The sequence below is a fragment of the Burkholderia sp. BCC1977 genome (assembly GCF_905339595.1).
GTDB lineage: Bacteria > Pseudomonadota > Gammaproteobacteria > Burkholderiales > Burkholderiaceae > Burkholderia.
Window position 1 is genome coordinate 1 of the sequence record NZ_CAJPGQ010000048.1, and the last position, 56,764, is coordinate 56,764.

The 56,764-nt window shown below is 67.0% G+C and carries 37 protein-coding genes and 3 pseudogenes; 10 read left to right on the forward strand and 30 right to left on the reverse strand.

Features of this window, described 5'->3' with window-relative positions; all coding sequences use genetic code 11:
- The 10 genes and pseudogenes from U5771_RS29195 to U5771_RS29240 form a co-directional block, all read right to left on the reverse strand.
- Positions 1-233, reverse strand: a pseudogene (locus U5771_RS29195) (c-type cytochrome biogenesis protein CcsB); the annotation flags it as partial.
- A gap of 183 nt (positions 234-416) precedes the next feature.
- Positions 417-1,088 (reverse strand): c-type cytochrome, encoded by a 672-nt coding sequence (locus U5771_RS29200; RefSeq protein WP_322027190.1) that lies wholly within the window; start codon positions 1,086-1,088, stop codon positions 417-419.
- A 156-nt stretch (positions 1,089-1,244) separates the two neighbouring features.
- A complete protein-coding gene (locus U5771_RS29205; protein WP_322027191.1) occupies positions 1,245-2,630 on the reverse strand; it encodes a cytochrome C in 1,386 nt (461 codons plus the stop codon).
- A 149-nt stretch (positions 2,631-2,779) separates the two neighbouring features.
- Positions 2,780-4,501, reverse strand: coding sequence for a c-type cytochrome (locus tag U5771_RS29210; RefSeq protein ID WP_322027192.1), 1,722 nt, complete (start codon positions 4,499-4,501; stop codon positions 2,780-2,782).
- Positions 4,498-5,316 carry a hypothetical protein gene (locus U5771_RS29215; protein WP_322027193.1) on the reverse strand — a complete coding sequence of 273 codons (819 nt, stop codon included), beginning with the start codon at positions 5,314-5,316 and terminating at the stop codon, positions 4,498-4,500. Before U5771_RS29215 ends, U5771_RS29210 begins: the two co-directional genes overlap by 4 nt.
- Positions 5,317-5,343: 27 nt before the next feature.
- Positions 5,344-6,168 carry an outer membrane lipoprotein-sorting protein gene (locus tag U5771_RS29220; RefSeq protein WP_322027194.1) on the reverse strand — a complete coding sequence of 275 codons (825 nt, stop codon included), beginning with the start codon at positions 6,166-6,168 and terminating at the stop codon, positions 5,344-5,346.
- A gap of 42 nt (positions 6,169-6,210) precedes the next feature.
- Positions 6,211-6,717 (reverse strand): hypothetical protein, encoded by a 507-nt coding sequence (locus U5771_RS29225; protein WP_322027195.1) that lies wholly within the window; start codon positions 6,715-6,717, stop codon positions 6,211-6,213.
- Between the two features lie 10 nt (positions 6,718-6,727).
- The gene (locus U5771_RS29230; RefSeq protein ID WP_322027196.1) at positions 6,728-14,980 is read right to left on the reverse strand and encodes an Ig-like domain-containing protein; all 8,253 of its coding nucleotides are present in this window, start codon (positions 14,978-14,980) and stop codon (positions 6,728-6,730) included.
- Between the two features lie 17 nt (positions 14,981-14,997).
- Positions 14,998-16,572, reverse strand: coding sequence for a multicopper oxidase domain-containing protein (locus U5771_RS29235; RefSeq protein WP_415859447.1), 1,575 nt, complete (start codon positions 16,570-16,572; stop codon positions 14,998-15,000).
- A 43-nt stretch (positions 16,573-16,615) separates the two neighbouring features.
- Entirely contained in the window at positions 16,616-18,184 is a 1,569-nt protein-coding gene (locus U5771_RS29240; RefSeq protein WP_322027197.1) for a multicopper oxidase family protein, read from the reverse strand.
- A 727-nt stretch (positions 18,185-18,911) separates the two neighbouring features.
- On the opposite strand from U5771_RS29240, the gene U5771_RS29245 reads away from it, so the two are divergent.
- From U5771_RS29245 to U5771_RS29260, 4 genes are all read left to right on the forward strand, one after another.
- Positions 18,912-19,736, forward strand: coding sequence for an IclR family transcriptional regulator (locus tag U5771_RS29245; protein ID WP_322027198.1), 825 nt, complete (start codon positions 18,912-18,914; stop codon positions 19,734-19,736).
- Between the two features lie 247 nt (positions 19,737-19,983).
- Positions 19,984-21,375 (forward strand): MdtA/MuxA family multidrug efflux RND transporter periplasmic adaptor subunit, encoded by a 1,392-nt coding sequence (locus tag U5771_RS29250; RefSeq protein ID WP_322027199.1) that lies wholly within the window; start codon positions 19,984-19,986, stop codon positions 21,373-21,375.
- 15 nt (positions 21,376-21,390) lie between these two features.
- On the forward strand, positions 21,391-24,510 hold the full coding sequence (locus U5771_RS29255; RefSeq protein ID WP_322027200.1) for an MdtB/MuxB family multidrug efflux RND transporter permease subunit: 3,120 nt from the start codon (positions 21,391-21,393) through the stop codon (positions 24,508-24,510).
- Between the two features lie 104 nt (positions 24,511-24,614).
- Positions 24,615-27,923: an efflux RND transporter permease subunit gene (locus U5771_RS29260; protein ID WP_322027201.1), complete on the forward strand. Its 3,309-nt coding sequence runs from the start codon at positions 24,615-24,617 to the stop codon at positions 27,921-27,923.
- Positions 27,924-28,098: 175 nt separating this feature from the next.
- On the opposite strand, the gene U5771_RS29265 is transcribed toward U5771_RS29260, so the two are convergent.
- From U5771_RS29265 to U5771_RS29285, 5 genes are all read right to left on the reverse strand, one after another.
- Positions 28,099-28,785 (reverse strand): helix-turn-helix domain-containing protein, encoded by a 687-nt coding sequence (locus U5771_RS29265; RefSeq protein ID WP_322027202.1) that lies wholly within the window; start codon positions 28,783-28,785, stop codon positions 28,099-28,101.
- On the reverse strand, positions 28,763-29,725 hold the full coding sequence (locus U5771_RS29270) for an AraC family transcriptional regulator (RefSeq protein ID WP_322027203.1): 963 nt from the start codon (positions 29,723-29,725) through the stop codon (positions 28,763-28,765). Before U5771_RS29270 ends, U5771_RS29265 begins: the two co-directional genes overlap by 23 nt.
- Positions 29,726-29,756: 31 nt before the next feature.
- Positions 29,757-30,845: a porin gene (locus U5771_RS29275; protein WP_322027204.1), complete on the reverse strand. Its 1,089-nt coding sequence runs from the start codon at positions 30,843-30,845 to the stop codon at positions 29,757-29,759.
- A 109-nt stretch (positions 30,846-30,954) separates the two neighbouring features.
- Entirely contained in the window at positions 30,955-33,159 is a 2,205-nt protein-coding gene (locus U5771_RS29280; RefSeq protein ID WP_322027205.1) for a xanthine dehydrogenase family protein molybdopterin-binding subunit, read from the reverse strand.
- Positions 33,143-33,583 carry a (2Fe-2S)-binding protein gene (locus U5771_RS29285; protein WP_322027206.1) on the reverse strand — a complete coding sequence of 147 codons (441 nt, stop codon included), beginning with the start codon at positions 33,581-33,583 and terminating at the stop codon, positions 33,143-33,145. The genes U5771_RS29280 and U5771_RS29285 overlap by 17 nt, the downstream gene beginning before the upstream one ends.
- A gap of 255 nt (positions 33,584-33,838) precedes the next feature.
- Here U5771_RS29285 and U5771_RS29290 point away from each other — a divergent pair, with 255 nt between their 5' ends.
- A complete protein-coding gene (locus U5771_RS29290; RefSeq protein WP_322027207.1) occupies positions 33,839-34,222 on the forward strand; it encodes a VOC family protein in 384 nt (127 codons plus the stop codon).
- Positions 34,223-34,322: 100 nt separating this feature from the next.
- On the opposite strand, the gene U5771_RS29295 is transcribed toward U5771_RS29290, so the two are convergent.
- A complete protein-coding gene (locus U5771_RS29295) occupies positions 34,323-35,852 on the reverse strand; it encodes an NYN domain-containing protein (RefSeq protein WP_322027208.1) in 1,530 nt (509 codons plus the stop codon).
- Between the two features lie 254 nt (positions 35,853-36,106).
- On the opposite strand from U5771_RS29295, the gene U5771_RS29300 reads away from it, so the two are divergent.
- Positions 36,107-36,736: an NAD(P)H-binding protein gene (locus U5771_RS29300; protein ID WP_322027209.1), complete on the forward strand. Its 630-nt coding sequence runs from the start codon at positions 36,107-36,109 to the stop codon at positions 36,734-36,736.
- A gap of 160 nt (positions 36,737-36,896) precedes the next feature.
- Here U5771_RS29300 and U5771_RS29305 read toward each other — a convergent pair whose 3' ends face one another.
- The gene (locus tag U5771_RS29305) at positions 36,897-37,448 is read right to left on the reverse strand and encodes a peroxiredoxin (RefSeq protein ID WP_322027210.1); all 552 of its coding nucleotides are present in this window, start codon (positions 37,446-37,448) and stop codon (positions 36,897-36,899) included.
- A 279-nt stretch (positions 37,449-37,727) separates the two neighbouring features.
- On the opposite strand from U5771_RS29305, the gene cdpA reads away from it, so the two are divergent.
- A complete protein-coding gene (gene cdpA / locus U5771_RS29310) occupies positions 37,728-39,467 on the forward strand; it encodes a cyclic di-GMP phosphodiesterase CdpA (protein WP_322027223.1) in 1,740 nt (579 codons plus the stop codon).
- A 27-nt stretch (positions 39,468-39,494) separates the two neighbouring features.
- Positions 39,495-41,006, forward strand: a complete 1,512-nt coding sequence (locus U5771_RS29315; protein ID WP_322027211.1) for an HDOD domain-containing protein — start codon at positions 39,495-39,497, stop codon at positions 41,004-41,006.
- A gap of 89 nt (positions 41,007-41,095) precedes the next feature.
- On the opposite strand, the gene U5771_RS29320 is transcribed toward U5771_RS29315, so the two are convergent.
- The 11 genes and pseudogenes from U5771_RS29320 to U5771_RS29370 form a co-directional block, all read right to left on the reverse strand.
- Positions 41,096-41,890 (reverse strand): ABC transporter substrate-binding protein, encoded by a 795-nt coding sequence (locus tag U5771_RS29320; RefSeq protein ID WP_322027212.1) that lies wholly within the window; start codon positions 41,888-41,890, stop codon positions 41,096-41,098.
- A gap of 352 nt (positions 41,891-42,242) precedes the next feature.
- On the reverse strand, positions 42,243-43,283 hold the full coding sequence (gene astE / locus U5771_RS29325) for a succinylglutamate desuccinylase (protein WP_322027224.1): 1,041 nt from the start codon (positions 43,281-43,283) through the stop codon (positions 42,243-42,245).
- A gap of 7 nt (positions 43,284-43,290) precedes the next feature.
- Positions 43,291-44,631, reverse strand: a complete 1,341-nt coding sequence (astB, locus tag U5771_RS29330) for an N-succinylarginine dihydrolase (RefSeq protein WP_121860453.1) — start codon at positions 44,629-44,631, stop codon at positions 43,291-43,293.
- Positions 44,632-44,645: 14 nt separating this feature from the next.
- The gene (gene astD / locus U5771_RS29335) at positions 44,646-46,109 is read right to left on the reverse strand and encodes a succinylglutamate-semialdehyde dehydrogenase (RefSeq protein WP_322027213.1); all 1,464 of its coding nucleotides are present in this window, start codon (positions 46,107-46,109) and stop codon (positions 44,646-44,648) included.
- A 7-nt stretch (positions 46,110-46,116) separates the two neighbouring features.
- Positions 46,117-47,148, reverse strand: coding sequence for an arginine N-succinyltransferase (gene astA, locus U5771_RS29340; protein ID WP_322027214.1), 1,032 nt, complete (start codon positions 47,146-47,148; stop codon positions 46,117-46,119).
- A complete protein-coding gene (aruF, locus tag U5771_RS29345; RefSeq protein ID WP_322027215.1) occupies positions 47,145-48,197 on the reverse strand; it encodes an arginine/ornithine succinyltransferase subunit alpha in 1,053 nt (350 codons plus the stop codon). Before aruF ends, astA begins: the two co-directional genes overlap by 4 nt.
- Before the next feature lie 30 nt (positions 48,198-48,227).
- Positions 48,228-49,460 carry an aspartate aminotransferase family protein gene (locus tag U5771_RS29350; RefSeq protein WP_322027216.1) on the reverse strand — a complete coding sequence of 411 codons (1,233 nt, stop codon included), beginning with the start codon at positions 49,458-49,460 and terminating at the stop codon, positions 48,228-48,230.
- A gap of 1,008 nt (positions 49,461-50,468) precedes the next feature.
- Positions 50,469-50,597: pseudogene (locus U5771_RS29355) on the reverse strand (IS3 family transposase); the annotation flags it as partial.
- Between the two features lie 239 nt (positions 50,598-50,836).
- Positions 50,837-51,985 carry a porin gene (locus U5771_RS29360; RefSeq protein ID WP_322027217.1) on the reverse strand — a complete coding sequence of 383 codons (1,149 nt, stop codon included), beginning with the start codon at positions 51,983-51,985 and terminating at the stop codon, positions 50,837-50,839.
- Positions 51,986-52,096: 111 nt separating this feature from the next.
- Positions 52,097-52,948: a transporter substrate-binding domain-containing protein gene (locus U5771_RS29365; protein ID WP_415859446.1), complete on the reverse strand. Its 852-nt coding sequence runs from the start codon at positions 52,946-52,948 to the stop codon at positions 52,097-52,099.
- A gap of 109 nt (positions 52,949-53,057) precedes the next feature.
- Positions 53,058-53,846, reverse strand: coding sequence for a hypothetical protein (locus U5771_RS29370; RefSeq protein WP_322027218.1), 789 nt, complete (start codon positions 53,844-53,846; stop codon positions 53,058-53,060).
- Positions 53,847-53,953: 107 nt separating this feature from the next.
- Between U5771_RS29370 and U5771_RS29375 the strand changes: the two genes are divergently transcribed.
- Together U5771_RS29375 and U5771_RS29380 are read left to right on the forward strand one after the other, a co-directional pair.
- Entirely contained in the window at positions 53,954-54,862 is a 909-nt protein-coding gene (locus U5771_RS29375; RefSeq protein WP_322027219.1) for a LysR substrate-binding domain-containing protein, read from the forward strand.
- Positions 54,863-55,028: 166 nt separating this feature from the next.
- A pseudogene (locus U5771_RS29380) lies at positions 55,029-55,181 on the forward strand (S-(hydroxymethyl)glutathione dehydrogenase); the annotation flags it as partial.
- A 187-nt stretch (positions 55,182-55,368) separates the two neighbouring features.
- On the opposite strand, the gene U5771_RS29385 reads toward U5771_RS29380, so the two are convergent.
- Both U5771_RS29385 and U5771_RS29390 read right to left on the reverse strand, forming a co-directional pair.
- On the reverse strand, positions 55,369-56,412 hold the full coding sequence (locus U5771_RS29385; RefSeq protein WP_322027220.1) for a GlxA family transcriptional regulator: 1,044 nt from the start codon (positions 56,410-56,412) through the stop codon (positions 55,369-55,371).
- Positions 56,413-56,433: 21 nt separating this feature from the next.
- The coding region (locus U5771_RS29390) for an ATP-binding cassette domain-containing protein (RefSeq protein ID WP_322027221.1) at positions 56,434-56,764 on the reverse strand (331 nt) is incomplete at its 5' end.

Sequence of the window (56,764 nt, forward strand, 5' to 3'; positions counted from 1 at the left end):
GCGACAAGCGCCGGCACGGAGCCGATCATCACCGCCTTGTCGTAGTCGTCCATGTGCGCGTGGTAGTGCACAAGCGCATGGCCTGCCCCCGCCACGAGTGCCAGGGCGAACAGCCAGTCGATGACCGACAGGCGCGCGAGGAACGAACGGTCGTCGCCCGGCTCGCACGCGCGAACCGCGGCCGGCGCGCGATGTCGCCGATGCAGCCGATACAGTGACGCGGCAGCGGACATCATGCCGCCGCGTGACGATTGAAATGCTTTCATGAGCGTCACCAGGATGGAACCATCGGGTTCGAATAAAAAGCGGTGCCCCGCCCCGGGGGTGACGAGACACCCAAACGATCGCCGCCGGCGCCGCTCACCTGCCCGCCCCGCGGCACCGGCCGCACGCGACGCCGATTCGGCGGCGTCTGCTCATTGCTCGACCGCAGGGCTCACCGGTGCGTCGGGTTCCGACGGAAACGCCTCGACATAGGCCGCGACGGCGCGCATGTCCTGCTCCGTCATGTTCGCGCACACCGATTTCATGATCGCGCCGCGCGGCCGCGTGTCGGTTTCCCGGAACACCCTCAGCTGCTTCATCACGTAGTCCGCGTGCTGGCCGGCGAGACGGGGAAACCCGCTCATGCCCTCGCCGTGCTGGCCATGACACCCGACACAGGCCGACACGCCCTTGTCGGGCAGTCCCGACACGAAGATCGCCTTGCCCGCGTCGAGCAGCGCGCGATCGTCGGACACGCCGAGCACCGCCGGCTGGCTCGAGAAATAGTCGGCGAGCGCGTCGATCTGCGCATCGGTCAGATGCGTGAAGCCCCACATGTAGCGCTTCGCATTCGGATCGGCGCGCGCGTGATGCTTGAAGTCGGTCAACTGATCGACGAGATATTCCTTGCGCTGTCCGGCGAGCTTCGGAAACATCGGCGACACCGACACGCCGGTCGCGCCGTGGCAGTTCGAGCACACCTGCAGCGCGATGGTCTTGCCCGACACGGCCGGGTTGTCGACCTGCCGCGACCGCTCCAGGTCATGGCAAGCCGCTCCGGCCACCGCCATCGCAAGCGAGACGATATAGGCCACCTTGTTCATGTCAGCAACCTCCTTGCCGCGATTTCCGCCGCCGCGTAAATCGATTTCGCTCGGCGACGTTGCGCATCTGCATCGACACGCGATGCGAGATGCGCGCCCCCCGCTCGCCTCGCGTGCTCCAGTCGGCCTGGCGAGCGGGGAACGCCGGCCGCGATGTCAGAACGATGCGACCCATAGGTACAGGAACAGCGTATCGTTGTCCCGCGCGTTGCGACCCGCGCCGTCGTAGTTGGTCGTCGCGCCGAGGAACCGGGTGAAATGCGTGTACTGCAGGCCGACCCGCACGTACTGGACCGGTATCCAGAAGATCTCCGGCGTCCAGCCCTGCGAGTTCGGATGGAAATTGGCACTGCCCGCATACAGCGTGCTGTCCGCCGTGCCGGTCGTATTGAAGAACGAAAGGCTCACGCCGTATTTGTTCTGGTAGATGTACGACGCCTTGAGCCGCAGCGAATCGAGACGCGCCGCCGTACCGTCGCCCAGCACGAAGTTGTTCGGGTCGTGAATGTTCTCGCGTACGTAGCGCGCCTGCGCGGTGACCGTGTGCGGCTCCAGCAGGTACTGGTACTGCGTGTCGAAACCATAGTCGCGATAGCGCGTCACGCCCGTGCCGAAGATCGGGAAGTTGTTCGGGTCGTTCGGATAGATGTCGACGCTCAGCCCGAACGCGCCGACCATCAGGCTGTGCGGGCCCCACTCGCGCGTCAGCGCGATGCGCGCATACGGGTTGTAGCCGCGCAGATAGACCTGCGGGTGGTCCGGATTGCCCGCACGGTTGCCCTTGCTCAGGAACGACCAGATGCCGTCGGCCGTGCTGTAGGCGGTCAGCTCCGCATAGACCGTCTTGTTCCAGTACAGGTACCCGCCCATGCCGACGACCTGCATCGCGAGCGCGCCCTCGAGCACCGGCGTGACCGGAACGCCGGCAACCGGGCTGATCGCCGAGCCGATGTACGGATAGCTCCAGGCCGGCGCGGTATTGAAGACGTCCTGCACGGTCGGGTTGTTGTGCAGCGTCAGGCCGAGGATCAGATCGTTGGCGGGAGAGATGATCCGGTCGACGAAGCGAAAGTCGGTGTTGTCCGATGCCCACCAGCTTTTCCATTTTCCATTGGCATCCTGATGATCGTAGTTCGCATAGGTGAATTGCGCGAAGCCGCCGATCTTGTCGGTGATCTTCCCGGCGAGGAAGACGCTCGCGAAGTCGAAGATCGGCAGGCCGTTCTTCGGTGTGACCGGATTGCCGCTGGCGTCGCTGTTCGCTCGCGTCTTGCTCAGGTCGCCGACGGCCATCGCCGCGATCGGAATCGTGCGCTCGCCCAACGTATAACCGTTCAGCTTGAACATGCGCCCGTACGGCGTCAGTTCCGGAAACTGTCCGCCGGCATGGCACGCGACGCAGCTCTGCCCGGTCTGGCGCGCGAAGATCGGCAGCGCCTGCGCGACGGACGCCTGCAGCACGGCGAGCGCCGCGATCACGGTCATCAAGCCGCGATGCGTCCAGCGATGACGCGTGTCATGACCGACAAGAAACGTTGTCATGGTTGTTTCCCTCCTCACGCCGTGTGGCCCGCGCCGCGCCGGAACGTCGCGCGATGTCTTCATTGTGCGAAGCGCCCGCGAAAACCGGCATGGGGAGAGGTCCTCCATACGCGGTCTGATTCCTACTCCTTCTCGACGCGCGCGGCCGCTCAGGGGACGATCCAGCCTCCGTCGGCGGCAAGCTTCGCGCGATCCGGCCCGGCGAACCGCACGATATAACCGCCCTTCGACGCGAAGCGCTGCCCGGGCGCGAGCGTCAGGCGCGGGTAGTAGCCGGTCAGGATGCGACGTTCGAGCATGTCCTGGATGCGCTCGACGAGATACTCACGCACGAACGCATCGACCAGGTGGCTCAGCGTCTCGGCGAGCAGGCCGCACGCGAGATACGTGTCCGCCTGCACCTGCGGCGCGACCATCGGAATCTTCCGGATCGTGAACCAGCCGAACGCGTAATCGACGCGCACGCGCCGCCCTTCGGGCAAGTCGAACGGATAGGCGACGCGTGTGACGTCGCGCCAGCGCGTCGGCAGCGGCGTGCTGTCGAGCCCGCCGAGCAGCCCCGACATGAACACCGTGTCCGACGCGGGCGGCACATGCTCCAGCGCCGCGAGGTCGGGCGGCCGCAGCCACAGCACGAGGACATCGTCGCGCGGCATCCTGTGCAACGCATGCGCGACGCCTTCGCGAGGCGCGAGCGCGTGATTCGACACCACGATGCCGTGCGCCTTCAGCGCGGCGGCCAACGCCTGTGCGCCCCGCTCGCCGTTATCGCCCGCGCGATAGACCTGCCAGACCGTCTTCACCGCCCGGGACGCCGGCCGCGCACCCGCTTCGTCCAGGATGCGCTTCACGATCAGGTCCGACTCGAGCAGGACGCCGCGCGAGAAGTACACGGAATAGAAGTCGTGATCGGTCTCGACCGGCACTTCGACGTTCGGAAAGAGACACGGCACGGCCGCCTGTTCGCAGAAGTCATGGACCGGCGCCCAGTTCCGGCCGCCGAGCCCCGACACCACGGCCAGCACCGGCTGCCGCTCGAGATACGCGTTCAGCTGCGCATGCCACGTGTCGGGCGGCCCGGTGAGCGACCAGACATGCAGCTCCCAGCGCCGATTGACCATGAACCTCATTTTTCGCGTCGAGCGCAGCGGCGGCGTCGCGCCGAACGGAAACGCGTTCTTGTCCGCGAAGTAGTGCTGCAGGACGTCGAGCATGCCCGCGCGCTTCACCGGGTCCGCATCGGGCGTGACGATCGTCGCGAAATGCAGCACCGTGTCGGTCACGCCCGACGGCAGGCGGCGATCGAGACGCTTCAGATAGCCCGTCAGCGCGGCCATGTCGGCATCGCCGAGCGCGTACTGCGGCATCAGCCTGCCGAGCGGCCTGCCTTCCGGATCGATCCCGTCTCGCACGGCCCGCGCGAGCCGTTCCTCCGTGTACGGTTCGCGATCGGTGCGCATGCCGGGAACGTACGGGATGTCGAGATCCTCGCCGGTTTGCGCGCGAGGATGCGCCAGATAGCGCCACGTGATCGGCGGGATCGTGTTGTTGCCTTCCTTCGAACCGAGGCCGCTGCGCCGGTGGCAATTGATGCAGGCGGCCGCGGCGCCGCGCAGGCGCACGCCGTCCGGATGCACGGCTTCGAGCGGCGCGCCCGAACCGAGGATGCCGCGCTGGAAGATCGCCTCGCCCGCGTCCGCCGGCGCGACAGGCACCGGCGCGACAGGCCCGGCGGGCGCGACCTCGTCGCAGCGCGCGTAACCGGCGGGCGCGCACAGCGCGGCCAGCAACAACCATCGCGCCAGCCGCCGGCTCACGGCAAGCGGACGCGCCGCCGCGAGGGCGCGCAGCCGCCGCCGGATGCCGTTCATGGCCGTGCCGTCGGCAGGCCGGCCCGCGGCGGCGCCGGCGACACGTTCGCATCGATCGCGACCGGACGGCGTCCGCCCGGCGATGCGGGCCGGGTGAAGATCGCATCGTCGAGCGGCAGGTTCAGCGACACCTTGTCGATGACCAGCGTGTCCTTGTTCGGCGAAGCCGCCGTATGGCTTTCGATCCTGAGCGGGATCTGCAGGCCGTCGATGCGCTTGTAATCGCCGTAGCTCACTTCGACGGTGACCGGACCGCGCGGCCCATGCAACTGACGGTCGAATTTCACGTCCAGGAACGTCCGGCCATCGATCCACACATGGCGAACCGCGCCGGAAGGCAGCGTCACCGCGAGGCGGTATGCGTCGTGCCCGCCGAGCTGGTCGACCCCTTCCAGCGTCACGCCGACGCCCTTCGCTTCATGATCGATCAGCGGCCCGTCGATCACCTGCTCGTCACGCGCCGACCTGATCTCGTCGATCGAATACGGCCGCGGACTCGCGCCCAGCTTCCAGCCTTCCCTGCCGTCGAAGACGCGCACACTCTTCTCGTTCAACACCGTCAGCTCGAAGCGCGTCTTGTTCGGACGCTTCATCGCGAGGACGAAGGGCATGTCCCGCACGGGGGCGTTCGCGCTGTCGACATGGCCGAACCAGACCATCGTCCGGACCTTCCGCCATGCGTCGAGCCCGCCCCGCGCGGCGATATTCTTCTCGACGATCTGGTCCGCGGTGAGACCCTGCCCCGGTACTTGCTTGCACGCGCACAAGGCTGCCGCCATGCAGCCGGCGAGCACCCACGATTCGATTCGCTTCATGGCCTCGGTCCTCGCCCGATCGTCCGGCTAGCGGCTCGTCACCCTGGCCGCACCGAGCTGCGGCTTGCCGAACGATGTATCGTCCACCGGCTGATTCACCGCCACGTGATCGATCGTCAACTTGTGCGTTCCCTTCACGCCGGCAACGGCGGTCTCGAGCGTGTGCGGCACGACGAGCCCCCCCTCCTTGCGGAAGTCGCGAAAGAACACGGAGACGCGGTGCGTCCTGCCGTCCAGCACGCGCGGGTCGCCGTCGATCTTCAGCTCGAGGTACGTGGCCGCATCGATCCACACGCGACGCTCCACCCGCTCTTTCGTCGTCACTTTCAGCACGTAGGCGCGATGCCCTTCCACCATTTCCGAGCCGGTCAGCTGAACCGTGCTGCCCTTGCTCGCGTAATCGATGAGCGGCCCGTCCAGTTCCGCGGACTGCGCCGCCGATTTCGCCTCGGCCGGCGTATAGGGCTCGACTTCGTCACGGCCGAGGAACGGCCGGACTTTCCAGCCCTGCGCACCGTCATAGACCTGGAACGCCGTCTGCCCGTTGAAGCGGACTTCGAAGCGACTCTTGTGCGGACGCTTCAACGTCATCACGAACGGCAGCGCGGTGTTCTTCTTGCCACCGGCCTCCATCAGCCCCGACAGCGTCAGCGTGCTGACCGTGCGCCAGGCTTGCAGCCCGCCGCGCGCCGCCACGTTGCGCTCGACGATCTGCGCGGCGCTCGCGCGCCCCGCCGATGCCGCCCCCGCCTGGGCGGTTCCTGCCGCCGAGGCCGCGATCGAATCGGGCACCGACGCGAACAAACCAGCCAGCGAGGCCGCCCCAATCACTACCGAAAGAAACCGGATCATGAGTCTTCTCCTGTCCCTGTGCCGCGAATCGCGGCCGCATCGTTATTCGACCAGCAGCCCGTCGATATGCAACGATCCGATGATCACGTTCACGCGCTCGCCGACCTTGACGACGTTGCCCTTGTTCGAGAACACCATCCAGTATTCCCGGCCGGCCTCGATACGGCCGCTTTGCCGCAACTGGCCGACCTTGTCCATCACCGGCACCTCCAGCAGCGCGTGACTCGTCTGCCCGTACAGATACGGCGTCGCGCTCCTGTCGGCGAGCCGCTTCGCGGCGACGGGATCGGTCACCCGGTAGCTGAAGCGGATCAGGTTGTCCGATGTGATGCGGTGCACCTTCAGGTTGTCGATCCCCCTCGTCATCATGTAGTAGGTTCTCGCGCGCCGCGGCAGGTCCGGCCGGTATGGCGAATGCCTCGCACCGGCGCCGGGCGCGGCCGGCGCGCCCTGCTGCGCCGCGGCCGGCTCTGCGACGGCCGCGGCGGCAAGACAGGCGGCGACGGCGTAAAGCGCCGCTCGCCTGCACATCAAACGTGAACGGTTCATGGCCCCCCCCTCAAGGTCGATTCAGCACCGCGCCGAGCCCCAGCGGATTGAGCGGCAGGCCGCCCACGACGCCGGCCGGCAAGTTCGGCACCGCGCCGAGCGCCGGCGGATTGATCGGCAGGCCGCCCGCGACGCCGGTCGGCACGTTCAGCAACGTGCCGAGCGCGAGCGGATCGATCGGCAGACCAGCCACGATGCCCGACGGCCGGAATTCGACCGCCCCCCTGTCAAAGCGTCCCTGTTGCGGACGCGGCGTACCGAAGAAGTCGTGATCCGGCGCACCGGCCTGCGTCCCGGTGTTGATCGCGGGCGAACCTGCGCTCGGCGAGTAGTTGCCGAGCAGCACGCCGTAGCCGGCGTTGCCGGACGCGATCGACATGTTGAACAGCGACAACGGACCGTACGACATGTTGATCCACTGATTGCCCTCATCGGGAACGGCCGACGGCAGCAGGGTGAACAACGGGTTCGGGAGAACCGTGTCCGAGATGCCGGGTGGCACCGCGAACCCGTTTCCGCCCCCTTCCGGCGGCACGCGCGCGCCATTGCAGTACTGGCTCACGACTGCCGGGTTGGTCCCGTTGTTGTTCGCGCCCGGATAGTCGCCCGCATCCGTCAGGATCGAATACTGCGGGCTCAACGTCAGACCCGACTGATGATTGCCCGGGCCCGTGTCGCCATACGCGCCGATATCCCAATACACCGCGTGCGGATCGCAATAGCCTGTCGCATGCCCAGCCTGGTTCAGCGTCGGGTTCAACGTCACCGTGTTCTGCACCCCGGGGATGTTCGGATTCGTTCCGGACACCGTGATGAAGAACGTGCGGTTCTGCCAGAACACGTTGTTGGTCAGCACCGGGTTCGAGAACGTCGTGCAGTTCGGCTGGCCCGCCGGACACGCCACCCCGGCATTGGTGAACGCAACCACGAAGTTCGCCGTATGCCGCGCGGTCTCGAGCCCGGCCGGCTGGTACGCCGACGTCGTGACCGGGTTGCACGTCGTTTGCGCGCCGACCGTGGTGCAGTTCGGCGGCCCGACGTTCGCCTGGGTGGCCCCGTCCGTGTTGAACAGCACGCCGGCGGATGCCGTCGCGTCATTCGACATCACGGTGTTGTTGACGAAGCTCACGCGCACCGCGTCCTGCAACGACACGCCGCCGCCGCCCCAGCCCGCGACGTTGTTCGCGATGATGTTGTTGATCACGCGAACCGTGTACCAGTTCGCCGCGTTGCCGGGGCTGCGCTGCACGTCCGTGCCGTTCACCTGCTGCAGCCGCAGCCCGCCGCCCTTGCCGCTCTCCGCCGTGTTGCCCATGATCAGGTTGCCGTCGATCACCAGTCGCGGCCCGATGCCGTCGGACAATTGCGGCGCGCAGTCCACGTCGACCGTCGCGTTCTCGCAGAAGGTGCCGTCCGGCGGCACGCCCTGCGCGATGATGCCGCCGCCGTAGGTCGGCAGTGTCGGGTTGTTGCTCTGGTTGAACAGCACCCAGTTGTGCGAGATGTCGCCGGCATAGCTGAAGCCGAAGTGCGCGACGCCTCCGCCGTCGCCGCTGCTCATGTTGCCGCACACCCAGTTGTAGTTGAAGTGATAGTTGTCGGCGCCCGAGCAGAACACGACGCCGCCGGCTGACGACGGTGTGCTCGAGTTGATTTCATCGCCGTACGACGCGTTCGACGTCACCGAATTGTGGTGCACGTTCACGGCCTTGTTGAAGCCGAACGGAAGCTCGGTGATGCCGTCGGCCGCGATCGTGCCGTCCGGCACTTCGACCTGGCCGACCGAGATGCCGCCGGCCAGCGTGCCCGCGTTCGAAAACACGCGGTTGTTCGACACCTCCATCAGATGGTTCCAGCCGTGCAGGAAAATCCCGCCGCCGCCTTGCGAACTGTTCGTGACCGTGATGCCGTCGATGCGCGACGGATTGCACAGGAAGTTGCTCGGGTTATTCCTGCAATCCGGCGGGTTCGGCTGCAACAGAGTCGGGCCCGTGAGCGGCACGCAAATGCCGTTCGCGACGCAGTTCGGGTCCGGCTGCGGCACGCCGCCCACCAGCACGTCCCGCACGCCCTTGCCGAGCACCGTGATGCCGGCGCCTTCGTACGCGCCCATCAACGTCGGCTCGAGCAGCATTTCGCCGAGATTGCCGTTCAGGTTCGCGTCCCACCCCACGGTCGGCTCGAACGGGATCGGGTCGACCTTGCGCTGCATCGCCGTCGAGCACGTGTAAGTGCCGCTCGGGTCGTACGGGTTCGTGGACGAGATCATCGCGCCGTTGATCGCGACGCCGAACAGGCAGTCGACCTTCCTGCGCCACGCGTCCATCTTGCCCGACGGATGCGTGTTCGCATTGATCACCACGGAAGGCGCACCGACGCCTTGCAGCCGCACCGGCTTCCACATCACGGCCATTTCGTTGTAGGTGCCCGGACCGACGATGATCAGGTCGCCCGGGGTCGCGTTGTCGATCGCGGTCTGGATCGCGTCGTTGGTCGCGTTCTCGCCGTTCACGTAAGTCGGCGCCTTGCCGCCCACCGTCACGGTGACCGTGTCGATCGTGTTCTTGCCGCTGGCGGTCGTGACGACCAGTTCGCCGCAGGACGTCGGGGTCAGCACGCCGCGCTGCTGAACGGTGCAGCTCGAGCCGATCAGCGGCGTCACGACGACATGGATCTCCGAGTCGGTCCACGACTGCACTGAAGCCACGTGGCCGCCGATCGTGACCTTCCCTTGCGTCGCGCCGAAGCCATAGTGACGCTTGACGAATTTCTGGTTGAACGGCGAGGCGGTCGCTGCCGGCCCGTTGTACGCGTTGTTCGGTACGACCTGATCGCCGAGCGCCTTGATCGTCAGCTGGTGACCGACCGCGCTGACCCACGGGCCCGCGCCTCCGCCGCTCGCGTCGCCGGTCACGCTGGCGATCGCGGGCGTGCCGTCCGGGTACGCACAGTCAGGCGGGTTGTAGCCGGAAGCAAACGCCTGGACCGGCACCACCGGCGTGTCCATGTATTGGGTCTGTCCGGGCATGAACGGGATCTCGTAGCAGAACTGGCTGTATGCCGGGTTGAACAACGGATCGCGGATCGTCTTCCCTGGATGCGCCGGGTCGGGCATGTCCGGATCGTTCATGCACGCGACCATCATCGTCGGCGCGTAACCGGTCGGATTCGGCGGATTGACCTGCCACGTCGAATAGTTCAGCCCGTTGAAGATGCCCCACGAATCCGAATACGTGCGCGCGACTTCATTGCCGCCGAAATCCTTGATCGAGATCGGCACGTTCGGCACCGCGAACTTCTCGCCGAACTGCGGCGAGTACGGGTCGAACTCGGACGAGAAGTCGTCGAGCATGAAGCCGGTGTAGTGCGCGGCGACATGGGTCGAGCTGAACAGCCAGAACTTCGCGAGCACCGACATTTCGTTCGTGAGCGTGACCTCCTTGCGGTCGCACAGGTGCCGCGACGCGCCCGCGAACGGCGCGACCTCCTTCGAACCCGGGAACAGGCTGATGTAGTCCGGCACGATGCGCAATGCGCCGACGCACGGCCAGAACGTCTCGACACTGCCCGTGTCGCCTTCGTGCCGCGGCGCCGAACCGAGATCGGATGTCGGGTTCTGCGCATTGTTCGGGTTGAAGGTCGAATTCATCGCCGCCTGATCGGGCAGGATGAAGATAGTGCCGAGGCCGCCGAACTGCTGCGTCACCGGGGCGATGTAGTTGTCGCCGATCAGGATGTTCTTGTCCTCCTCCTTCACGAGCTCGTAGCCCGGCGGCACCACCACCTCGACGACGTATTTCCCGGTCGGCAGCATCCGCGTGCCGTCGCCCGACGGATTCGCCACGCAGATCGTGCAGTTCGTGCCCGTCGGCAGGCCCGTCGACGGATCGCGCGTCGTCACGCTCGGGAACTGGTACATCCCGTCGTAAGGCGCGGGCTGCACCTGGTTGAACGCGTGCATGCCGTCATAGCACTTGAATTGCGAATGCGCGGGCAAAGCGCGATGCGTCGGATCGAGCCACTGGGGGCTGTCCTTCAGCGTGTAGAAGAACGGGTCGCTCGCCTCCTGCCCCGGGCAGTTCATGTTCGGAATGCCGTCGGAGCGGAAGCCCTGCGCCCAGTCGTCCCAGCTGCTGGTCTTCGTCGTATCGACGAGCGCGAGCGTCGTCGTGCCGTCCGCCGCCGTGTCCTGCCGGTACAGGTTGACCGTCACGTTCGGAATGTCCGGCGTCCAGCTCGTGTGAATGAGCAGCGCCGGGTCGTCAAACGGCCGCGTCGATGCATAGATCACCTCGCCCTTGATGCCGCCGTTCTCGGTCGGGCCGTACGGCTTCTTGCCGAACTCGATGAACGAATTCTGGCCGGAGAAGCCCTGCCAGCCTTCGGTCGTCACCCATGGCGGGTCGATCCGCGCGGTCGACGGGTTCGTGCCGGACTGGTCGTTGCAGTCCGCGTCGTTGCAGTACCGGGCGCCCGGCACGCGCAGGTTCGCCGGCAGATGCGCCGTCGACGATTCGACCGTGTTGGCGAAATTCGCCGCGATGTTCGAGCTGCCTCCGCCAGGCGTGCCGTCAACCGGACCGCCCGCATCGTAGACCACGTGCACGCCCGTCTGTTTGTAGCGCGTCGTGTCGGCTTCGGCCACATACCAGTTGAACAGCGGGAACACTTCGTTGAATCCGGCGAAGCCGTTCAGGTCCGTGTTGTTGAAGTTCGAGTAGCTCCCGTCGCGGAAACGGATGTTGGTCGGCACGAGCGTGAGCCCGGGCTCGTTGTCCTGCGAGACGCCGTCGCCGTTCTGGTCGAAGAAGGTCCGCGTATACAGATTCGTATGCCACTGCAGTACGGGGATGTCGCCGAGGTCCTTGGACTGCCCGCCCTTCAACTGCGTCGCCGTCGCCAGCCCGTCGACGATCTGGTCGTTCCATTGATCGAAGACCGTGATGCGGAACGTGCCGTCGGGCAGGCCGCTGATCTTGAACGTGCCGTCGGGATTGCACTTGGTAAAGGCGATGTCCTCCCCGTCGGTGTCGCCGACGCTCACGTAGCACTGCGTGAAGCCCAGCGAATCGCGCGAGCCCGAGCCGTACAGGTTCTCGTTCGGCGGACGGCTGTAGTGCAGATTCGTGATCCGGCCGGCGAGCGAGTTGTTGCAGGTCGCGTGGGCGCATACCACCGGCAGCCGGTCGTTGATGATCTTCGGATTCGCGAAGCCGATCGACACGTGGAAGCCCGCGGGCCCGAACTCCTGGAAGTACGACGGGCCGCCGACCTTGATGAACGCGTCGTGGGCCTTCTGTCCGTCCAGCGTGTTGGTCTGCAGCCACTCCTCGCCGCGGCCGCTCCGATCGGCGCCCGGCGTCGCGACGACGCCGTAGCGTCCCGGCATCAGGTTCGCGATGACCGCCTGGCCGACCAGCGGCGACAGCGTCTTGCCGTCGGACTCGTACTTCGGGCAAGTCGGGATCATGCCGACGAGGCCGTCGGTCGACGACGTCGAAATCGGGCAGGCGTTCAGGCCCGTGGCGGGATCGACGGTGCCCTGCAGCGAATTCGACAGCGGCATGTTGAACATGTCGTAGGTCATCTGCCCGGTGGCGTCGCCGGTGCCGCCGGCGTCGTCGAACAGCTTGATCTCGAACCCGCCGAGACCCGGCTCATGCGCGCTGCCGAAGGCGTCGTTGCCGCCGCTCACGTCCACTTCGCCGTTGACGGGCGCATCGTCCTCGAACACGAATACCGAAATCTTCGCGGTCTGCAGCGGTGTCTGCTGCACGAGCACGTTGACGTTCTTCTGTCCCGGCGCGATCGGCGCGCCGCCCATCGTGTGACCGCAGGTGCCCGTGCCCGGCGCGAAATCCGCGCCGCCGGGACCCGACGGGCAATCCTTCGAAATGTCGAACTGCCGCATCGCGCTGTTGGGGTCGTTCGGGTCGACGGGTTGCGGAGCGCCCGCGCCGTTCGAGAAACTGTTGCCCGCGTCGCCCGGCAGAATCGAGATGTAATAGTGCTTGGTCGGATCGAGCGACACCTGGCTCGGGTCGACCGCCACCTGCTGTGCGGCATTCGTGCGGCACGTGCCATCGCCGATGTCACATACCGCGGGCACATGCGTGTTGGTGGCAGGATCGAACACCGTCTGCCCCGACTCGCACGCCACCGTGCCGACACAACCCGCCGCGACCACCGGCATGTAGCTCGAATGGAAGCTGGTGCCGAGGCTCGGCACCGGCAGCGCCGGACAGTTCGCGGGGCGCGGCGTCGTGTTCACCTGGCAGGCCGGATCGATCTGGAACGTGCGGTCTTCCTCGATGATCCAGCGGTAGTCGGTGAGCTGCACGGGCGTCTTGCCCGGGGCCGCGCTCGGCGCGTCCAGCACCTTCACGGCGAGTCCGCTGCCGCCATTGAACTTGACGGTAACGGTCGCGGGCGCGCTCGCCGTGTTCTGCGAGTTGACCGCCGTGTACTTGAAGGTCACGCCCGCGGTCGCGCTGCCGACCGGCGGCACGGCCGGCGTCACGCTGAACGAACCGTCCGCGTTCAGCGTGACCGTGCCGCCGCTGGCGCTGTTGGGCACCACGACCGCCGCGAGCGGCAGGCCGCTCGGGTCCGTGTCGTTGACGAGCACGCCGGGCGCGCCGATCTGCAGCCGCGACGCGATGGTGCTGGCGTAGCTGTCATCGTGAGCGACGGGCGGACCGGACAGGCAGCCGGCGGCTTGCGTGCATGGCGCCAGCGTCACCGTCGCGGTGACACCGGGATTGCCGTTCGCCTGATACACGAAGCTGTCCGAAGTCGCGCCGGTATTGGGCACGTAGCTGAATGTGCCGTCCGGGTTCAGCGTCACCGTGCCGTTGGCCGGCTTGGTCACGAGCTGCACGCCATAGACGCCGACGTCGTTGGCGATCACCCCTTTCGCCGGGTCCGCCACGGTCAGCCTGTTGCCTGCCACGAGGAAGTACTTGTCGGGATTGGCGACGACGCCCTGGCCGCCGCCGCCAGCCGACGGAAGCGCGCCGTTGTTGATGCTGAGATACGCCTGCATGCCGCCGTCGCGCTGGTTGTTGGTGGACAGGCTCAGTTGCCGGTCGAACACCGGCAGCGCGGGCGCATTCAGGCCCGGCGCGGTCATCATCACGTCGTAAGTCTTGCCGGCCGCCAGGAACACGGTCGACTGCACGCGCGGATTGCCGGGCAACGGATTGCCGTCCTCGGCGACGAGCGTGAAGCCGGAGGTCGACGGATTGCCGGTTTGCGCGCCGACCACCGACGGCACGTGCATCCGCAGGCCGGCGTTGACGAAGCGCAGGAGCACCTGGCCGGTCGACACGGCGGCAGTCGCGGGGAACGACGAGCGGTTCGGATTCGTACGATCGAAGGCGACGCCGTTGATCAGGTAATAACGCGGATCGTAGTTCACCGCCGGCGGATAGCAGGTGCCAAATGATGAGGAGTGCGAATCCCCGCAGCCACCAGAAAGGCCGGACCATACCTTGGTTTCGCTGAAGCCGGCAGTCGCCACGGCCGCGGCGACCGCCGCGTTCTGCACCGGATCGATTTCGCTCAGCACGAGCGGAATGTCGGCATCGTATGCGACGCCCGGATAGGCGATCGGCCGCGATGTCGCGGAAGCCGGCGGCGTCCGCACCACGAGCACGCCATAGAGGCCCATCGGCCCCTGGATCGACGGATGCGAGCCCGATTCGATCAGGTAGGTGCCGGGCCGCAGGTTGTTCCACGTCAGCGCCGTTGTCGCGCCATGCGCCACCTCGGTCGAGAACGACTGCACCCGTGGCCCTTGCGCGGGCGGCGTGAACGTCGCACCGCTGCCGGTGCCGGCGATCGGCCAGGTCGTCGAGGTCTGGGTCGGATGCACGGGGCTCGGGGTCGACGTCGCCGTCTTGCCGAGACCGCCGCCCAGCTGGCCGACGATCACGAGCGACGTCGGCACGGAGGCCGGCAGACTGTTCGTGAGGTTGATCCTCAGCGTCGCGCCGGACGGCACGGTGATCACCACCGGCGACCAGCCCGATCCGGCGGCGGGATTGGCCGCCGCACAGGTGGCCGGCGCCACGGCGGCCGCCGAGCACGTGTAGCCCCACATCGGCACGATCTCGCCGTCGGGCATCGTGGCCGACACGGCCTTCGCCGTCAGGTTCACGGTCTGGGCGAGCGATGCCTCGCTCGCTGCCAGCAGGATGGACGCGGCGAGGCTCGCCTTGGCCAGGCGGAGAAACGTCGCCTTGAACTGGAGGAATCGCATTTCCGTTCTCCCCGCCTCTAGTTGCCTTCGTTGATCACGAAGACTTGTGGATCGACGAGCATCATCATCATCATTCCGCCAGGGAAGATGTTGTTCGTGGTGATCTCGCGTTCATTGTGCGAATGCCACATGAATGCAAAGCCCGCTTCGCTTCCCGGCGGATTCGCGATCGTGCCGCTCGGCGGCGTGGTGCCGGTCGGCGAGGTCGCGCGAATCGTCGCATCGGGCCCGAGATAGGGACTGCCGCCATACCACGCACCGTTCGTCAGGATGTGCGAGTCGGGCAGCGTGACCGGTCCGCCGCTGCCGACGTTGCCGAACGGATGCGCTTCGAGCGCCTTGTTGTGGTCCGCGCACCATTCGTAGTAGTTCGGCGCCGTCGGGTCCGCCGTGTAGTAGCCGTTCGCATCGGGAATGCAGACGCTGCCGTCGCCGGGCTTGTGCCCGTAGACGTCCCAGTTGAGCCCCTTGCCGGTCCAGTAGAAGATGCCGTCCATGGTTTCGCCCGGCGTCGTGGTCGTGGTGAACAGCAGCGGGCCCGCGACCTTGGTCGCGTCCGACTTGGCAAGCAGCAGGTTCCCGTCGCGCGCGAGCACGCGGACGTGATTGCCGTGCTCGTGGAACGGATGCTGCCAGCGGCCCGTGCCGATAATTCGCAACAGCACCAGCTCGCCGGGGTGCATGTGCGGATTGCCGTTGTAGGGCTGATGCGGATACTGCATCGCGTAGTTCGGATCCATGTCGTCCGGCATCGAGCGGCCGTTGATCATGAAGTACGCGGGGTGATAAGGCTCGGTCTCGACGGTCATGCAGCCCGTCGGCAGCGTGCACGTCTTCGCTGCCTCCTGCTCGGCCTGTGTATGGATGCGCGGATCCATTTCGGAGAACTGAAAAAGATACTCACGGTCGTAGCACGCCGAGCCATGGTTGTATGCCGCCGCGGCGTTGCGGTAGTCCGGCTGGCCGTCGGGCAGCGTCGCGGCGACTGCGCGGCACCCCGACGGCACGGCGAGCACGCCCGGCGCCGACGTCGGCAACACGATGATCGCGCCATAGAGGCCCATCTCGATCTGCAGGTCGCCCCGTGTGCCGCTGTAGTAGGCATGCGTGCCGGGCGTCGCCGCGACGAAACTGTAGGTGACCGTATTGCCGTGAGCCGCCTCGCGCGTGAGCAGCCCTGGCACGCCGGTGAGCGCGGCCGGACACGAGCCGTCGGGATTGAGCGCCGCCGCGCACACCTGGAATCCCTGAAACAGGATCGACGTGTTGCCCGCGGCCGCGGGCAGGTTGTTCGTGAGCGTCACCGTGATCACGTCGCCCTGCCGCACGATCAGTGTCGGCCCGGGAATCTGCATGCTCGGGCAGCTCGCACCCGTGATGCCCGCCGGCGAGAATCCCGCCGGCGCCGTGCGGCAGCCGTAGCCCCACGAATAGACGCTCGAGCCGTCCGGCTGGCTGATGCGGCTTGCTTCCGCGCTCAGGTCGAAATGCGTGCCGGTGATGCCCGGCGCGGCGGCCTGAACCGGCCCGCAGAGCAATGCGGCAAGCATTGCCACGGCGAGACGTACGAGCCGTCCGGCACCCGTGCACATTGCGGTCCGGATGTCATGAGTGAAGTGGCCCACGATATTTCTCCTAGATGCAGGACTTCGTAGCCGGGTCGAGCGCGGCGGGACAGATGCGAACCTCCGTCATCAACCCCCCGAAGTTCTCGGCGTCGTTCGACAGGTGATCGAGATTCGGCGTGTAGAGGTAGTAGACCGACCCCGGCGCGTACTTCGTCGTGTCGCTCGCATCGAGAATCACGTCGATGGATTCGCCGCCGCCGAGCGTGATCGAGTTCGTGTAGTAAGTCATGTCGTTGCCGGCCATGTCGCGCAACAACCGGGCGTTGACGCCGATCACGTGCATCCTCACGCCGAGCGACGCGAGGGTCTGGAATTCGGTGACGTCGAGATCGGAAATCCTGAGCAGCGCCCTGCCGCCGGCCGGGATATTGATGATGGTCGGCAGCGGCTGGGAAACGTGGGACGTGCCGTCGGCCACCGGGGTCTGCATCGGCCCCTGGGTCACCGTGTCCGGATAGCTGCGCCCGTTCAGCATGAAGTACTTGTCCTTCATGTCGGTGAACGGTTCCGGATTGAACGTCATCCCCACGAAATGGAAGTTCGGATCGAAGCCGTGTATCTGCACCGGATACTCGACGTCGTATGCAGTCGAACCGTCGCCGTCGTTGTACGCGTAGAGCGTCGGCTTGCCGCTCTTGTCGTTGACGTGCAGCACGCCATTCGAAGGCGGCAGGGGCGTCGAGCACAGGATGTCGTTGCCGCACCGGGTGCGAAGATCGCCTTGCTGCGCGACCAGCGAGGTGTATAGCGACTTGCCGGACGGCACCCGATTCTGGCGCGGCCGCACGAAGATCTGGCCGACCATCCCCATCTGGAGGTGCTCGGGCGGCGTGATGTGGCAGTGCCAGAAGTAGGTGCCGGCATCGGGCGCGAGATAGTAATAGGTGAAGCTGGCGCCGATGTTGATCGCCACCGACGCATCCGGCACGCCGTCATAGAACGACGACGCATTCGGATAACCGTGGAAGTGCACCGTGTGCTGCTCGAACAGGTCCGGGCGCATGATCATGCCGACGTTCGTGAGCGTCAGGAAGAACTCGTCGTCCTCGTCGATCGCCATCTCGGGCGCCGGCATGTTGCCGTTCATCACGCCGATATCCATGATCGGACGCGGATCCACATGGCCGGTCAACTGGCCTGGCGGCGACGATTCCGGGTCGGGCACGAGGCCGACCGCGCCGTTGTAGGTCGCGTCGGTTTTCGGGTCGCCGACCGTGTTGAACACCGACGCGAATTCCGTACCGGCGCGGCCGGCCTGGATGTCGGCAAGGCCGGACAAGGGGCCGAAGGCAAACAGATACGTCTGCGTGCCGTCGGCCATCGTGGCATACCCGTCGCCGCCCGAGATCTGCTGACACTTGATGGCACCGTTGACGACACCGGTCGACGTGGAGTTCGGCCCCGTGAAGGACGGTCCGGTGTAGGCGGGTTCCGCGCCGCCGGCCGGCAGCGCCGTCGGATGGGACGGCGTGGTGAACGGACATTGAACGCGAAACGTTTGGGCAAACGAGGGAACGGCGCACATCAGGAGCAACAGTGCCGCCACACTGCCGCAACACGCGCGGGTACTGAACATATGACCTCCATCCAAGGGGTCCGCCAGCGACACGCGCTGGACGTCATGCTCTGCTGCAGACGCAGGCCGCGAAGCTTTCACGGCCCGTACCGGCATTCTGCAGACGCGCGCGAAAGGCCGGGATGGGTCACCCTCCTACTTTTGCATAGGGGGTCCCCGGCGTACGGGGGGATCATTTGCCGCACGATCGGCGCACACGGCGAGAGCATGCCGGCGGCGCGACCAGCGGATCGAAATGACGGAAACGCCAGCCCGGCGCCGAACGACGCGGCAATCTGGGGGAGGATGGCTGGTGACGCGGTAGACTTCGCTGTGGCGGAACGGCGGCATTCAGGCCCTGGTGGCGGACTCGCCGGCCTGCAACGGGAAAACAACGGGCAAAAAAAAGCGCCACGGAGACCGTGGCGCTAAAAAAGTTCTAGCCATTCCGAGGGCCGTGCTAGAACCTGAGAGACTGCGCGAAACACCGTTGCCGGTTAAACTCCTGAAACGATGTTTCGAAAACGTGAGACATTCTTTCCGTTTCCGCCCGACAAGTCAAGCGGTATTTGCACCGGTTTCAGCACTTTCCGGCAAGGATCATTTGAGCGCTTTCCTAATAAACCAAGGGTGAACCCGTAAAATCCCATCCGATGAACGATTCGCCCGTGGAACATGCATCCTTTGACAATCATCCTACAATACCAACAAAATTGAAATCGAGTTTCGGAAATAGAGAGAATCCCTCGTGTCGACACCTGTAACGCCTCCCGCGCCCCGAGACCGCGAATCGTCGCCGGACGAGATCACCGCGCTCGCGCGCGGCCTCGCCGTGCTGCGCCGCATCGCGGCCGCCGACGCCCCGGTCAGCAACCGCGAGCTGACCGAATTGACGGGCATCCCGAAGCCGACCGTGTCGCGCATCACGGCGACGCTCGTCAGCGCCGGCTTCCTGTTCCAGCTACCCGACAGCGAGCGCTTCGTGCTGACCGCGTCGGTGCTGGAGCTGAGCCACGGCTTCCTGCGCAACTTCGATATCCGCGCGCGCTCGCGGCCGTTCATGATCGAACTCGCCGAGCGCACGTCGCTGTCGGTGCACCTGGCGGTGCGCGACCGGCTCGACATGGTCGCGATCGACGTGATCCGGCCGCGCTCGGCCGTGCTCGTCACGCGCCTCGAGATCGGCTCGCGGATGGACATCGCGCGCACCGCGGTCGGCCGCGCGTATCTCGCGGCGCTGGAGGACGACGAGCGCCGCGCGCTGCTCGATGCGCTGCGCGCGACCGCCGGCGACGACTGGCCGCACGTATCGGCGCGCCTGAACCCCGGCCTCGAGGATGCGATGCGCGCGGGCCATGCGATCGCGATCGGCGAATGGCGCGAAGGGCTGAACGCGGTCGCGGCCGGTTTCGTCGGCCCGTCGGGCCAGCGCTATTCGGTGAACTGCGGCGGCGCCTCCAGCCAGTGCCCGCCGGAATGGCTGCACGAACACGTGGTGCCCGCGCTGCACGAATGCATCGCGAAAATCACCCGCGAGATCGGCGGCGCGCCGGCCCGGCGCAGCGCCGTGTAATCGATCCGTCATCGTCCCGTCGCGTTCTGTAACGACCGTAACCCGTTGAAAGATTGACCACTGGACTGTAACGGGGACGGGACGTAGGATCATGCCCATCGTCGCGCCGCACTCGCGGTGCGCACCGCTCTTTTCCCGCGCGAATCGGCAGGGACCGGACCGAGCCGGCCCTCCCGACATCGCATGCCCACGCGCCGCTCCACGCCCGTTTCCCGGCCCGCCGCGCCGTCTTCCTGACAGAACACCGATGGACAACCAACAACAGCCCACGCCCCCTTCGAAGAAGGATCCCGCCTCCCCCGCCGCGCGCCGCCCGCGCCGCAGGCTGGTGATCGGGACGCTCGCGGTCGTCGTCATCGGCGGCCTGCTGTGGTGGCACCCGTGGAACCGTACGCAGGCCGACGCGTCGGCAGCGGGCAGCGCGGCCTCCGGCGCGAGCGCCGGCAGCGCCGGCCATCGCGGCCGAGGCGGCCCCGCCGCCATGGCGAACGTTCCGCAACCCGTGTCGGTCGCGACCGCGACGCAGGGCGAGATGCCGATCGTGCTGTCCGCGCTCGGCACCGTGACGCCGCTCGCGAGCGTGACGGTCAAGACGCAGCTGTCGGGCTACCTGCAGTCGGTCGCGTTCCAGGAAGGCCAGATCGTCAAGAAGGGCGACCTGCTCGCGCAGATCGATCCGCGCCCGTACCAGGTCTCGCTCGAGAACGCCGAAGGCACGCACGCGCGTGACTCGGCGCTGCTCGCGACGGCCCGCATCGACCTGAAGCGCTACCAGACGCTGCTGTCGCAGGACTCGATCGCCTCGCAGACGGTCGACACGCAGGCGTCGCTCGTCAAGCAATACGAAGGGACGGTGAAGACCGACCAGGCGGCGATCGATTCCGCGAAGCTGAACCTCACGTACGCGCGCATCACGGCGCCGGTGTCGGGCCGCGTCGGCCTGCGCCAGGTCGACCCCGGCAACTACGTGACGGCCGGCGACACGAACGGAATCGTCGTGATCACGCAGCTGCAGCCGATGAGCGTGATCTTCACGACGTCGGAAGACAACCTGCCGCAGATCGTCAAGCAGGTGAACGCGGGCCGGAAGCTGTCGGTCACCGCGTACAACCGTAACAACACGGTGCCGCTCGAGACGGGTTCGCTCGAAACGCTCGACAACCAGATCGACACGAGCACCGGCACGATCAAGCTGCGCGCGACCTTCGATAACAAGGAAGGCCTGCTGTTCCCGAATCAGTTCGTGAACACGCGGCTGCTCGTCGACGTGATGCGCAATGCGACGATCGTGCCGACGGCCGCCGTGCTGACAGGCTCGATCGGCCAGTTCGTCTACATCGTGAAGCCCGACAACTCGGTGACGGTGCGCAAGGTCACGATCGGCCCGGTCGACGGCGAGCGCACCAGCATCGTCAGCGGCGTCGCGTTCGGCGAGCGCGTGGTCACCGACGGCTCCGACCGGCTGCGCGAAGGCGCGAAGATCACGATCCCGGCCGACAAGCCGAAAGGCGCGTCGGGCGCGCACGGCGCCGGCGCGGCGTCCGGCGCATCGGGCGCATCGGGCGCGGCCGCCCACGGCGACGGACACAAGCACGGCGCGTCGCAGGCAGCGGCCCCCGCGGCGCCCCCGGCCCAGTAACGCGCGGGCCGCTCGATGAATCCATCCCGTCTTTTCATTCTCCGGCCGGTCGGCACCGCCCTCCTGATGGCGGCGATCATGCTGGCCGGTCTCGTCGCGCTGCGCTTCCTGCCGCTCGCCGCGCTGCCCGAAGTCGACTACCCGACGATCCAGGTCCAGACCTTCTATCCGGGCGCGAGCCCGGAGGTGATGACGTCGTCGGTCACCGCGCCGCTGGAGCGGCAGTTCGGCCAGATGCCGTCGCTGAACCAGATGTCGTCGCAAAGCTCGGCCGGCGCATCGGTGATCACGCTGCAGTTCTCGCTCGACCTGCCGCTCGACATCGCCGAACAGGAAGTGCAGGCCGCGATCAACGCGGCCGGCAACCTGCTGCCGTCCGACCTCCCGGCCCCGCCGATCTACGCGAAGGTCAACCCGGCCGACGCGCCGGTGCTGACGCTCGCGATCACGTCGAAGACCCTGCCGCTCACGCAGGTGCAGGACCTGACCGACACGCGCCTCGCGATGAAGATCTCGCAGATCGCGGGCGTCGGCCTCGTCAGCCTGTCGGGCGGCAACCGGCCGGCCGTGCGGATCCAGGCGAACCCGACCGCGCTCGCGCAGTACGGGATGAACCTCGACGACCTGCGCACGACGATCTCGAACCTGAACGTGAACACGCCGAAGGGCAACTTCGACGGCCCGACGCGCGCGTACACGATCAACGCGAACGACCAGTTGACGAGCGCCGACCAATACAACGACGCGGTCGTCGCGTACAAGAGCGGCCGCCCGGTGATGCTGACCGACGTCGCGAAGGTCGTCGCCGGCTCCGAGAACACCAAGCTCGGCGCGTGGGTGAACGCCGAGCCCGCGATCATCCTGAACGTGCAGCGCCAGCCGGGCGCGAACGTGATCGCGACCGTCGACGCGATCAAGGCGCAGCTGCCGAAGCTGCAGGAGACGCTGCCCGCCGCGCTCGACGTGCAGATCGTCACCGACCGCACGACGATGATCCGCGCCGCCGTGCGCGACGTGCAGTTCGAGCTGCTGCTCGCGGTCGCGCTGGTCGTGCTGGTGATGTACCTGTTCCTCGCGAACATCTACGCGACCCTCATCCCGAGCCTGTCGGTGCCGCTGTCGCTGATCGGCACGCTCGCGGTGATGTACCTGGCCGGCTTCTCGCTGAACAACCTGTCGCTGATGGCGCTCACCATCGCGACCGGCTTCGTCGTCGACGACGCGATCGTGATGATCGAAAACATCGCCCGCTACGTCGAGGAAGGCGAATCGGGGCTCGAGGCCGCGCTGAAGGGCTCGAAACAGATCGGCTTCACGATCATCTCGCTGACGGTGTCGCTGATCGCGGTGCTGATCCCGCTGCTGTTCATGGGCGACGTGGTCGGGCGCCTCTTCCACGAGTTCGCGATCACGCTCGCGGTGACGATCGTGATCTCGGCGATCGTGTCGCTCACGCTCGTGCCGATGATGTGCGCGAAGCTGCTGCGCCATTCGCCGCCGCCCGAAAGCCACCGCTTCGAGGCGCGCGTGCACCGCGCGATCGACTGGGTGATCGCGCGCTACGGGGTCGCGCTCGAATGGGTGCTGAACCGCCAGCGCTCGACGCTCGTGGTCGCGCTGCTGACGCTCGGGCTCACCGCCCTGCTCTACGTGTACGTGCCGAAGGGCTTCTTCCCCGCGCAGGATACCGGCGTGATCCAGGCGATCACGCAGGCGCCGCAGTCGATCTCGTACGGCGCGATGGCCGAACGCCAGCAGGCGCTCGCGGCCGAGATCCTGAAGGACCCGAACGTCGCAAGCCTCACGTCGTTCATCGGCGTCGACGGCAGCAACATCACGCTGAACAGCGGCCGGATGCTGATCAACCTGAAGGCGCGCGACGAGCGCACCGAGACCGCCGCGCAGATCATCCGCGACCTGCAGCAGCGCGTCGCGAACGTGACCGGCATCACGCTGTTCATGCAGTCGGTGCAGGATCTGACGATCGACTCGACCGTGAGCCCGACGCAGTACCAGTTCATGCTGACGAGCCCGAACCCGGACGAGTTCGCGACCTGGGTGCCGAAGCTCGTCACGCGGCTGCAGAAGGAGCCGTCGCTCGCCGACGTCGCGACCGACCTGCAGAGCAATGGCCAGTCGGTCTACATCGAGATCGACCGCGCGAGCGCCGCGCGCTTCGGCATCACGCCGGCGACGGTCGACAACGCGCTGTACGACGCGTTCGGCCAGCGCATCGTGTCGACCATCTTCACGCAGTCGAACCAGTACCGCGTGATTCTCGAGTCGGAGCCGAAGGAGCAGCATTACGTCGAATCGCTGAACGACATCTACCTGCCGTCCGCGGGCGGCGGCCAGGTGCCGCTGTCGTCGATCGCGTCGTTCCACGAGCGGCCGTCGCCGCTGCTCGTCGCGCACCTGTCGCAGTTCCCGTCGACGACGATCTCGTTCAACCTCGCACCGGGCGCGTCGCTCGGCGAGGCCGTGAAGGCGATCGGCGCCGCCGAGCAGGACATCGGCCTGCCCGGCTCGTTCCAGACGCGCTTCCAGGGCGCGGCGCTCGCGTTCCAGGCGTCGCTGTCGAACCAGCTGTTCCTGATCCTCGCGGCCATCGTCACGATGTACATCGTGCTCGGCGTGCTGTACGAGAGCTACATCCACCCGATCACGATCCTGTCGACGCTGCCGTCGGCCGGCGTCGGCGCGCTGCTCGCGCTGATGATCACCGGGCACGACCTCGACATCATCGGGATCATCGGGATCGTGCTGCTGATCGGCATCGTGAAGAAGAACGCGATCATGATGATCGACTTCGCGCTCGAGGCCGAGCGGGTCGAAGGCAAGCCGCCGCGCGAGGCGATCTACCAGGCGTGCCTGCTGCGCTTCCGGCCGATCCTGATGACGACGCTCGCCGCGCTGCTCGGCGCGGTGCCGCTGATGGTCGGCGCCGGCGCGGGCTCCGAGCTGCGCCAGCCGCTCGGGATCGCGATCGCGGGCGGCCTGATCGTGTCGCAGGTGCTGACGCTGTTCACGACGCCGGTGATCTACCTCGGCTTCGACAGCCTCGCGCGCCGCGTGCGCGGCTGGTTCGAGCGGCACGGCCCCGGCGCCGATGCCGGCAAGCACACGGGTGCGTAAATGAAACGACCCCCACGCTCACTTCGTTCGCGTGGGGGGGCGCAGCCCCCCCATCTCCCGAAAACGCATCCGTCGGAACACGCGGCGGCCCAGCGAGTGCCGGCATGAACCTGTCGCGCCCCTTCATCACCCGCCCCGTCGCGACGACGCTGCTCGCGCTCGGCGTCGCGCTCGCGGGCCTGTTCGCGTTCATCAAGCTGCCGGTGTCGCCGCTGCCGCAGGTCGACTTCCCGACCATCTCGGTGCAGGCGTCGCTGCCCGGCGCGAGCCCCGAGACCGTCGCGACCAGCGTGACGAGCCCGCTCGAGCGGCACCTCGGCTCGATCGCCGACGTCAGCGAAATGACGTCGACCAGCACGGTCGGCAACGCGCGGATCATCCTGCAGTTCGGGCTGAACCGCGACATCGACGGCGCCGCGCGCGACGTGCAGGCCGCGATCAACGCGGCGCGCGCCGACCTGCCCGCGTCGCTGAAGAGCAACCCGACGTACCGCAAGGTCAACCCGGCCGATTCGCCGATCATGATCGTGTCGCTCACGTCGGAAACGTCGTCGCCCGCGAAACTGTACGACGCCGCGTCGACGGTGCTGCAGCAGTCGCTGTCGCAGATCGACGGGATCGGCCAGGTGTCGGTGAGCGGCTCCGCGAATCCGGCCGTGCGCGTCGAGCTCGAACCGCATGCGCTGTTCCACTACGGGATCGGCCTCGAGGACGTGCGGGCCGCGCTCGCGTCCGCGAACGCGAACAGCCCGAAGGGCGCGATCGAATTCGGCCCGAAGCACTACCAGCTCTACACGAACGACCAGGCCTCGCAGGCGTCGCAGTACAGCGACCTGGTCGTCGCCTACCGCAACGGCGCGGCCGTGCGGCTGTCCGACCTGTCCGAGGTCGTGGATGGCGTCGAGGACCTGCGCAACCTCGGTTTGTCGAACGGCAAGCGCGCGGTGCTCGTGATCCTCTATCGCTCGCCCGGCGCGAACATCATCGAGACCATCGACCGCGTGCGCGCGGCGCTGCCGCAGCTCACCGCGTCGCTGCCGGCCGACATCGCGGTCACGCCGGTGCTCGACCGTTCGACCACGATCCGCGCGTCGCTGAAGGACACCGAGCACACGCTCCTGATCGCGGTCAGCCTGGTCGTGATGGTCGTGTTCCTGTTCCTGCGCAACTGGCGCGCGACGCTGATTCCGAGCATCGCGGTGCCGATCTCGATCATCGGCACGTTCGGCGCGATGTACCTGCTCGGCTTCTCGATCGACAACCTGTCGCTGATGGCGCTGATCGTCGCGACCGGCTTCGTCGTCGACGATGCGATCGTCGTGCTCGAGAACATCACGCGCCACATCGAGAACGGCAAGCCAAGGTTGCAGGCCGCGTTCGACGGCGCGCGCGAGGTCGGCTTCACCGTGCTGTCGATGAGCCTCTCGCTCGTCGCGGTGTTCCTGCCGATCCTGCTGATGGGCGGCATCGTCGGGCGCCTGTTCCGCGAATTCGCGCTGACGCTGTCGCTCGCGATCGGCGTGTCGCTCGCGGTGTCGCTGACCGTCACGCCGATGATGTGCGCGCGGCTGCTGCGCGAATCGCACGACGTGCGGGAGGAAGGCCGCCTCGGCCGGTTCCTCGAGCGCCTCTTCACGCGGATGCAGCGCGGCTACGAGCGCTCGCTGTCGTGGGCGCTGCGCCGCCCGCTCCTGGTCCTGCTGATCCTGTTCGCGACGGTCGGCCTGAACGTCTACCTGTACATCGTCGTGCCGAAGGGCTTCTTCCCGCAGCAGGACACGGGGCTGATGATCGGCGGCATCCAGGCCGACCAGTCGACGTCGTTCCAGGCGATGAAGCTGAAGTTCTCCGAGATGATGCGGATCGTGCAGGCCAACCCGAACGTGAAGAGCGTCGCGGGCTTCACCGGCGGTACGCAGACCAACTCGGGCTTCATGTTCGTCACGCTGAAGGACCGCACCGAGCGCAAGCTGTCGGCCGACCAGGTGATCCAGCAACTGCGCAAGCCGCTGGCCGACGTCGCAGGCGCGCGCACGTTCCTGCAGGCCGCGCAGGACATTCGCGTCGGCGGCCGGCAGAGCAACGCGCAGTACCAGTTCACGCTGCTCGGCGATTCGAGCGCCGAGCTGTACAAGTGGGGGCCGCTGCTGACCGAGGCGCTGCAAAAGCGCGCCGAACTGACCGACGTGAACTCCGACCAGCAGCAAGGCGGCCTCGAGGCGATGGTGACGATCGACCGCGCGACCGCGGCGCGGCTCGGCATCAAGCCCGCGCAGATCGACAACACGCTGTACGACGCGTTCGGCCAGCGCCAGGTCTCGACGATCTACAACCCGCTGAACCAGTACCACGTCGTGATGGAAGTCGCGCCGAAATACTGGCAGAGCCCGGAGATGCTGAACCAGGTGTGGATCAGCACGTCGGGTGGCAGCGCGAACGGCTCGCAGACCACCAACGCGGCGGCCGGCACCTTCGTCGCGACTTCGGCCGGCACGTCGAGCGCCGGCACGGCCACCACCAGCGCCGCGGCGATCGCGTCCGATTCCGCGCGCAACCAGGCGTTGAACTCGATCGCGTCGAGCGGCAAGTCGAGCGCGTCGTCGGGCGCGGCGGTGTCGACCTCGAAGTCGACGATGATCCCGCTGTCCGCGATCGCGACCTTCGGCCCGAGCACGACGCCGCTGTCGGTCAACCACCAGGGGCTGTTCGTCGCGACGACGATCTCGTTCAACCTGCCGCCGAACGTGTCGCTGTCGCAGGCGACCCAGGTGATCTACCAGACGATGGCGCAGATCGGCGTGCCGCCGACGATCGTCGGCAGCTTCCAGGGCACCGCGCAGGCGTTCCAGCAGTCGCTGAACGACCAGCCGCTCCTGATCCTCGCGGCGCTGCTGGCCGTCTACATCGTGCTCGGGATCCTGTACGAGAGCTACATCCATCCGATCACGATCCTGTCGACGCTGCCGTCGGCCGGCGTCGGCGCACTGCTCGCGCTGCTGCTGTTCAAGACCGAGTTCAGCATCATCGCGCTGATCGGCGTGATCCTGCTGATCGGTATCGTGAAGAAGAACGCGATCATGATGGTCGACTTCGCGATCGACCAGACGCGCAACGGCCAGAAGTCGTCGTTCGATGCGATCCACGAGGCGTGCCTGCTGCGCTTCCGGCCGATCATGATGACCACGATGGCGGCGCTCTTCGGCGCGCTGCCGCTCGCGTTCGGCCGCGGCGACGGCGCCGAGCTGCGCGCGCCGCTCGGGATCGCGATCGCCGGCGGCCTGGTCATGTCGCAGGTGCTGACGCTCTATACGACGCCGGTCGTCTATCTGTACATGGACCGGTTCCGCGTGTGGGGCGAGAAGCGCCGCAACCGCCGCGGCGATTCGGGCGGGCCGGCGGTGGCCGGGGAGTAACGGCACACGGCGGGCAGGCGGTGGGTACGCCGCCTTACACGGATCGACGGGGCCAGCCGCACCGCCCCGCTCCGCCCTGGTCCGCTCCGCCTCGTTCCGCGTACCGGCCGGCGTCGCCCCTCGCACGCCGCACGCCGTGCGGGGCCCCGGCCCGGCGTGGTCCGCGGCATTCGGTTCAGCGACGATCGACCGTATCGGCCAGCACGTCCGACAAGCGTCGGGCCGCGTCGCCGAGCATCGCGCTCACATGGCGCCGCCGCGCATCGTCCGGCGCATCGAGCGCCACCCCGATCGCAAGCGCGCCGTGCGCATCCACCGGCATCGCGACGATGCCGGGCGCCCCGCGCGCGTCGCCGTGCCGGCCAAACCGCCGGCCGTCGCGCGCAACGGCATCCGCGGCATCCGCCGAATCCGTCGCATCCTCCACCCGCCCGACGAAACGCGCGCCGACGCGCGTCAGGACGCACGCGGCCCCGTCGGGCGCCGCCTGCGCGAGCACGACGACTTCCGCGCGATCGCGCCCGAGCAATTGCGCGGCCAGCCCGCTGCGCGCGCACAACGCGAGCAGCACCGGCCGCGCATGCGCGACTTCCGGCCGGGCGCCGAGGTACGCGGCCGCGACACGCGCCGTCGCCACCCCGGGCCAATAGCGGCCGAGCGGATCGACACTCAGAAACTGCTGCCGGACCAGCGTCCTCAGCAGCCGCGCGATCGAATTGCGCGGCACGCCGAGCCGGGTCGCGAGCTCGGCGGCCGTCGACGGCGCTTGCCCGCTCGCGACCGCTTCGAGGATCGCGAGCCCGCGCGCGAGCGCGGGCACCCGATAGTGCGACGTGCCGTCATCCATGCCGGGCGAGGTCATACAGATCCTGTGCGTTGTGCGCATAGCGGCGCGGCGCCATCCCCGACCAGCGATGGAACGCGCGCGCGAACGCCTTCTCCGACGTGTAGCCGACCCGCTCCGCGATCTCGATCAGCCGCAGCTTGCCGTGCGCGAGTTCGCCGCTCGCCAGATACATCCGGTAGGCGGTCAGGTGACCGATCGGCGTCTCGCCGACCAGTTCCGCGAAACGCGCGCAAAAGCGCGAACGCGACATGCCGGCCTCGGCCGCGAGACTCGCGAGCTGCCAGTGGCGGCGCGGGTCGCGGTGCATCAGCGCCATCGCTCGGCCGATCTGCGGGTCGGTCAGGCCGCGCAGCCAGCCCGTATGATTCGCCGACGACTGCAGGTGCGCGCGCAACAGCTGCACGAACAGCACGTCGGCCAGACGTGTCGCGGCGACGGCCCAGCCGGGCTGGCACGCCATCGATTCCTCGATGAAGCTCTGCAGCGTGCTGGCGAGCCACGGCGCGACGGCCGCGTCGTTCGCGCGGACGTGGATCAGCGGCGGCAGCACGGAAAACAGCGGGCTGCGCACGAGGTCGCGGTAAATGACGATCCCGGTATAGAGGTCGCTGGTCGCGCCGCCGCCGCCCGCGACGAATTCGAGCGGCGTGTCGAAGCGCGGCCGGATGCCCTTGTCCGCCATCAGCGTATCGAACGGCACCGGCGGCTCGTCGAGCGACGACGCCATCACGTGCTCGTCGCCGTGCGGCAGCAGCACGAAGTCGCCCGGCTGGACGTGCACGGGCGCGGCACCGGCGACCGACAGGAAGAACGGGCTGCCCGCACAGGTGCGAAACGGCGCGCCCGCGACGGCCGGCTTGCGGATCGCCCACGGCGCGCTCAGCGTGAAGCGCCCGGTGACGACCGCATCGGCCCGCAGGTCGGCCAGCACGTCGCTGAGAAGATCGGTCGTCATCGTCGGAGTCTCCGTGGTGCGCGCCGCCGGCTCAGAAGCGCTGCTGGATGCCCGCCATCACGCCGGCCTGGTTCCGGCCGGCGCCGACGGTGCCGCCGGCCGCCACCGCCGACGTGCCGAGTGCGCTGTTCGTCATGTAGCCGACCGACGTATAGACCATCGTACGCTTCGACAGGCTGTAGTTCGCCCGCGCGACGAACAGGTTCGAGTCGTAGCGCCCGCGCAGCAGGTAGCGCACCGCCTGTGCGTCGAATGATAGCGCCGGCGTCGCGTAGACCGTGCCGCCCGCGAAGAGGATGTCCGACTGGGCGTGCACCGCGGCCGCCGTGTTGCGGCGGATCCAGCCCGCGCCGAGTTTCGCGATGCCGAATTTCACGTACGCGTCGACGATCGTGCGCGTGTCCGTATAACCGGGGTTCGACAGCGGCGCGGACGCGCCCGTGCCGCCGTGCATCACGTCGTACGAAGCGGCCGCGCCGAACTGCGGCGCGTCGTACGCGATCATCATCGTGTACTGGCGGCAGGCGACCGGGTCGCCCGCCACGTTGCCCGCGCAGTTCGTGGCCGACGGGCCGGCCGGCCCCGCGCCGTCGCGCCCGGTGCTGTAGGTGCCGCCGAGCGTGAGGCCGCCGAAGTGGCCGAGATAGCCGACCGCGTTGTCGCTGCGCGCGTTCGGCAGATAGCTGTCGAAGCTCGCCATCGAATGAATCGACGGACCGATCACGTCGGCATTGAGCAGCACCAGCATCGACATGTTCATCTGCCGCCCGAGCGTGAGCGCCCCGTACGGCGACTCGATGCCGACGTTCGCCTGCCGGCCGAAGATCCGGCCGCCGTAGTTCAACGCCCCCGAGTTCAGCGCGAAGCCGTTCTCGAGCACGAAGAACGTGCGATAGCCGCCGCCGAGATCCTCGACGCCGCGCACCCCGAAGCGCGACGGCACCTCACCGGTCAGCGACGGCATGCCGGCGACCGAGCCGCCGCCTGCCGCATTGTTGTAGTACTGGACGCCGGTATCGACGATGCCGTACAGCGTCACGCTGCTCTGCGCATGCGCGCCCGGCAACGCGGCGGCGGCCGCGAACGAAACGGCCGTCGCGGCCGTGCGGAAGGTTTTCATTGAAGGCTCCAGACCAGTCGCGTAGTTATTCGCGTAGTTATGCTTGATATTGGCCGGCGTCGCATCGCACGCAGCCGGCCGTGGGGGAACACCGGAAAGTTCAGGTAGTTCAGGTCGCGAGCGGCGTGGCGAACGGCATCGAACGCGGCCGCTCGCCGGTCGCGCGCCAGATCGCCTCGGCGACGGCCGGTGCGACCGGCGGCAACGCGACTTCGCCGCAGCCTTGCGGGTCGCGATCGCTGTCGACGATCACGACATCGATCTTCGGCATCGCGGCGAGACCGAGCAGCGGGTAGTCCGTGAAATTGCGCTGCACGACCGCGCCGTGCTCGAACGTGATCTCGCTTCGGAACGTATTGGTCAGCGCGAAGCCGACGCCGCCTTCGACCATCTCGCGAATCAGCAGCGGATTGATCGCGCGGCCGCAGTCGATCCCGCACACGATCCGCTCGAGCTTCACGTTGCCGCCCGTCACGCGCACCTCGGCGATCGTCGCGACGTACGTGCCGAACGCGCCGCCGCGCCCCGTGTACAGCGCATACGCGACGCCGCGCGACACGCCGGCCGGCGCACGGCCGAACCAGTTCGCGCGCGCGGCCGTCGCGTCGAGCACGCGCAGCGCGAGCGGGTCGTGCTTGAGCAGCGCGCGCCGGTATCGCACCGGGTCGGCCCGCGCCGTGTGCGCGAGCTCGTTCACGAAGCTCTCGAGGAAAAACACCGTCGACGTGCTGCCGACGCTGCGCATGAAGCTAACCGGAATCGGCTGCATCACCGTGACCGAGTCGACCAGCAGGTTCGGCACGTCGTAGCCAAGGTCGTACAGGCCGTCGAGCATCGTCTCGTCCCAGCCGCCCGCCTTCTCGTAGCGGTCGCGCTTGATCGCCGCATACAGCGAGTGGCCGGCGACGCGCGCATGCAGCGCGACCGGCAACCCGTCGCTGCCGAGCGCCGCACGGAACCGCGCGGACGCGCACGGTCGATAGAAGCCGTGACGGATGTCGTCCTCGCGCGAGCGGATCACCTTCACCGGCCGCCCGACCGCCTTCGACGCGACGGCTGCGTGCACGACGAAATCGGGCACGTACTTGCGGCCGAAGCTGCCGCCGAGGAAGGTGGTGTTGACGATGACCTTGTCGGCCGGCATGCCGAACAGCGCCGACAGCGTCCAGCGCACCTTGTCCTGCCCCTGGATCGGCCCCCACACCTCGATCTCGTCCGCCCGCACGTGCGCGGTCGTGTTGACGGGCTCCATCGTCGCGTGAACGATGTACGGCGTGTGATAGTCGGCTTCGACGATCGTGCCGGCCTCGGCGAGCCGGCGCGCGGGCTCGCCGATCGTGGTCGCGACCACCGCGTGCTCCGCCTGCAGCGCGCCCTTGCGCTGCGCGAGGATCGTCGCGCTGTCGAACGGCGGCGTCGTGCCCGCGTCCCACACGATGTCCGCCGCGTCGCACGCCTTCTTCGCCTGCCAGTAGGTGTGCGCGACGACGATCACCGCGTCCTTCGCGAGCACGACGTCCGCCACGCCCGGCATCGCGCGCAGCGCATCGCGGTTCTTCACGGCCGTCGGCCGGCCGTTCAGCGTCGGCGCCATCGTCAGCGCGCCGACCAGCATGCCGGGCACCTGCACGTCGATGCCGAAGATCGCGCTGCCGTCGACCTTCGCGGGCACGTCGAGCTTGTGCAGCGGACGGCCGATCAGCGTGTGCGCGGATTCCGGCTTCAGGCGCGGCTGCGGGTCGTGCGGCAGCTTCGCGGCGGCATCGACGAGCGCGCCGTACGACAGCGACCGGCCGCTCGGCGCATGGATGACACGGCCGTCGCGCGTCACGCACTGCGTGTCGCGCACGCCGAGCCGCGCGGCACCGGCCCGCAGGAACGCCGAGCGCGCCTGCGCGCCCGCGATGCGCAGCCGGGTGTAGAACATCGTCGCCGACATCGACGCGCCGACGAACTGCTGCGGCGCCTCGTTCGCGGCATCGATCCGGTACGCATCGCGCCCCGTGACGAATTCGATCGTCACGCTGCGCCAGTCGGCATCCATCTCGTCGGCGAGCACCTGCGGCAGCCCCGTGTAGACGCCCTGCCCGACTTCCGCCTGCGACAGGCCGATGATCGTCCTGCCGTCGGCATCGACGCGCACCCAGTCGTTGATCTCGCGAAAGCGTGCGCCGTCACCGGCCGCCTGGACGACGTCGCCGATCGCGAGCGGCAGCAGCAGGCTGCCCGCCAGCGCGACGCCGCCCTTCAGGAACACGCGCCGCGACGCATTCGGCGTGTGCCGTGCCCGCACCGCGTCAGCCGGCCGCGACATGGATCGCCTCGCGAATGCGTTGATAGGTCGCGCAGCGGCACAGGTTCGTGACGGCCTGGTCGATCTGCGCGTCGGTCGGCTTGCGATGCCGCTCGAGCAGCGCGGCGGTCGCCATCACCATCCCCGACTGGCAGTAGCCGCACTGCGGCACGTCCTTCTCGATCCATGCGCGCTGCACCGGGTGCGAGCGATCGTGCGACAGTCCCTCGATCGTCGTGACCGCGCGGCCCGCGACGCTCGCGGCCGGCAGCACGCACGCGCGCGCGGCCTCGCCGTCGAGATGCACGGTGCAGGCGCCGCAGGCGCCGATGCCGCAGCCGTATTTGGTACCGGTGAGCCGGGCCGAGTCGCGAATGACCCACAGCAGCGGCGTATCGGGATCGCCGTCGAAATCGAACGGCTGGCCGTTCAGCGTGAAGCGCATCGTCTGTCTCCCTGTTGCGCATCGCCGGTTCGTCATCCGGCGGATGGCGGCGATGGTTGACAGAGATTCTTGGCGGCGCAAAAAGCCGCGCCAATGACCTTTGCTCCCGAAAAAGTAGCCGATCGTCCAGATCGTTTCAGCCGACGATTCACGCGCGGCCACCGCGGCAGCAGCCGCGGCTCCGGCTTGCACGCCGGCGGAGATCGGCTATCGTGTGTCCATGCCCACCCTCGCGTCCTTTCCCGGGGATCCGCCATGAACGTCCAGTTGAACCATACGATCGTCTGGTGCCGCGACAAGCATGCGTCGAGCCGCTTCCTCACCGAGCTTCTGGAACTGCCGGCGCCGACGCCGTTCGGCGCGATGCTGGTCGTCCCGCTCGACAACGGCGTGTCGCTCGATTTTTACGAAAAAGAGGGAGAGATCACGGCCCAGCACTACGCGTTCCTGACCGACGAGGCCGGCTTCGATCGCGTGTTCGCGCGTATTCGCGCGCGCGGCCTGCCGCACTGGGCCGATCCGGCGAAGCGGCAGCCCGGCGACATCTACCGCCACAACGGCGGGCGCGGTGTGTATTTCGACGATCCGGACGGTCACTTCCTCGAAGTGATGACACGGCCGTACGTGCTGAACGGATAGCGGAATGCGTCGGCCGGCGTTGCGCCGGCCGACGTGGCGTCACGGGCCGCGCCCTCGGTCGGACGCCGCCCCGCCGTGACGCCGTGACCGCGTTACCCCGTTACTCGGCGGCGGCGGCCGTCTTGCGCGGACGACGCGCGCGGGTCGCCGTCTTGCGGGCCGGCTTCTTCGGCTTGGTGCCGGTTGCCGCTTCACCAGCCGCTTCGGCGGTCGATTCGGCGGCCGGTGCTGCCTCGTGCGACGGCTGCGCGGCAGGCGCCGAGGCACCGTACTCGCCGGCCGTCGGCGCCGCGTGCTGCGCCGCAACGTGCCGATCCTCACCGTGCTCCGCGTCGCGATGCGTCGCTTCTGCATGCTTGCCTTCGGCGTGCTTCCCGTCCGCGTGCTTGTCGCCACCGTGCTTCGCACCGCCGTGCGCGGCCTCGTCCGGCTTCGCCGCCGCGTGACGGCCGGTGCCCTTCGCATCGCCGCCCTTCGCCTCACCCCCCTTCTTCGCGCCGGCCTTCTTCGCCGCGGTCTTGCGCGCGCGCTTGCGGCCGTCCTTTGCGTCACCGTGCGTGCCGGCCACATCGGCCACATCGGCCGCTTCGACCGTGGCTGCCGGCTCGATCGCTGCGTCGCTCATGACATCGACGACGGCCGCCTCTTCAACATCGACCTGCACGCTTTCCTGCACGGCCGCTTGCGCCCGCTGCCCGCGACGCCGCGGCTCGCGCTCGGCCGTTGCGGCTTCCGCGTGGCGCCCGCCGTGACCGTGCTGCGCGCCCCCCGCATCACGTGCCGCCGCCACCGGCTCGGCCGCCGCGGCGGGCTGCCGCGGCCGCGACACGAACGCGCCCGACTTGTCGTCGCGCCCCACCTCGAGCAGGCCGCGTGCCTGCGCTTCGTCGAGCAGGTTGCCGAACGCGCGGAAGCCGTAATACGACTCGTTGAAATCCGGCTTGCGGCGCTTGATCGCGCTCTTGAGCACCGACGCCCAGATCTTGCCGACGTCGTCGCGCTCCGATGCCAGCGCATCGAACGTCTCGACCGCGAGCGCGATCGCCTCGCTCCGGCGCACTTCCAGCTCCGGCTTGCGCGACGGCTCGTCGGCGCGCTTCGCGCCGCCGTTGCCCGTGCGCTGCTGTTCGCGCTTCGCCAGCGTGCGCTGCTGCTCGCGCACCAGGTCGTCGTAGAAAATGAATTCGTCGCAGTTCGCGACCAGCAGGTCCGACGTCGACTTCTTCACGCCGACCCCGATCACCTTCTTCGCGTTCTCGCGCAGCTTCGACACGAGCGGCGAGAAATCCGAGTCGCCGCTGATGATCACGAACGTATCGACGTGCGACTTCGTGTAGCAGAGGTCGAGCGCGTCCACGACGAGCCGGATGTCGGCCGAATTCTTGCCCGACTGGCGCACGTGCGGAATCTCGATCAGTTCGAAGCTCGCCTCGTGCATCGACGCCTTGAAGCCCTTGTAGCGCTCCCAGTCGCAATACGCCTTCTTCACGACGATGCTGCCCTTCAGCAGCAGCCGCTCCAGCACGGGCTTGATGTCGAATTTCTCGTACTTCGCGTCGCGCACGCCGAGCGCGACGTTCTCGAAGTCGCAGAACACGGCCATGCTGACGTTGTCCAGGGGTAATGCCATGTGTACTCCAACCGGTTGGTCGCCGCGTTGTATAGCGTGGCGGCGAAAAATGCATCGCGCACATGATAGCCGGTCGGCGGGTCGATTCCGTGATCCATGCGCGCGAGCGCGCGGATCGCGGGGTGCCGCGCCGGCCATTTCGACGCGGTACAGCCCCAATTACCCGCGCGCCGCCGCCCCAATTCGACATACACTTGAGTATCGGTCGTCCGTCCCTATCTGGAAGGATGACGCATCGAGCAAGGAGCGGTTTCATGACGACGAAGGTATTGCTGATTGGCGCGACCGGCCGCACGGGCCGGGCCTGCGCGGATCTGCTGCTTGAGCAGCCGGAATTCGAGGTGACTGCGCTGGTGCGCCGGCACGGCTATGCGCTGCCGGGCGCGAAGGTCGTCGAGGCCGATCTGACGGGCGATTTCTCGCACGCGTTCCAGGGCATCACGCACGTGATCTACGCGGCCGGCTCGGCGGAATCGGAGGGCGCCGCCGAAGAGGAGCAGATCGACCGCGACGCGGTCGCGCGCGCGGCCGAGCATGCGCTCGCCTACAACGTGCAGAAGCTGGTCGTGATCAGTTCGCTGACCGCGTACTGGCCGGAGCGCAGCGGCAACGCGCTGCGCCACTACTCGCAGATGAAGCGCGAAGGCGACGAGCGCGTGATCGCGTCGGGCATCGACTACGTGATCCTGCGCCCCGGCCCGCTCGCGGACGGCCCGGGCATCGGCAAGATCGCGCTGACCGAGGAGCCGCTCGACGCGCCGCCGCCCGTGTCGCGCCAGGATGTCGCGTGGGCCGCGATCGAGGCGATCAAGCTCGGCATTTCGCGCAAGGTCGTCGGCTTCGTCGGCGGCGGCGTGCCGATCGAACAGGCATTGCGCGCGTAACGCCTGCCCGCGCCGCCACCGGGCGGCGCGTTTCATCATGCCCGCGGCCCGCGATGCGGGCCGCTTTACTGCGGGCTTACTGCCTCAGCCGGCTTACTGCCTCAGCCGGCTTACTGCCTCAGCGGGCTTACTGCCTCAGTGGGCTTACTGCCTCAGCGGCTTACTGCTTCGGATGCGCGTCGGCCCACGCCTTCACCGCGCCGAGCGTGTTCTCGACATGCTTGTCGGGCGACAGGCTCGTATATTCGTACAACACCTTCCCTTCCGGCGAAATCACGTAAGACACGCGGTTCGCGCGATCGAGCGCGGGCAGCTTCGCGTCGTATTCGCGGATGATCTTCGCGTCCGGATCGGCCGCGACCGGGAACTTGCTGCGGCACTCGCTCACCGAAAACTTCGTCAGCGTGTCGATGTTGTCGGCGGATACGCCGATCACCGTCGCGCCGTAAGCCTTGTAACGATCGACCGCGTCCGCGAACGCGTGCGCCTCGATGGTGCAACCCTTCGTGAACGCGGCCGGGTAGAAGTACAGCACGACCGGCCCGTGCTTCAGCGCATCGGCCAGCGAGTACGTGTAAGTCTTGCCGCCCAGCGACGCCTGCGTCGTAAAGTCGGGTGCCGCGGCACCCGGCTTCAGTTCCGCCTGCGCGACCCGCGCGTGGCCGGCCACCAGCAGCGCCGCCGCGGCGCCCACCAACAGTTTTCGCTTCATCTGCGTCCTCATTTCTTATAAAGTCAGCCTCGATGTAGGCCACGCTGGCGTTCGCCTGTCGAACGCCAGCGTGCACGACCCGGTCGAGCGGCCGCGCCAGCCGCGGCCGGTCGGTTAAAGATTCCGCGCGGCCTGCCGTTATTCCTTCCGGACAACCGGTTCCAGCCCTTCACGTCAGCGAGACACATGGAAGCCAACAGGAAACAGACGCCACGCAAGGGCTCCTGGCGCAATGCCTTGCATACGCTGCGCCGCTTCGCCTGGTCGGGCGGCGCGCTGATGCCTGCGCGCGCCGGCGCGCCGCGCCGCGACGACACCGTGCGCAACTGGCTGGAACAGACGGTCGGCACGGTGGATTTCCTCGCCCATGTCGACCGCGAGCTGCGCTTTCTGTACGTGTCCGACGCGAGCCTGCGCTTCATCGGTTATCACCGCGACTACCTGCACACGCTGACGTTGCGCGACCTGATCGCGGAACAGGATACCGCGACGCTCGAAGGCCTGCTTGCGCGCGCCGCGCGTTCCGGCCAGGTCGAGAAGGCGACGATGTGCATCGTCAAGTCGCTCACCTACCCGCTCGACGTCGAGATCCGGGCGTTCAAGAGCCGCCACCACGGCGTCGACGGCTTCGCGATCGCGGCGTTCGACGTGTCGGCCTGGCGTGCGCTCGAGGCCCGCCTGACCTACGAGATGCACCACGATCCGATGACGGGGCTCGACAACCTGTCCGCGCTCGTGCCCGCGCTGATGCGCGCGCAGCAGGCCGCCGACGAAAGCGGCACCTGCGCGGCGCTGCTGCTGCTCGACCTCGACGACTACCAGCGTATCAACCGCGCGCTCGGCTACGACGCGGGCGACACGCTGCTGCGCGACACCGCGCAGCGGCTGCAGGCGCTCGTCGCGCCCGGCGAGCAGCTCGCGCGCGTCGCGAGCGACAAGTTCGCCGTCGTGTTCACCGCACCGGACCGCACGCGCGCGAGCGACGCCGCGGACGCGCTCGCACGCCGGCTGCAGGCCGCGGTGCGCGAACCTTACGTGTACCAGGGGCAGACCGTCCACCTGTCCGCGAGCATCGGCATCGCCGTGTACCCGGACGAACGGGCCGCGCCACATCGCGCGCAACATCACAGCCCGCTGCTGCGCCGCGCCGACCACGCGCTCGCGCAGGCGAAGGCATCGGGCGGCAACGCGCTTGCGTTTCACGCGCCGGTCGACGATCCGGCCGACGCCGAGCGGCTCAAGCTCGAAGCCGACCTGTACGACGGCGTGCGCAACGGCGAGTTCTCGCTCCACTTCCAGCCGATCACGCGCAGCCAGTCGGGTGCGGTGGACGGCGTCGAGGCGCTGATCCGCTGGCGTCATCCGGTGCACGGCCTCGTGCCGCCCGCGACCTTCATTCCGCTCGCCGAATCGATCGGCCTGATCAACTATCTCGGCAACTGGGTCCTCAAGGCCGCCTGCATGCAGCTCGTCGCCTGGGATCGCCAGGGGCTCGCGCTGCAATATGTGGCGGTCAACGTGTCGCCGCAGCAGTTCCGCGACCCGCGTTTCACGCAGAGCGTGCGCGAGGCGATCGCGCTGACGGGCATCGACCCGCGCCGCATTGTGCTGGAAATCACCGAAAGCCTGCTGATGCACGATCCCGTGCAGGCGAAGGGGCTGCTCGAGGAGCTGACCGAGCTCGGCATCCGCTTCGCGATCGACGATTTCGGTACCGGCTATTCGAGCCTCGCCTACCTGCAGCGCTTCCCGCTCGCGAAGCTGAAGATCGACCGCAGCTTCGTCGAGAACCTGCTGACGTCGCGCAACGACCGCGCGATCGTGTCGGCGGTGGTCGGCCTCGCGCAGACGCTCGATCTCGAGCTGGTCGCGGAAGGCGTCGAGACCGAGGCGCAGCGCGAACTGCTGACCGAGATGGGCTGCAACCACATCCAGGGCTGGCTCGTGTGTCAGGCGCTGCCGTCCGAGGAACTCGCACGGCGCTTCGAGGCGCAGCAGTTGCGCCTGCACGCCGCCTGACACGCGCGGCGAACCGGATAGATCCGTATGTCAATCACCGCACACCTGCCCCGCACGGCGCTGCTCGACAAGCTGTGGGCCCGGATGAACGAACGGGGCGACTTCCCGCTGCTGTCGGAATCGCTGCGCGCGACGATGGCCGCGATGAAGAACGACGACCTCGACTTCACCGCGCTCGTGCGCGTCGTGCTGTCGGATTTCGCGCTCACGCAGAAAGTCCTGCGGCTCGCCAATTCCGCGATGTACATGGCGTTCGGCGGCAACATCACGACCGTCACACGAGCGCTGATGGTGCTCGGCATGGACACGGTCGGCCATCTCGTCGTCGGGCTGAAGCTCGTCGACCATTTCCACCACAGCACGCCGCGCCGCATCGACGCGAAGCTCGAGCTGAACCGCGCGCTGCTGTCCGGCTGCGTCGCCCGCAAGCTCACCGAGCATGCGGAGCTGCGCGGCGGCGAGGAAGCCGTCGTCTGCACGCTGATGCGCCAGGTCGGCAAGCTGCTGGTGGTCTGCTACCTCGACAGCGAATGGGACCGGATCCGTCGCCGCGCCGCCGAGCTGGACGGCGACGATGCGGCCGCGTGCATCGACGTGCTCGGCGTCGGCTTCGACGAGATCGGCCTCGAGGCCGCCGCGAGCTGGCGGCTGCCCGACGTGATCCGCGCCGGGATGGCCGACGGCGACGGCCGTGCCGCGCACGCCGCCAGCCTCGACGAGGACGACGATCGCGACGACCGCCAGCGGCCCCGTGACGCGTGCGCCGACGACAGCTCCGACCGCGTACGCTGGCTGCGCGCGGTGAGCCGCTGCTCGACCGATGTCGCCGGTGCGCTCGCGATGCCCGCGGGGCCGCAGCGCGACGCGCACATCGCGGTGCTCGCGCAGCACTACGGGCAAGCGCTGGACATCGACACCGACGCGCTGGTGGCGATCGCCGACCGGCTCGCCTGCGAGGAAGCAAGCGACACCGTGATGCGCGAGATCGTCGAGCTGCGCGCGAACGCCGACGCGATCGCGCGGGCGCAGCCCGATCCCGAGGCATGTCTCGAGGCCGGCCTCGCGGACCTGCGCGCGCTGCCGTCCGAGCACGTGCTGACGCCGGTGCTCGCGCTCGCGTCGGAAAGCCTGCTCGCGGGCCTTGCGTTCACGCGCACCGTGATGTTCGTGCGCCGGGAGGACGGCGCATTCGCCGCGCGCCTCGGCTTCGGCCCGGACGTCGATGCGGCGCTCGACCGGCTGTGCTTCGACGAGCGCTTCGAGCCGGACGTGTTCCATCTCGCGATCACGAACTCGGTCGGCATCTTCATCGAGCAGGCGCAGGACCCGAAGATGGTGAAGCGCCTGCCCGCGTGGTATCTCGACACACTGCCCGACACGCGCGCGTTCGTGCTGCTGCCGGTGCGCGTCGGCACGACGACCGTCGGCCTGCTGTACGGCGACTGGGCCGGCGCGCAGCCCGCGCGCAAGATCACGCAGCAGGAGATGAGCGTGCTCAACGAGCTCGCGCGCGAACTGGGGCGGTTCTTCCCCGCATAACGCAAGCGGCGGCAAGCAGCGACAAGCCGCGCCCCAAAAGCAAACCGGCCGCGAAAGCGGCCGGTTGCATGGACGACGGATCGAAACGCTTACTTGAGCGTGACCGGCACGCTGAAGTACTTCTTCGCGAGGTTGTCGATCGTGCCGTCGGCCTTCAGTTCCTTCAGCGCCTGATCGAGCGCGGTCTTCAGCGCCGCGTCGTTCTTGCGCAGGCCGAAGCCGACGCCCGAGCCGAGGATCTCGGCATCGCTGACCGTGCCGCCGGCGAAGCCGAAGCCCTGGCCTTGCGGCTTCGACAGGAAGCCCTTCGAGCCCGCTTCCGAATCCTGGAACGTCGCGTCGAGACGGCCCGACTTCAGGTCGGCGTAGGCCAGGTCCTGCGTCTGGTACGGCACGACTTCGACGCCGGCCGGCGCCCACTTCTTCTTCGCGTACGCTTCCTGGATCGTGCCCTGCAGCACCCCGACGCGCTTGCCCTTCAGCGCCTGCGGAGTCGGCTGCATGCCGCTGCCCTGCTTCGCGATCAGCTGGTTCGGGATCGTGTAGATCGGATCGGTGAACGCGATCGCGTGCTTGCGCTGGTCGGTGATCGTCATGTCCGAGTTGATCGCGTCGAACTTGCGCGCCTGCAGCGCGGGGATCAGGCCGTCGAAGTCGTTCTCGACCCACACGCACTTCGTCTTCAGCTTCGCGCACACCGCGTTGCCGATGTCGATGTCGAAGCCGGTCAGCTTGCCGTCGGGCGTCTTGTATTCGAACGGCGCGTACGAGGCCTCGACGCCGAACCGGATCTCCTTCGGATCCGCCGCCATCGCGCTGCCTGCCGCCACGGCCGATGCCGCCACTACCGCGTGCGCGGCCACTTTACGCCAATCCAACTTCATCAGGTGTTCTCCTCGATACTCGAATGTTCCGGAACTACGGGCGCTTGCATCATTGCAGGGTCGGATGACAACGACAATGCCGATGCCGCGCCTTGATGCGGCGCAACAGCCGCAAGGCCGCGATTGTACCAATCCGCACGGCCCGATACGGCAAAGCGACCGCCGACACACGATGCTGCACTGCGTGCGCGACGACGGCCGGATGCGCCGTCGAACTTGCAAGACGATGTCGCAAATACGCAAGCGCGACGCGCGGGCCGTCTGCGCGGCATGCGGGCGTCAACGCAAATGGGGATGCCGAGGGACGATGCGCGGGCTGCGGACACCGTCGCCGCGCGCAACCGGTCACCGTTCAGATGAGCGTGGCAAGCGTGTCGCGCGTCGTGTCGACGACGAGCAGGCCCGCGCGCAAGCCCGGCTTCACGGTCGGATTCGGAAACACGATGCGCTCCTCGTCGTGCTGCACCGTATAGCGGTAATCGCCATCCTGCGCGAGCACGGTGCCGCGCGCGAACGCTGTGAAGTTCGCGACGTCGGCCGCGACGAACAGCTCGAGCGCGTCGCTCTGCTTCGTGATCTGGTCGATCACGGTGAACACGCGCGGCAACGGCGGATGGCCGCCCCGAGCATCGACGTCACGCGGTGCGCCCGACACGAGCTTGCGCACCGCACGGTCCGCCGGCGCGAAGCGCGACAGATCGTTCTGGCCGAACGGCCGCACCTTGCCGAGTTCGAGCGTGCATGCGAGCGCGCCGCAGTGCTCGGCCGTGTAATGCGAATACGTGTTGCCCTTCGCGGTATGCAGCAGCACGGCCGCGATGCGCGCGTCGCCAAGCCATTCGACCATCGCGCGGGTCGGCGGCGTGCCCGTGTGCGGCAGCAGCGCGAACTGCTCGAACACCGATGCGCGGATCGCCGTGTGCATGTCGACGTGCCAGCGCGCACCGCCCGCCGGTGCGGCCGCGAAGAACGCGGCGGCCGCCGCTTCGAGCTGCACCGCGCGCGGCGCTTCGCGGCTCGTCGGCACTTGCGCGTGACGGCCGCTGAACAGGCGGTTCAGGTCGTCGTCGAGATAGCGCTCGCCCGCGCGCATCGCCGGCACGTTGCCGAGCACGACGAGCAGCCGGCACGCGAGCGGCAGCGTGCCCGCCGCGAGATCGCGCACGAGCATCGACAGCAGCTCGATCGGCGCGGTCTCGTCGCCATGCACGCCGGCCGACACGAGCACGCTCGCGCGCCCTGCCGCGTCACGCGCCGGTTCGAGTTCGAGCAGCCCGTCGCCGAGCCATTGCCAGCGCACCGCACCGTTCGCGCACGTGCCGTCCGTCACGGCCGGCGCGTCGCCCGCGAGCGTGAACCCGAGGAAGTCGTCGAGCAGCGCGGCGGCCGACATGCGGGACTCAGCGCTGGAAGTCATACAGCGACCCGACGCGCAGGATCTGCGTGAGCTCGTCGAGCGCCGTGCGCGATTCGTCGAGCAGCGTCGGATCGGCGAGGTCTTCCGGTGCGAGACGGTCGCGGTAGTGCTTTTCGATCCACGCGTCGAGCGATGCGAACAGCGTGTCGTTGATCCACACGTTCGACGTGACCGCCGCACGCTCGGCGTCGTTCAGCACGACGCGCAGGCGCAGGCACGCGGGGCCGCCGCCGTTCTTCATGCTTTCGCGCAGGTCGAACACGAGCACGTCGCGGATCGGGCCGTTGCCGGCCGCGAGCTGGTCGAGATAGGCGGCGACGTTCGCGTTCTCGCGGCACTCCTGCGGCACGACGAGCACCTGCGAGCCGTCCGCGCGCGACAGCAGCTGGCTGTTGAACAGATACGACGTCACGGCGTCGTTCACGCTCACGGCCGCATCGGGCACCTCGATCACGTTCAGCCGCGCGCCGCGCGCGTCGAGCGTGGCCGTCAGCGTGTCGTAGATCGCCTGCTTGTTGACGAACGCGCGCTCGTGCGTGAACAGCGTGTCGCGGTTGCCGACCGAGATCACGTCGTTGTGGAACACGCCCGCATCGATCACGTCCGGATCCTGCTGCGCATAGACCGTCGCCGTTTCGGCGAGACCGTGGCGATGCGCGACCGCGCGGCTCGCCTCGAAGGTCTGGCGCGCCGGGAAGCGCTTCGGCTCCGGGCCGCGGCGGTATTCCGCACGGCCGTACACGAAGAACTCGACGCCCGGCTGGCCGTATTCGGCGCAAAAGCGCGTATGGTTCGCCGCGCCCTCGTCGCCGAGTGCCGGCGTGCCCGTCAGCGCCTCGTGCACCGCGAAGTGCGCGGGATCGGCGAACAGCGTCGACAGCGTGCGGCGCGTCGCTTCGTGCTCGATCGCGCGATGCAGCTTGCTGCACAGGTTGGCCGGCGTGAAGTGCACGCGGCCGTCGCTCGTGTCGGCCGACGGGCTGACGGTCGCCGCGTTCGCGGTCCACATCGCCGACGCCGAGCTCGCCGCGGCGAGCAGTTCGGGCGCCTGCTTCGCGGCCTTCGCGATCACGTCCGCGTCCTTGCCGGAGAAGCCGAGCTCGCGCAACAGGCGCAGCGACGGGCGCTCCTGCGGCGGCAGCACGCCTTGCGCGAAGCCGAGATCCGCAAGCTGCTTCATCTTGCGCAGCCCCTGCTTCGCGGCGGCCTTCGGGTTCGCGGCCGACTTCTCGTTGTTGAGCGACGCCACGTTGCCGAACGACAGCCCGGCATAGTTGTGGGTCGGGCCGACGAGTCCGTCGAAATTGGCTTCTTGTGCGTTCATCGTCGTTCCCTCGATCAGAAATGCAGGCCCGGCGACAGGCTCGCGGGCAAGGTCAGTTCGGTGCTTTCCACCGACGCCATCGGATACGCGCAATAGTCGGCCGCGTAGTACGCGCTCGGCCGATGGTTGCCCGAGCGGCCCGTGCCGCCGAACGGCGCGGCGGACGAGGCGCCGTTGGTCGGGCGGTTCCAGTTGACGATCCCCGCACGGATCGTGCGGCGGAAGTGCTCCCATGCGTGCGCGTCGTCGGCCAGCAGGCCGGCGGACAGGCCGAACGCCGTGTCGTTCGCGCGCTCGATCGCTTCGTCGAACGTCGCGTAGCGGACGATCTGCGCGAGCGGGCCGAAGTGCTCTTCGTCGGGCAGGTTCGCCACGCCGGTCACGTCGATGATCGACGCGTTCACGAAACCCAGGCGCGGATCGCGCTGCGTCATCGCGATGATCGGCTGCGCGCCCTGCTCGACCAGGCGCGACTGCGCGTCGACGAGCTTCGCGGCCGCGCGTGCCGAGATCACCGCGCCCATGAACGGCTGCGGATCGGCATCGAACACGTCGGCCGTGATCCTCGACGTGACGTCGGCGAAGCGTGCGAGGAAGCGGTCGCCGAACGCGCCCTGCGGCACGAAGATGCGGCGTGCGCACGTGCAGCGCTGGCCGGCCGACAGGAACGCCGACTGGATCGTGTGATGCACGGCCGCGTCGATGTCCTCGACTTCGCCGATCACGAGCGGGTTGTTGCCGCCCATCTCGAGCGCGAGCACGATTTCCGGACGGCCGCCGAACTGCTTGTGCAGCAGCGTGCCGGTATCCGAGCTGCCGGTGAAGAACAGCCCGTCGATCTGCCGGTGATTCGCGAGCGCGATGCCCGTGTCCTTCTCGCCCTGCACGAGGTTCAGCACGCCGGCCGGCAGCCCGGCTTCCTGCCACACCTCGACCGTCGCGCGCGCGACGCCCGGTGCGAGCTCGGACGGCTTGAACACGACCGTGTTGCCCGCGATCAGCGCCGGCACGATATGGCCGTTCGGCAAGTGGCCGGGGAAGTTGTACGGGCCGAACACCGCGACGACGCCGTGCGGACGATGGCGCAGCACCGCGACGCCGTCGGCCATGTCCTGGCGCTTCTCGCCGGTACGTTCCTGGTAGGCCTGGATCGAGATGCCGACCTTCGCGGCCATCGCCGCGACTTCGGTGCGGGCTTCCCACAGCGGCTTGCCCGTCTCGCGGCCGATCGCGGTGGCGATCGCTTCCTTGCGCTCGGTGAGCAGCGCCGCGAAGCGCTTGACGATCGCGCAGCGCGCGTCGAATTCGAGCGCCGACCAGCCGGCGAACGCGCGGCGCGCGCTCGCGACCGCACGGTCGACGTCGGCCGCCGATGCGCTGTCGCCCCGCCATGCGATCTCGTGGGTGCCGGGGTTGCGCGAAGCGAAGACGGGGCCCGAGCCTGCGACCCAGGTGCCGTCGATGAAGAGTTCCGTCATGATTCGTTTATCCCTGTTTGACTTTGAGCGGCAGCACGCGCACCGGATCGCCGGCCTTCACGTCGAGCGCGGCGGCATCGTCGGCCGACAGCACGAACGCACCGTTCGCGACCACGCCCGGCGCGACGCCCACGCGGAAATCGCTGAGCGACGTATTCGACACGAGCGACTTCGGCGCGTCGTCACGCACGTCCGGCACGCCGATCGCGACCGGCACGACGACGCTCTCGCGCACCGTGCGCAGGTCGTTGACGTGGCATTCGAGCACCGGGCCCGCGTCGAAGATGTCGACGTGATTCTGGTAGCGCAACCCTTCCGCCTCGAGCATCTTGCGGGCCGGCAGCGTGTCGCGGTGCGTGAGGCCGACCGCGTCCTGCGCATCCTGCGGCAGCAGGTCGACGTACACCGGATAGCGCGGCATCAGCTCCGCGAGGAACGACTTGCGGCCGTGCGAGCTGAGGTAATCCGCTGCATTGAAATCGATCTGGTAGAAGTGCGAACCGACCGCGCGCCAGAACGGCGACGTGCCGTCCTCGTCGAAGTGGCCGCGCAGTTCCGCGCAGATGCGTTCCGGGAAACGGTCGCGGAACTGCGCGATGAACATGAAGCGCGAGCGCGACAGCAGGCCGCCGACGCCGCCCGTGCGATAGCGCGGGCTCAGGAACAGCGAGCACACTTCCGCGTAGCCCGTCAGGTCGTGCGAGATGTTCAGCGCGGACATCCGCGTCCACACCCCGAGCTCCTGGCTCGCGTGCACGACCGTGCTCACGCGATAGTTGTAGAACGGCTGTTCGAGGCCGACCTGCGTCTCGATTCCGCACACGCCCGCGATGTCGCCCGTCTTCGATTCTTCCATCACGAAGAAGTAGCCGGCCTCGCCCGGCGCGGCCCCGCCCTCGAGCGTGCGGCGCGTGCGTTCGATGCGCGCGGCGAGCGCGTCGCGGTCGGGCTTGAACGTGGTCAGGCCCGGCCCGGTTTCCTTCGCGAGCGACACGAGCGCGTCGACGTCGCCCGTTTGTACGACCCGAACGACGATCATGCTGCGTCTCCCTTCATCTCTTCATCGTCGCGGCGGTGCAGCGGCACGCAGCGCACGACATCGCCATCCTTCACATCGAGCGCCGCGCGCACGTCGCCGGCCAGCGGCGCGTCGGCCGTGTCGCCCGGCAGGTCGGCCAGCACGCAGCGGAACGATTCGCCGCTGCCGGTCGACACCATGTACGCGACGTCGCCCTGCTGCCGCGCCGCCTCGCGCACGGTGCGTTCCGCGCCGTGCTTCACGCATGCCGTGCGGTCGACCTGCGCGGTCAGCACCGGGCCCGCGTCGAAGATGTCGACGAAGCGGTCCGGCTCGAAGCCTTCCTCGAGGTGGATGTCGTACGCGAGCAGCGCCGTTTCGTTCGGCTCGCCGAGCACGCGCTGCGCGGCTTCCGGCAGCAGCGGCACATAGAGCGGATACGCCGGCATCACTTCCGCGATGAACGTGCGGCTGCGGCCGCCCGACGCGATGTCGACGTCGGTGAAGTTGCGGCCGAAGAACTTGCGGCCCACCGCTTCCCAGAACGGCGATGCGCCCGTGCCGTCGCTCACGCCGAGCAGCAGCGTGAACACTTCCGGCGTGAAGCGGCGGCGGTTCGCGGCGATGTACATCATCCGCGCACGCGAGATCAGGTGCGCGGCCGCGTCGCCGCGCAGCGACGGATCGACATAGAAGCCCGCCAGCCGGCTCTTGCCGGTCAGCTCGTGCGACATCGTGAGCGCGTGGATCTTGCGGTTCACGTGCAGCTCGCGCGACGCGTGGATCAGTGCGTCGTTGCGGAACGCGTAGAACGGTTCCGAGTAGCCGGCCGCGGCCACGATGCTCGCCGTGCCGAGCAGCTTGCCCGTCGACGAATCCTCGAGCACGAAGAGGTAGAACTCCTCGCCGGCGAAGTCGACGTCCGCGCGAAACGAATCCTCGGAGAGCGCCACGCGCGCTTCGAGCGCCGCGCGGTCGTGCGGCAGCGAGTGCAGGACCGGCTGCGCGGTGCGCGCCATGTGCGCGAGCGCATCGAGATCCGTGAGTTTGCCGGGGCGAACAAATAGCATCGTCGTTCCTGTCTGCGATGGGTGCGCCGATCAGCGCGCGGTGGCTTCCTGGGCCGCGAGCACCTGCTCGACTGCCTTCTCGAAGCGCTTCATGCCTTCGTCGAGCAGGTCGAACGGGATCACGAGCGACGGAACGAAGCGCAGCACGTTCGGGCCCGCGATCAGCATGATCAGGCCGTTCTCGGCGGCGGCGGTGACGAAGTCCTTCGCGCGGCCGTCGAATGCGGCGGTGAGTTCCGCGCCGACCAGGAGGCCCTTGCCGCGGATGTCCTTGAAGATGCCGAAGCGTGCGTTGATGCGTTCCAGCGCGCCCTTCAGTCGCACGCTGCGTTCGCGCACGCCTTCGAGCAGTGCCGGGTCGCCGATCAGTTCGACGACCTTGTCCGCGATCGCCGACGCGAGCGGGTTGCCGCCGTACGTCGTGCCGTGCACGCCGACCTTGAAGTGCGCGGCCAGTTCGTTCGTCGTCAGCATCGCGCCGATCGGGAAGCCGTTGCCGAGCGCCTTCGCGGTCGTGAGGATGTCCGGCGTGACGCCCGTGTCCATGTATGCGTAGAACTGGCCCGTGCGGCCGACGCCCGTTTGCACTTCGTCGAAGATCAGCAGTGCGCCGTTGGCGTCGCACGCTTCGCGCAGTGCCTTCAGGAAGGCCGGATCGGCCGGGATCACGCCGCCTTCGCCCTGCACCGGTTCGACGATCACCGCGCAGGTTTGCGGGCCGATCGCGGCCTTGGCGGCTTCGATGTCGTTGAACGGCAGGTGCTTGATGCCGGCCGGCACCGGGCCGAAGCCTTCCGAGTACTTCGGCTGGCCGCCGACGCTGACCGTGAAGAACGTGCGGCCGTGGAACGACTGGACGAACGACACGATTTCGTATTTGTCGGCGCCGTGGCGTTCGAATGCGACGCGGCGTGCGAGCTTCAGGGCGGCTTCGTTCGCTTCCGCGCCCGAGTTCGCGAAGAATGCGCGGTCGGCGAAGGTCAGCGATTCGAGGCGTTTCGCGAGGCGCAGCACCGGCTCGTTCGTGTAGCCGTTGCCGATGTGCCAGAGCTTGCGGCCTTGTTCGTCCAGGACCTTCAGCAGTTCCGGGTGGCCGTGGCCCAGCGACGTCACTGCGATGCCGCAGGCGAAATCCACATATTCGCGGCCGGCCGTGTCCCACACGCGGGAGCCCTCTGCACGGTCCGGCACGTACGGCGCGGGAGAGAATACCGGCACCATCACTTCGTCGAATGTCTGGCGGGTCACGGTCGAGGTCGTCATGGTCGTTCCTTTCGGTTTCGTAAGAGGGTTCAACAGGATCAAGTTTAGGTAAGGGTGGCGCAAGCGTCTTGCGGAATTGCGACGGGTTCTATCGGAAGCGGTTTTCTTCGGTCTATTTTGCCCTCCCGGTGGGGCGGGCTTGGTTTTTTGTCGTTCGTTTTATTTGGGGTCGCTTGGGTGGGGCGCTTGCTTTTTCGTGAAGCACCTGTGAGCGTGTCGGTCTATTAGCGTCGCCCCTGCGCGGGGCGGCGGTTACTTTTCTTTGTCTTGCCAAAGAAAAGTAACCAAAAGAAAGGCGCTCGGACAACGCATGACTTCCCGGTGCCGTGGCAATCGGAGTGGCCCTCGCCTAAGTGTCCGCGCCAGGACAGAACCCGGAGTGGTTCGAGCAATGGTTCTGACACCGCTCGCCACCCCGCGGAGCGGTATACCGCCCGCTAGCTCCGTCCTCGCTTCGCTCGGCCGACAGGGACGCCTCCCCCTCGGGGCAGCGCACTCGATCAAGCAGCTATAGCCCCCGCAAGCAATAACGCGAACCTTGTGCGTAAGCAGCGTACCCAATGCGACCTCACCATCTCGAGCAATATCGAGATGCCCCCTTACGGCGCGCGATTGCGATTGTGGCTTTCCGAGAGGGGGAAACAATGACTTGCAGATCAAGCGTGGTGTGATGATGGGCGAAAGGCTCTCGGGGAAGTCGTTTCGAGCCGCACGGCAACGGGCGGTGTCGCGTCGCTCAAGAAAGGCACATTTGATGAGCAGATCGAGGCGACGACTCGCGGCCGTACGCCCGACGGCCCGGAGGGTTATCCCTACTACATCGAGACGGCAGACGGCCGCATCCATTCCGGCCTACTCGATGCAAGCGGCGAGCTACCGGGTGTCTGCACCGGCGACGGATCAGGAGACTACCCCGTCTATTGGCGTGACGAAGCCATCGCAAAAAAACACAGCGGGGTAAGTCACGCCTGATCCCTCCACGAAGGTCCGCACGAACGACACACCAAACGTGATCGGGTTCGGGTGCCCCTCGAACTGCTGCGCCAGTTCGGCCAGCGTCCGCTCGCGCTTGACCGCCGCCTGGGCCACTTTCGCCTTGAACGCCGCTGAGTGCGTCCGTCGGGTTCTCTTCGTCACCTTTCCGGTTCCCTTGCCTGCATTATCGCTGGCTCAGGCCCCGGGCATTCCACTTACCCGACTGTCCGAATTTGCGCGGCCACCTCTCGGCACGGTGCGCGATACGCCACGCGAGATGCTCGCGCCGCCGCCAGCCTTGGTGGTGCGCGCATCGACCGGGCCACGGCGCAGAGGCCGAGTTCGCAGGTCATGCGGCAGGGCCTGCCGGCTTCGTTCGGTAGATCCTGCCGTACACCTGATCAGAACGAATGCCGCAGCGCGACGCGGCTGATGAATTGCCGGTTCGACGACGACGAATTGTCCGCACCAGTGATAAACGCCTGATCCAGAAACGTGCCTGTATTGCCATCCGCAACCTGTTGGAACGCGCCCTGAAGATAGATGTCCGTGCGTTTCGAGAGGCTGTAGTCGAGCATCAGGCCGACCTGGTGCCATTTGGGTCGCGCACTGCCGTTGCTGCCCTCGTACTTGCCGAGCGTGTACGTATACATGGCCTGTGCGAAAAACGCCGGCGTGAAGTCGTATTTCACGTTGAACTCGAAGTTGTCAAAGTGCAGCGAGCCGACCTTCACACCCGCCGGAAAAGTTCCTGGCGTCAGATAGCCATTGCCGGCAGGTGAATCCAGCGACGTGTGACTGTAGACAAAACCCAGTGTTGCGCTGGCAATCACGTAGCTGAGCCCTGCCCCATAGGTTCGCTGGTGCCCCGCGAAAAAACTCGCGTCGTTCGCCGCAACCGCGCCGACGCCATTGCCGCCGACATTGTCGATATCCATATAGGCCGCGCCCAGCGACACCGGACCGGCGCTATAGGCCGCGCCAATGCTGTACAGCCGGTTGTTCGCGAATGCGCCTGCGGCATTGCTGAAACCATAGACGCCGCCAAACGTGAGGCCCCCGATATTCGGGCTGGCGTACTTCACCGAGTTGCTGACGCGAAACGAGTTGTCCGTGTTGTCGTTGTCGTAGGGATGGGCAAAGAGGTATCCCGAGTACCCGCCGTTCGCCGTAAGCGGCGCAAGGTAGTCCACGACGGAATCGTACTGACGACCCAGCGTCAGACTACCCAGCTTGTCGCTTTGCGCCCCAACGTACGCCTGTCGGCCAAACATCCGTCCACCCTGGTTGGCGCGTCCGGTATTGAGGTCGAATCCGTTCTCAAGCGTAAAGAGCGCGGTGAGCCCGCCGCCAAGATCCTCCTTGCCGTTGACTCCCCAACGGCTGCCTGCCGCGTAGCCGCTCGCCATCTCGTATGCGTGCGCTCCCCCGGTATTCGTTGTGTAATTGAAGCCCTCGTCGATAATCCCGTAAAGGGATACCGAACTTTGCGCGTACGCAACAGGCGAAAGCATCACGAACAATCCAACCGTGAGGACTTTCTTTTTCATTGATGTCTCCATACTTATAATTAGAATACCTGATTGATTGGCCCGATATACGCGGCAAGTTTGAGCAGTGCAATGCCGGCTGCACTGCACCACCTCGAGAATTTCAAACCATCACGGATTGATATTGGTCTTGAACCATTTCTCCGACAGCCTTTTCACGGTGCCGTCGGCGAGTGCGGCGGCAAGCGCGGCGTCGAACTTTGCTTTGAGATCAGCGTCGCCTTGACGGAACGCGAGTGCCTCGCCCGGTCCCCAGATCGTCCCGCCAATCTTCGGCCCGACAAACGCAAGCGACTTGTTCTCCGGTTGCTGCAGGACCGTGGAGAAATAACTTACGTCGTCGAACGAGACATCGATTCGGCCAGCCGCGAGATCGAGATCGCGTTCGGGCGACTTCTTGTATTCACGGATGGTCGCGATGTCTTTGAAGTTCTTGTTGATGAAATCGGTGTAGGCCGTACCAGTCTGGATCCCGATGGCTCTTCCCTTCAAAGCCGCACGCAGCCGGTCAATGGCGGATTTATCCGCTGCCGGGTCACCGGTCAGTTTGAGCACGTCTGCCGGGCTGCCGACACCGGACAGCAACTTCGGATCGGCCGAGACAAAAGCACCTGGCGTCAATGCGTAGGGATGCGAAAACGCGACCACCTTCTCACGCTCGGGCGTGATCATGATCGCGTCCATCAATACATCGAATTTACCCGCCCGCAGGCCTGGAATCATCGCGTCCCAGTCCTGCGCAACCAGCTTGCACTCCATCCTGATGCGCGCGCACAGATTCTGCATCAGTTCAGGCTCGAAGCCACCGAGTTTTCCACCCGGCAACGTGATGTTCCACGGCGCATATGCCCCTTCGGTGGCGATGGTGACCGATGTCCACTCCTTCGCATCCGCCGTCGTGCTCAACATCGCCGTCGCGCCCCACACGGCTAACGCAGTCAGCATTCCTCGCTTGAAAACCATTGTCTACCTCCGCTGGATAATTATTCAAAAATAATTCGTGATACTTATTTTCAACCTCACACTGCCGGCCTCATTTGCTCAGTTCATTGCGTGACGAATTGGGCGATCATCAGGCCGCGCGTCCGTAAAAACCGAGCTTCTCTTCGTCGCTGAACATCACACCGGATTTCTCATAGTAGGAGAACACCGCGATCATCCGCTCGCGGTTGCCGCGCACGCTCGTGACACGATGCGCCGTATTCTTGCCTCTGAACACGTTCAGGTTGCCGGCCGTGAGCCTGAGGCTTTTGACATTCGGGTCGCGTCCTTCGAGAAGCCTGGCGACACCGTCATAGTTCGGATCGTCGTCTGCGCGAAGATCGGAGCGGTATTCGAATTCTCCACCCGCTTCCGGCTCCTGCAACAACAACGTGGTCGTGAATTCGGACCGGTCGAAGTGCCAGTTCAACGTCTCGCCCTCTCGGTACGACATGACGTTCACGCGCGCCAGTGGATCCTGCATCACGTGCAGCGCGCGCTTGCCCATGGTCGCGGCCAGAAACTGGACAAGCGGTTCGTACTCGTAGATCGCCAGCACGACGCTCGCGGGAATCTGGTCGGCACACACGGTGTGGCTGACGGTTTCGACCTGGCGAAGCGCGGGGTGGCCCGCATCGAGTTCCGGAATCTCCGGCTTGAAGTAGATGTTGTGCAGGCGCTTGTGAACATGAGACTTCGTATCCATGACAGGCTGAATCTCGGCGACCGCCTGTTCCGCCACACCGGGCAGCAGCAATCCTTCCAGATTGAACATGCCGTTCTCTGCCAGATCGGCAATGGAACGGTCGACCAGCGCCTGCCATTCAGCGCTTCCGACTCGATCCAACGGGTACCGCTCAAGGTTCAAAACGTGCCGCATTGTCGCCTCCTCAGATAGTGAGAAAGCAAGGTACCGTGAACAAATCTTTCCTTCAACGGCACAAATTGTTAGTCTGACGACAGAAAATCTTTCGCTGGAGACGTGAGATGTCAAGACTTCCCCCGCTGAACGCGGTCAAGGCGTTCGAGGTGGCCGCGCGGATGGGCGCGTTCGCGCTGGCGGCGACTGAACTCGGCGTGTCGGCTGCGGCGGTGAGCCAGCAGGTTCGCAACCTCGAGGCATATCTGGGCAAACAGCTTTTTGTTCGAACCGGCAATCGCATCACGCTGACCGATGCCGGGCTCGCCATCTACCCGCAGACCGCTCGCGCGCTGAACGATATCGCCGCGATGACGGTGCGCATTCTCGAGGGCGAGTTGCGCATGCGACTCGCCGTCAGCGTGCCGGCCTCGCTGGCGGAAACATGGCTCGCGCCCAAACTGGCCGAACTTCTCCAGCTCTTTCCGCAAATAGCGATCGATATCCGGGTCGAAGACGATCCCGTCGACATGGTGCGTCAGGATATCGATCTCAGGATCAGCTACGGCGACTATCACTATCCGACGCTCACGGCTATCCCGCTTGTCCATGATGAGGTTCTGCCTGTTTGCGCGCCGGACTTCTGGTACAAGCACGGCAACCACGACTTCGACCTGGCGTTGCTGCACGAGAGCATGTTCATCCACACCAACTGGGGGCCGAATTACGCCTCGCATCCAACCTGGAGCGACTGGTTCGCGAAGTCCGGAGGCAACACCCATCCCGACGCTTCACGCGGGCGCCGGGTCGGACTGTCGAGCCTGGCGATCACGTCGGCGAGATTAGGTCTGGGCGTGGCGCTCGGCCAGCGGGTCATGGCACGCGCCGACCTCGAAGCGGGCCGTCTGATTGCATTGTCTTCAGTGCCTCTTCGACTGGGCCATCCCTACTGCGCCTTCGTGGCCAACGCGAAATCCGAGCGCGCCGACATCAGGAGGCTCGTCGCGCTGCTCAGCGACAATCCGCCGGCCGGCTGACTACACTCACACCCACACCCGCGCCGTGACGCGCGACGGAACATTCACGGAAGGGATTCGCCACCTTGCACTGCATTTGCTCCAATGCATGTGGTACGCGGGCCTCCCTCAGGGATCGACAGGAGATCCTCGGCCAACACAGCCGTTGTCCTATCGACGAGGAAAGATGAAGACCAAAGCGGCCATCGCATGGAAAGCCGACGCGCCGTTGACGAGCGAAGAAGTTGATCTGGAAGGCCCGCGCGCCGGTGAAGTGCTGATCGAAGTGAAGACCACGGGCATCTGCCGCACCGACTACTACACGCTCTCCGGCGCGGACACTTAGGCGAGGGCCACTGGGCGGGCTATGGCACCGGGAAGTCATGCGTTGTCCGGGCGCCTTTCTTTTGGTTACTTTTCTTTGGCAAGACAAAGAAAAGTAACCGCCGCCCCGCGCAGGGGCGACGCTAATAGACCGACACGCTCACAGGTGCGTCACGAAAAAAAGCGCACCAGCCAAAACAGAGTCAATCCTTCCCGCCACGCTCGACTAGCGCACCCCCGCGAGGCTCGCTCCCGCCGCCGGTTTGCTTCTCGAGCCAGGCCCGCCGATCTTCCCGAGGCGTGACGCCAAACCTCTCTCGGTAAGCATTGGAAAAATGCGCGGCAGAAGAAAACCCGCAAGCGAGACTGACCTGAACCACCGACTTGCTGGTCCGCTGCAACTGCGTCCTTGCCTTGAGCAATCTGAGGTTGAGGTAATACTTGGAGGGCATCGCCCCGAGATACTGCCGAAAGAGTCTTTCGAGCTGCCGCCGCGATACGCCGACAAGCCCGGCGATTTCATCGGTAGTAAGCGGATCCTCGACATTGGCCTCCATGAGCAGCAACGCGTCGTTGAGCCGAGGATGCCGCTCGCCCGGCGCGGTCACGAAAGGAATCCGCTGCCGCTCCTCGCCGCTGCGCAGCGTGCCGGCGCCAAGCGCATCGGCAATCCGCTCGGCAAGATCCGCCCCATGTTCCCGGCCGATCATGGCCAGCATGAAATCGACGGTCGCCTGCCCGCCGGCACAGGTCGCCCGATCGCGATCGATCTCGAAGATCTGCTGCGTGACGATCGACCGCTCGAACTGTTCGGCGAACTGCTGATACGTCTCCCAGTTCACGCTCACGCGATATCCGGAAAGCTGCCCGGCCATCGCGAGCCACCACACGCCGTGGTGAATCCCCGTAACGACGGGCGTGCGCTGCCCGACCCGCGCGAGGCTCGCGAGAAACAGCCGATAGTCGGCAAACTGCTGAAACCGCTCCGACACGACGATCAGCCAGTCGCACGCGATCGCATCGTTGAACGCCGCATCGGCATGCCACTGCGCGCCGCCGGCGAGCGGCACCGGCCGCCCGTCCCACGAACACACCTGCCAGCGATACAGCAAGCGGCCGTCGATCTCGTTCGCGAGATGCAACGCATCGACGATCGGACCCACACCCGACATCGACACGGGCGGCAATGCAACGATCGCCACCTGCGTCGTGCGGGTGGCGCCTGCGGGACGAGACACCGGGACCACGTATGAAACCCGCCCTTCGCGTTACTTGAGACTGCCCGACAGGAACTGCTTCAGACGCTCGCTCTGCGGACGCACCAGCACCTCCTTCGGATCGCCCTCTTCCTCGGTCCGCCCCTGATGCAGGAACATCACGTGGTTCGACACGTTGCGCGCAAAACCCATCTCGTGCGTGACGACGATCATCGTGCGCCCCTCCTCGGCCAGCTTCTGCATCACCTTCAGCACTTCACCGACCAGCTCCGGATCGAGCGCCGACGTCGGCTCGTCGAACAACATCACGTCCGGATGCATCGCCAGCGCCCGCGCGATCGCGACACGCTGCTGCTGACCGCCCGACAGATGCGACGGATAC

Coding starts and splice junctions, on each gene's coding strand:
- U5771_RS29300 (WP_322027209.1), top strand. CDS start 36,107: ATGACGACGAAGGTATTGCTGATTGGCGCGACCGGCCGCACGGGCCGG.
- U5771_RS29295 (WP_322027208.1), bottom strand. CDS start 35,852: ATGGCATTACCCCTGGACAACGTCAGCATGGCCGTGTTCTGCGACTTC.
- U5771_RS29270 (WP_322027203.1), bottom strand. CDS start 29,725: ATGACGACCGATCTTCTCAGCGACGTGCTGGCCGACCTGCGGGCCGAT.
- U5771_RS29260 (WP_322027201.1), top strand. CDS start 24,615: ATGAACCTGTCGCGCCCCTTCATCACCCGCCCCGTCGCGACGACGCTG.
- U5771_RS29225 (WP_322027195.1), bottom strand. CDS start 6,717: ATGAACCGTTCACGTTTGATGTGCAGGCGAGCGGCGCTTTACGCCGTC.
- U5771_RS29285 (WP_322027206.1), bottom strand. CDS start 33,583: ATGCGCTTCACGCTGAACGGCCAGCCGTTCGATTTCGACGGCGATCCC.
- U5771_RS29365 (WP_415859446.1), bottom strand. CDS start 52,948: ATGGTTTTCAAGCGAGGAATGCTGACTGCGTTAGCCGTGTGGGGCGCG.
- cdpA (WP_322027223.1), top strand. CDS start 37,728: ATGCCTGCGCGCGCCGGCGCGCCGCGCCGCGACGACACCGTGCGCAAC.
- U5771_RS29350 (WP_322027216.1), bottom strand. CDS start 49,460: ATGACGACCTCGACCGTGACCCGCCAGACATTCGACGAAGTGATGGTG.
- U5771_RS29360 (WP_322027217.1), bottom strand. CDS start 51,985: ATGAAAAAGAAAGTCCTCACGGTTGGATTGTTCGTGATGCTTTCGCCT.
- U5771_RS29230 (WP_322027196.1), bottom strand. CDS start 14,980: ATGCGATTCCTCCAGTTCAAGGCGACGTTTCTCCGCCTGGCCAAGGCG.
- U5771_RS29255 (WP_322027200.1), top strand. CDS start 21,391: ATGAATCCATCCCGTCTTTTCATTCTCCGGCCGGTCGGCACCGCCCTC.
- U5771_RS29240 (WP_322027197.1), bottom strand. CDS start 18,184: ATGTTCAGTACCCGCGCGTGTTGCGGCAGTGTGGCGGCACTGTTGCTC.
- astD (WP_322027213.1), bottom strand. CDS start 46,109: ATGACGGAACTCTTCATCGACGGCACCTGGGTCGCAGGCTCGGGCCCC.
- U5771_RS29290 (WP_322027207.1), top strand. CDS start 33,839: ATGAACGTCCAGTTGAACCATACGATCGTCTGGTGCCGCGACAAGCAT.
- astE (WP_322027224.1), bottom strand. CDS start 43,283: ATGTCGGCCGCCGCGCTGCTCGACGACTTCCTCGGGTTCACGCTCGCG.
- astB (WP_121860453.1), bottom strand. CDS start 44,631: ATGAACGCACAAGAAGCCAATTTCGACGGACTCGTCGGCCCGACCCAC.
- U5771_RS29220 (WP_322027194.1), bottom strand. CDS start 6,168: ATGATCCGGTTTCTTTCGGTAGTGATTGGGGCGGCCTCGCTGGCTGGT.
- U5771_RS29205 (WP_322027191.1), bottom strand. CDS start 2,630: ATGACAACGTTTCTTGTCGGTCATGACACGCGTCATCGCTGGACGCAT.
- U5771_RS29210 (WP_322027192.1), bottom strand. CDS start 4,501: ATGAACGGCATCCGGCGGCGGCTGCGCGCCCTCGCGGCGGCGCGTCCG.
- U5771_RS29265 (WP_322027202.1), bottom strand. CDS start 28,785: ATGACCTCGCCCGGCATGGATGACGGCACGTCGCACTATCGGGTGCCC.
- astA (WP_322027214.1), bottom strand. CDS start 47,148: ATGATCGTCGTTCGGGTCGTACAAACGGGCGACGTCGACGCGCTCGTG.
- U5771_RS29315 (WP_322027211.1), top strand. CDS start 39,495: ATGTCAATCACCGCACACCTGCCCCGCACGGCGCTGCTCGACAAGCTG.
- U5771_RS29375 (WP_322027219.1), top strand. CDS start 53,954: ATGTCAAGACTTCCCCCGCTGAACGCGGTCAAGGCGTTCGAGGTGGCC.
- U5771_RS29275 (WP_322027204.1), bottom strand. CDS start 30,845: ATGAAAACCTTCCGCACGGCCGCGACGGCCGTTTCGTTCGCGGCCGCC.
- U5771_RS29250 (WP_322027199.1), top strand. CDS start 19,984: ATGGACAACCAACAACAGCCCACGCCCCCTTCGAAGAAGGATCCCGCC.
- U5771_RS29200 (WP_322027190.1), bottom strand. CDS start 1,088: ATGAACAAGGTGGCCTATATCGTCTCGCTTGCGATGGCGGTGGCCGGA.
- U5771_RS29320 (WP_322027212.1), bottom strand. CDS start 41,890: ATGAAGTTGGATTGGCGTAAAGTGGCCGCGCACGCGGTAGTGGCGGCA.
- U5771_RS29370 (WP_322027218.1), bottom strand. CDS start 53,846: ATGCGGCACGTTTTGAACCTTGAGCGGTACCCGTTGGATCGAGTCGGA.
- aruF (WP_322027215.1), bottom strand. CDS start 48,197: ATGCTATTTGTTCGCCCCGGCAAACTCACGGATCTCGATGCGCTCGCG.
- U5771_RS29215 (WP_322027193.1), bottom strand. CDS start 5,316: ATGAAGCGAATCGAATCGTGGGTGCTCGCCGGCTGCATGGCGGCAGCC.
- U5771_RS29235 (WP_415859447.1), bottom strand. CDS start 16,572: ATGTGCACGGGTGCCGGACGGCTCGTACGTCTCGCCGTGGCAATGCTT.
- U5771_RS29280 (WP_322027205.1), bottom strand. CDS start 33,159: ATGTCGCGGCCGGCTGACGCGGTGCGGGCACGGCACACGCCGAATGCG.
- U5771_RS29305 (WP_322027210.1), bottom strand. CDS start 37,448: ATGAAGCGAAAACTGTTGGTGGGCGCCGCGGCGGCGCTGCTGGTGGCC.